This window comes from Empedobacter falsenii (assembly GCF_019308355.1).
GTDB classification, from domain to species: Bacteria; Bacteroidota; Bacteroidia; order Flavobacteriales; family Weeksellaceae; genus Empedobacter; species Empedobacter falsenii_B.
This window is the reverse complement of record NZ_JAAGKM010000023.1, coordinates 1-43683: the sequence shown is the minus strand read 5'-3', so window position 1 is coordinate 43683 and position 43683 is coordinate 1. Positions and strand designations below refer to the sequence as shown.

At 31.3% G+C, this 43683-nt stretch carries 38 protein-coding genes and 1 tRNA gene; 23 read left to right on the top strand and 16 right to left on the bottom strand.

Annotated features, from left to right (window positions below; translation table 11 throughout):
- From G0Q09_RS09975 to G0Q09_RS09965, 3 genes are all read right to left on the bottom strand, one after another.
- Positions 1 to 1137: transposase (locus G0Q09_RS09975; protein WP_219034748.1), on the bottom strand; the 1137-nt coding region annotated here is incomplete at its 3' end.
- Between the two features lie 17 nt (positions 1138 to 1154).
- Positions 1155 to 1475, bottom strand: coding sequence for a DUF3761 domain-containing protein (locus G0Q09_RS09970; RefSeq protein ID WP_219034747.1), 321 nt, complete (start codon positions 1473 to 1475; stop codon positions 1155 to 1157).
- A 296-nt stretch (positions 1476 to 1771) separates the two neighbouring features.
- Entirely contained in the window at positions 1772 to 2224 is a 453-nt protein-coding gene (locus tag G0Q09_RS09965; protein WP_219034746.1) for a type I restriction enzyme HsdR N-terminal domain-containing protein, read from the bottom strand.
- A gap of 3 nt (positions 2225 to 2227) precedes the next feature.
- Between G0Q09_RS09965 and holA the strand changes: the two genes are divergently transcribed.
- Together holA and trxB are read left to right on the top strand one after the other, a co-directional pair.
- A complete protein-coding gene (gene holA, locus G0Q09_RS09960; RefSeq protein ID WP_219034745.1) occupies positions 2228 to 3238 on the top strand; it encodes a DNA polymerase III subunit delta in 1011 nt (336 codons plus the stop codon).
- A gap of 71 nt (positions 3239 to 3309) precedes the next feature.
- Positions 3310 to 4257: a thioredoxin-disulfide reductase gene (gene trxB / locus G0Q09_RS09955; RefSeq protein WP_219034744.1), complete on the top strand. Its 948-nt coding sequence runs from the start codon at positions 3310 to 3312 to the stop codon at positions 4255 to 4257.
- 141 nt (positions 4258 to 4398) lie between these two features.
- On the opposite strand, the gene G0Q09_RS09950 is transcribed toward trxB, so the two are convergent.
- Together G0Q09_RS09950 and G0Q09_RS09945 are read right to left on the bottom strand one after the other, a co-directional pair.
- On the bottom strand, positions 4399 to 5046 hold the full coding sequence (locus G0Q09_RS09950) for a 2OG-Fe(II) oxygenase (protein ID WP_219034743.1): 648 nt from the start codon (positions 5044 to 5046) through the stop codon (positions 4399 to 4401).
- Between the two features lie 123 nt (positions 5047 to 5169).
- Positions 5170 to 5706, bottom strand: coding sequence for a GNAT family N-acetyltransferase (locus G0Q09_RS09945; protein ID WP_306822322.1), 537 nt, complete (start codon positions 5704 to 5706; stop codon positions 5170 to 5172).
- Between the two features lie 370 nt (positions 5707 to 6076).
- Here G0Q09_RS09945 and G0Q09_RS09940 point away from each other — a divergent pair, with 370 nt between their 5' ends.
- From G0Q09_RS09940 to G0Q09_RS09905, 8 genes are all read left to right on the top strand, one after another.
- Positions 6077 to 6532 (top strand): hypothetical protein, encoded by a 456-nt coding sequence (locus G0Q09_RS09940; protein ID WP_219034742.1) that lies wholly within the window; start codon positions 6077 to 6079, stop codon positions 6530 to 6532.
- 216 nt (positions 6533 to 6748) lie between these two features.
- Entirely contained in the window at positions 6749 to 7336 is a 588-nt protein-coding gene (gene pnuC, locus G0Q09_RS09935; protein ID WP_219034749.1) for a nicotinamide riboside transporter PnuC, read from the top strand.
- The gene (locus G0Q09_RS09930; protein ID WP_219034741.1) at positions 7320 to 8345 is read left to right on the top strand and encodes an acyl-CoA dehydrogenase family protein; all 1026 of its coding nucleotides are present in this window, start codon (positions 7320 to 7322) and stop codon (positions 8343 to 8345) included. The genes pnuC and G0Q09_RS09930 overlap by 17 nt, the downstream gene beginning before the upstream one ends.
- A 28-nt stretch (positions 8346 to 8373) precedes the next feature.
- Positions 8374 to 8445: transfer RNA gene (locus G0Q09_RS09925), tRNA-Arg, on the top strand.
- A 64-nt stretch (positions 8446 to 8509) separates the two neighbouring features.
- Positions 8510 to 9277: a sulfite exporter TauE/SafE family protein gene (locus G0Q09_RS09920; protein WP_219034740.1), complete on the top strand. Its 768-nt coding sequence runs from the start codon at positions 8510 to 8512 to the stop codon at positions 9275 to 9277.
- On the top strand, positions 9278 to 10069 hold the full coding sequence (locus G0Q09_RS09915; RefSeq protein WP_125350138.1) for a hypothetical protein: 792 nt from the start codon (positions 9278 to 9280) through the stop codon (positions 10067 to 10069). It begins immediately after the preceding gene.
- A 190-nt stretch (positions 10070 to 10259) separates the two neighbouring features.
- Positions 10260 to 10874: a deoxynucleoside kinase gene (locus G0Q09_RS09910; protein WP_038333632.1), complete on the top strand. Its 615-nt coding sequence runs from the start codon at positions 10260 to 10262 to the stop codon at positions 10872 to 10874.
- Between the two features lie 71 nt (positions 10875 to 10945).
- On the top strand, positions 10946 to 11899 hold the full coding sequence (locus G0Q09_RS09905; protein ID WP_219034739.1) for an EamA family transporter: 954 nt from the start codon (positions 10946 to 10948) through the stop codon (positions 11897 to 11899).
- Positions 11900 to 11995: 96 nt separating this feature from the next.
- Here G0Q09_RS09905 and G0Q09_RS09900 read toward each other — a convergent pair whose 3' ends face one another.
- From G0Q09_RS09900 to G0Q09_RS09870, 7 genes are all read right to left on the bottom strand, one after another.
- Positions 11996 to 13264 carry an alkaline phosphatase family protein gene (locus G0Q09_RS09900; protein ID WP_219034738.1) on the bottom strand — a complete coding sequence of 423 codons (1269 nt, stop codon included), beginning with the start codon at positions 13262 to 13264 and terminating at the stop codon, positions 11996 to 11998.
- A gap of 76 nt (positions 13265 to 13340) precedes the next feature.
- Entirely contained in the window at positions 13341 to 14441 is a 1101-nt protein-coding gene (locus G0Q09_RS09895; RefSeq protein ID WP_219034737.1) for a serine hydrolase domain-containing protein, read from the bottom strand.
- A 264-nt stretch (positions 14442 to 14705) separates the two neighbouring features.
- Positions 14706 to 20765 (bottom strand): alpha-2-macroglobulin family protein, encoded by a 6060-nt coding sequence (locus tag G0Q09_RS09890; protein ID WP_219034736.1) that lies wholly within the window; start codon positions 20763 to 20765, stop codon positions 14706 to 14708.
- Positions 20766 to 20916: 151 nt separating this feature from the next.
- Entirely contained in the window at positions 20917 to 21429 is a 513-nt protein-coding gene (locus G0Q09_RS09885) for an IS1096 element passenger TnpR family protein (protein WP_038333549.1), read from the bottom strand.
- A 3-nt stretch (positions 21430 to 21432) separates the two neighbouring features.
- Positions 21433 to 22854 (bottom strand): CCA tRNA nucleotidyltransferase, encoded by a 1422-nt coding sequence (locus G0Q09_RS09880; protein ID WP_219034735.1) that lies wholly within the window; start codon positions 22852 to 22854, stop codon positions 21433 to 21435.
- A 31-nt stretch (positions 22855 to 22885) separates the two neighbouring features.
- On the bottom strand, positions 22886 to 23443 hold the full coding sequence (locus G0Q09_RS09875) for an L-threonylcarbamoyladenylate synthase (protein WP_221627900.1): 558 nt from the start codon (positions 23441 to 23443) through the stop codon (positions 22886 to 22888).
- Positions 23444 to 23501: 58 nt separating this feature from the next.
- Positions 23502 to 24599, bottom strand: a complete 1098-nt coding sequence (locus G0Q09_RS09870) for a glycosyltransferase family 4 protein (protein ID WP_219034734.1) — start codon at positions 24597 to 24599, stop codon at positions 23502 to 23504.
- A 106-nt stretch (positions 24600 to 24705) separates the two neighbouring features.
- On the opposite strand from G0Q09_RS09870, the gene G0Q09_RS09865 reads away from it, so the two are divergent.
- Positions 24706 to 25485, top strand: a complete 780-nt coding sequence (locus G0Q09_RS09865; protein WP_114999830.1) for a lipopolysaccharide kinase InaA family protein — start codon at positions 24706 to 24708, stop codon at positions 25483 to 25485.
- 39 nt (positions 25486 to 25524) lie between these two features.
- On the opposite strand, the gene G0Q09_RS09860 is transcribed toward G0Q09_RS09865, so the two are convergent.
- The 4 genes from G0Q09_RS09860 to G0Q09_RS09845 all read right to left on the bottom strand — a co-directional run bounded on the left by G0Q09_RS09860 (position 25525) and on the right by G0Q09_RS09845 (position 30189).
- Positions 25525 to 26430, bottom strand: coding sequence for a GYDIA family GHMP kinase (locus G0Q09_RS09860; RefSeq protein ID WP_219034733.1), 906 nt, complete (start codon positions 26428 to 26430; stop codon positions 25525 to 25527).
- A 5-nt stretch (positions 26431 to 26435) separates the two neighbouring features.
- On the bottom strand, positions 26436 to 27314 hold the full coding sequence (gene fabD / locus G0Q09_RS09855) for an ACP S-malonyltransferase (protein ID WP_219034732.1): 879 nt from the start codon (positions 27312 to 27314) through the stop codon (positions 26436 to 26438).
- A 53-nt stretch (positions 27315 to 27367) separates the two neighbouring features.
- Positions 27368 to 29242 carry a glycosyltransferase gene (locus G0Q09_RS09850; RefSeq protein ID WP_257468177.1) on the bottom strand — a complete coding sequence of 625 codons (1875 nt, stop codon included), beginning with the start codon at positions 29240 to 29242 and terminating at the stop codon, positions 27368 to 27370.
- Positions 29243 to 29373: 131 nt separating this feature from the next.
- Positions 29374 to 30189 carry a 2,3,4,5-tetrahydropyridine-2,6-dicarboxylate N-succinyltransferase gene (locus G0Q09_RS09845; RefSeq protein WP_125350148.1) on the bottom strand — a complete coding sequence of 272 codons (816 nt, stop codon included), beginning with the start codon at positions 30187 to 30189 and terminating at the stop codon, positions 29374 to 29376.
- Positions 30190 to 30280: 91 nt separating this feature from the next.
- Here G0Q09_RS09845 and ruvX point away from each other — a divergent pair, with 91 nt between their 5' ends.
- The 12 genes from ruvX (at position 30281) to lysS (ending at position 43043) form a co-directional block, all read left to right on the top strand.
- Entirely contained in the window at positions 30281 to 30694 is a 414-nt protein-coding gene (gene ruvX / locus G0Q09_RS09840) for a Holliday junction resolvase RuvX (RefSeq protein ID WP_038333513.1), read from the top strand.
- A gap of 44 nt (positions 30695 to 30738) precedes the next feature.
- Positions 30739 to 31314, top strand: coding sequence for a peptide deformylase (gene def / locus G0Q09_RS09835; RefSeq protein WP_114999818.1), 576 nt, complete (start codon positions 30739 to 30741; stop codon positions 31312 to 31314).
- Between the two features lie 20 nt (positions 31315 to 31334).
- Positions 31335 to 31931, top strand: coding sequence for a DUF5606 family protein (locus tag G0Q09_RS09830; protein ID WP_038333500.1), 597 nt, complete (start codon positions 31335 to 31337; stop codon positions 31929 to 31931).
- A gap of 6 nt (positions 31932 to 31937) precedes the next feature.
- On the top strand, positions 31938 to 32702 hold the full coding sequence (gene mazG, locus G0Q09_RS09825; protein ID WP_114999814.1) for a nucleoside triphosphate pyrophosphohydrolase: 765 nt from the start codon (positions 31938 to 31940) through the stop codon (positions 32700 to 32702).
- 338 nt (positions 32703 to 33040) lie between these two features.
- Positions 33041 to 35032, top strand: coding sequence for an excinuclease ABC subunit UvrB (uvrB, locus tag G0Q09_RS09820; protein ID WP_219034730.1), 1992 nt, complete (start codon positions 33041 to 33043; stop codon positions 35030 to 35032).
- Positions 35033 to 35053: 21 nt separating this feature from the next.
- Positions 35054 to 35863 (top strand): DUF4846 domain-containing protein, encoded by an 810-nt coding sequence (locus tag G0Q09_RS09815; RefSeq protein WP_219034729.1) that lies wholly within the window; start codon positions 35054 to 35056, stop codon positions 35861 to 35863.
- 85 nt (positions 35864 to 35948) lie between these two features.
- The gene (locus tag G0Q09_RS09810) at positions 35949 to 37109 is read left to right on the top strand and encodes a cysteine desulfurase family protein (protein WP_125350150.1); all 1161 of its coding nucleotides are present in this window, start codon (positions 35949 to 35951) and stop codon (positions 37107 to 37109) included.
- Positions 37109 to 37633: a CvpA family protein gene (locus G0Q09_RS09805; protein WP_114999807.1), complete on the top strand. Its 525-nt coding sequence runs from the start codon at positions 37109 to 37111 to the stop codon at positions 37631 to 37633. The genes G0Q09_RS09810 and G0Q09_RS09805 overlap by 1 nt, the downstream gene beginning before the upstream one ends.
- Before the next feature lie 198 nt (positions 37634 to 37831).
- Entirely contained in the window at positions 37832 to 39208 is a 1377-nt protein-coding gene (locus tag G0Q09_RS09800; RefSeq protein WP_219034728.1) for a DNA recombination protein RmuC, read from the top strand.
- 31 nt (positions 39209 to 39239) lie between these two features.
- The gene (locus G0Q09_RS09795; RefSeq protein ID WP_219034727.1) at positions 39240 to 40178 is read left to right on the top strand and encodes a hypothetical protein; all 939 of its coding nucleotides are present in this window, start codon (positions 39240 to 39242) and stop codon (positions 40176 to 40178) included.
- Positions 40179 to 40254: 76 nt separating this feature from the next.
- Positions 40255 to 41235, top strand: a complete 981-nt coding sequence (locus G0Q09_RS09790) for a hypothetical protein (protein ID WP_219034726.1) — start codon at positions 40255 to 40257, stop codon at positions 41233 to 41235.
- Positions 41236 to 41342: 107 nt separating this feature from the next.
- Complete coding sequence (lysS, locus tag G0Q09_RS09785; RefSeq protein ID WP_219034725.1) at positions 41343 to 43043, top strand: lysine--tRNA ligase; 1701 nt, start codon at positions 41343 to 41345, stop codon at positions 43041 to 43043.
- Positions 43044 to 43683 lie beyond the last annotated feature (640 nt).

Here is a 43683-nt window from a genome sequence, read left to right as displayed (position 1 = left end):
GATATTTTCTGCCGTTTGCCGGATTTTTTCTTTGCTGATCTCTTTGAACTCCGGCAGTGCAGGGTCTTTATCTTCTTCCTTTGCCACACTTTGAGCGTATTTCCAGAGCTCTTCCAGCTGACGAAGCATTTTTTCTTTGTTGGTTTTGATGGCATTTGCCCAGACAAAAGTGTAGCGACCCGCCTGTGCTTCAATTTTGGTTCCGTCTACAAACACCTGTTTCAGGCTCACCAAACCTTCTTCTGCCAAAAGCAAAACCACCTGTGAGAAAATATTTTTGAAGGCGGCTTCAAGTTTATGGGTACGAAAACGGTTCACGGTATTGTGATCCACGATGCTCAGGTTGGAGAGCCACATGAAGTTGATGTTTTCACGAAGCGCTTTTTCGATTTTCCGCGATGAATAAATATTGTTCATATACGCAAAAACCATCACCTTGAGCATCATCACGGGATGATAACTGGGATTTCCTTCTTTGCTGTAAGCTTTCAGGAGCGGGTCAATGTTTACCTTCTCCAAAATATCATTAACGATCCGAACAGGATGATTTTCGGGAATCAAATCCTCAAAACTATAAGGAAACAAAACCAACTGATTTTGATTGTAATGCTTAAAATTCATAAACAACTGTATGATTATCAGATATAAATATACGAAAACCCTCAATAATAACAAAAAAAAAATCCGCCTCAGTTGTGAGACGGATTCATTTCTATTAATCATATTATCCATATGATCCTTCATCATTTTATTTAGTTTCGGATTATTTTTTAAACCTTCTCTAGCTAATTCTTCAATTCTTTTACTTTTTACAGCTTTATCTCTTAATCCATCATCTATATTACTGTCATTCAAGTCAACTTCTCTATAAAATCTTCTTCCTTTTTCATCATAATCATCAAATCTTACTAAATCTTCTTCTTTTTTAATATGTACTTTATCATTAAACCATATTTTAGAAACTTGATACGACACAAAAATTGTAACAAATTGTAATAAAGTTAACCAAGTTGTAAACACCTCAATGATTGTAAATATGATTGACAAAAAAATAACAATATTTCTTATTTTTTTTCCAAAAAATGATGATAGCTGAATAATGAAGAATATTATTATTTGATAAGCTAGTATAGTCATATATAGTTTTTTAAAATTTAATTCACCCAATAACTCACCCCTCCATGATGTGAACATGCACCACTTCCTGTTGCTTGTGAAAAAGAACCATCGTTACAAATCGCTCCAGATCTTGAAGGTATATAATTATAATTTTGGTTATAATTTTTATAATTAATTACTGTATCATAAATACTTACATTATTATAATTATTTTTTTGTAAATCATAATAATCATTTTTAATTATTTTATCTTTCTTAACATCTGATTTAAAAAAGATTGATGTAATTCCTGTCATCAAGCCACAAAAGGCCAATAAAATTATACAAGTAATTAAAAAATTAAAACAACCTTTCATATTTTTCAAATATAAACAAATTCAATAAACTTTTTAAGTAAGTAATTTATTTAATCATCTAACAAATTAAAATATACAACCTACTCAATCACGTCCACAACCAAGCTGACGTGGTTCTGAACCCCATCAGCTTACTAAAATACTAAGCTAGCTTACTTCGGAACCTAGTCAGCTTGGTTCAGAACCACGTCGACTACGTTCGGGACATGGTCAGTTACGTTTGAAACGTACTCAAGATCCATTAAAATCGCTCGAATTGACAAATTTTCACATCAACACATTAGCTCATTTTCAAATTATCCTTTCTTCGGCAACTCTTTCAAGAAGTTATATCTTTTTTGGACAAAATCCATCATACAATAATAATGATTCAATCCATTTGTTACCATCAACAATTGAGAACCTAACACTATATTGTAACGTGCAATTTGGTCAAAAGTTGCTTGCGAAATTGCTATAAGTGGCGCTTTACATTCTACCATAATAAATGGTTTTTCTTGCTGATAAACGACAATATCTGCACGTTTTCGCATTCCTGTAATATCAATTGCAACTTCCAACGCAATCGCCGAAGTTGAATAACCCAAATCGTTGATTAAATAATTCAGAACGTGTTGCCTAACCCATTCTTCGGGCGTATAGACCAACCATTTTTTTCGAATCAAACAAAAGATATACAATTTATCTTGGGCTTGTTTCAATCTTATTTGGTATTTTTCGGAAAAATTTAATTGTACTAATTCAGTCATTGTATGAGTCCTGTAGAATCTTTGATCAAAGATATAAAAAACAAAAACTATAAACCGATTTACTTCTTGGCGGGCGACGAGCCGTTTTTCATCGATCAGGTAACTGATTTGTTGGAAGCAAATATTTTAACAGAAGAAGAAAAAGGTTTTAACCAAACAATAGTTTATGGACAAGATGTAGAAGTTGGACAATTGATTGGAATGGCGCGTCAATACCCGATGGGTGCAGAAAAATCTGTAGTGATTGTAAAAGAAGCGCAACATCTTAGCCGTTCGATAGATCAGTTGGAAATGTATGCAAATCAAGTACAAGATTCGACGGTTTTAATCATCAATTACAAAGGAAATTCACTTGATAAACGCAAGAAAATCTATAAAGTTCTGAATGAAAAAGGGTATTACCACGAATTCAAAAAGATTTATGAAAGCGAGTTACCTTCTTGGATAGAACAAAAAGTTGCAGCTAATCAATTTAAGATTGAACCAAAAGCAAAGTTTTTGTTGACGGAGTATGTCGGAGCAGATTTATCTCGTTTGAACAATGAATTAGAAAAACTCTTTACAATTGTTGGCGCGGATAAAACTATCACACCAAATCATATTGAGGAACATATTGGGATTAGTAAAGATTATAATGTTTTTGAACTTCGCAATGCAATCGAAACGAAGAACATCGAAAAAGCATTCAAAATCATTAAATATTTCGAAAAAAATCCGAAGGATAATCCGTACGTCGTTTCGATCACAACAATTTTTAATCTGTTTACAAACATCATTCAAATACATGTTACGCCAGATAAATCAAAACAAAATTTGGCAAAAGTCTTAGGAATTAATCCCTACTTTGTACAAGGAATGATGACAGCTGCGAGTAATTATCCGCTAAAAAAAGCTACGAGAATTATCTCATTCATACGCGAATATGATTTGAAAGGAAAAGGTGTTGGAACTACTGGAAATGTGACGCCAAGCCAATTATTAATTGAATTAGTGTATAAAATTATGAATCTATAATTTTCATCTATTTATAGAATCGAGAAAACTAAATAAGAAATACTAAATTTGTAAAAAAATAAAACAACACAATGGAAAATAACGTAAGAGATGTTATCATAATAGGATCTGGACCTGCAGGTTATACAGCGGGAATTTATGCAGCACGCGCGAACATGAATCCTTTGATTTTAACTGGTATGGAGCCAGGTGGACAATTAACAACAACTACAGATGTTGAGAATTTTCCAGGCTATCCAGAAGCAGTTACTGGACCAGAATTGATGGCTGATTTACAAAAACAAGCTGAACGTTTTGGAACTGAAATAAAATACGAATATGTAACGGAAGTAACTTTTGGAGAAAAAGAAGGTGATGTACATACTGTAAAATCAAACAATGGAACTTACCAAGCGCGTTCTATCATTATTTCAACTGGTGCAACTGCAAAATATTTAGGATTAGATGATGAAACTAAATACGCTGGTAGTGGAGTTTCGGCTTGTGCAACTTGCGATGGTTTCTTTTACCGCGGTAAAGATGTTGCGGTAGTTGGTGGTGGTGATACCGCTGCTGAAGAAGCAACTTACTTATCAAAACTTTGTAACAAGGTTTATTTATTGGTTCGTAAAGAGGAAATGCGCGCGTCTAAAGCGATGCAAGATCGTGTTGCAAATACGCATAATTTAGAGGTTTTATATAACCACGAATTGATTGGTTTGGAAGGAAACAATGTTGTTGAGAAAGCTAAAATCATCAACAATCTTACTAACGAACAAAAAGAATTAATCGTTGATGGAGTTTTTATCGCGATTGGACATAAACCAAATACAGAATTATTCCAAGGTAAATTGGATATGGATGAAACAGGATATTTAATCACGCAAGATCGTTCTTACAAAACAAATGTACCAGGTGTTTTTGCTGCTGGTGATGTACAAGATTCTGTTTACAGACAAGCAATTACTGCTGCTGGTTCTGGTTGCGCTGCTGCATTAGACGCAGAACGTTATGTTGCAGAATTCTTTGACGAAGTATAATATCGTTTAGCATATATAAGAAAAAATAAAAGCTCAACTAATGGTTGAGCTTTTATTTTTATTGTCTATATCGTTCGAATTGATACCAATATTTATCTAATGTAAATAGAAATTGAAATCTCGAAGCAACTACAGATTTTATTACAAATATGTCAAAATATTTCCTCTGGTTTTCAACCAACCTGTGATACTATATCTTGGTCGATTAACAGTTTTTACTTCGTGCGGAATAGTTTTACTATCAAAAACAGCCAAACGACCAGCAAGAGGTAAAATATCTAATTCTTTTTCAGCCTTATTTTCATCTGCCAAATACAAGGTCAATTGTCCGCCAAATTCATCTTTCCATTCTTCATCATTCAAATACAAAACAATAGAAAGTGTGCGTCTATCATCATTCTTAAAAGCATCAACATGTTTTTGGTAAAATGTCCCTTCTGGATAAATAGCGTAATGAAATTCACTTTCCTCAATGCCCATGTAGCATGTTAAATTGAGATAGTCAATAAAATCATTGATTTTTGAGAAAAAAATTTCTTCCGTTTCTGTTTTATTTTCTTCATCAATCCATCTGATTTTATCGCCTCTGATTGATTTTATAATTTGTTCGTTAACCGAACTTCCGACAGCAGCTTGATGAAAATCTTTTTTATTTTCTTTTCGAATTATAGCTTCGCGAAGTTGCTTTGTTTCCTCTGTTGAGAAAAAAAAGTCTGAAATAGAGTATTTTTGATTTGATAAGTCATCAATAATCTTTTCATAAATTGGGTTTAATGTAATATTACTCATTCATTATTATGAAAACTTCAGTAAAAGTATATTTTATTACGAAAAACATAATCATATTTTTAAGTTTTTTTTCAAAAAAAGGACATAAAAAATCTGTCCTCAAAAAATAGTTTTAATTATCAATTACTTAAACCAGTCAACTTTATTCAACTGATAAATAAAATTTAACTTTGGCTCTTCTCCAAAATATTCAATTTGTTCTTCTTTCACTTTTTTACAACCCAAACGCTCTACTGCAATTTGCGAACGTACATTATCAGCGCCAACATGTAAATAAATTTTGTCAACAAACTGAAAAATATAATCAAACATTAATTTCTTAACAGACGGATTAAAACCTTTTCCCCAACAATTCGTCGAATAAAACGTATAACCAACCAAAATAGATGAATCTTGCTCATCATAATCGTAAAAACGAGAGCTACCAACAACTTGATTTGTCTGTTTATCAATAATCTTGAAAGCACCTTTACTTTGAATTGCACCTTCGAAAAAATTCATAAAAACATCTCTTTTCCAACGATTTTTATTTGGGTGCTGTTCCCAAACTTTCGGGTCTGAAGCAGCTAAATAAAGCGCTTCAAAATCATTATCGTTGAGCGGTTGAAGTTCTACTAAATCATTTTCTAAATTGGGCTGAATATTTATCATTTGTTTCATTTAATACAATACTAATTTACATTTTTCTTATACGATATTCATTAAAAATGATAATTAATTCATTGAAAATTTTTACATAAACTTTCTTAAAATGAAATCAGATAACTAAACTCAAAAAACAATTGGACTTTTATGGGAAGTCTATGAAAAGAAGCAAATTCTAGAAAGATTTCAAAGAACTTAATTAAAATGACAACCGAAGGATATACCCTTAAAGTTATTAAGATTGGACAATTAGAACTCTATAACCACAACAAGTTTCATTCAGAATTTTGTAGACGCTTATATAAAAAGGCTTGAACAATTAACAAAATAAATCTTGAATTTTATTGATTATTATTATACGACTAACTAACTTCACAGAAAAAATATGTTTTTAAATTTTGAAGATAAAGCCAGTCTTATTTCTAAACTAAAAAGTTTAAAAGTAGATCAACAGCCAGAATGGGGAATTATGACACCTCAACACATGGTTGAACATTTGATTGTAACCACTAAAATTTCAAATGGAGGTTTAACAGTACCTTGTCGAATTCCTGCAGAGCAAATACCCCAATACAAATCCTTTTTATTAGAATCTGATCATGAAATGCAAAAGGGGATAAAAGCAAATGGAATGGAAGGTTTACTAGATTTACGTTACCATTCTTTAGAAGCTGCAATAGAAAAATTAGAACAAGAAATTGATAAATTCAATTCATATTTCACAGAAAATCCTGATGCTAAAATTGTCAATCCTGTTTTAAATGATATTGGATACGAAGATTGGAAAACATTTCATAAAAAACATTTTACACATCATTTCAAGCAATTTGGTTTGATATAAAAAATACAATAATCAAAAAAGCTTTCTCAGAACTGAGAAAGCTTTTTTGATTATTAATTAGGAAAACTCATCAAAACTTTTCATCTTTGCCTTTCAATGGGGTGCTAAAAAGCTGAGAATATACCCAAGAACAATTTTGTTCTATACCTGATCCAGATAATGCTGGCGGAGGAATTGATGTTAGCAATAACTTCTATCTCCTCATCAAAACAAATTATGATGAAGGAAATTATTTTACACACAACTTGGCTTGAATGGCTAGGTGTCACATTTTCTATTTTTCAAGTCGTATTGGCGAGATTCAATAATCCAAAAAATTATTTATTTGGAATTGCAGGAATTACATTATCGCTTTTCGTTATGTTCAATTCTAAGCTATATGCCGAGTTCACTCTTAATATTTATTATTTAGTGATGAGCATTTATGGTTGGTTATATTGGCAATTTGGACAACAAAAACACGAAATTGAAATTACGATAACCAACAAAAAAGAATGGGGAGTTGTCTCAGGAATTGTTTTAAGTAGTTTTACCATTTTTTATTTAACACTTACACATATCACCGATTCTGACGTTCCAATTTGGGATTCAATCGTAAGCGCATTTGCATGGGCTGGTATGTGGTTAATGGCAAAACGTAAACTCGAAAATTGGATTTTGTTGAATATTAGTAACATTATTTCAATTCCATTAATGATTCACAAAGATTTGTATTTATATGCTATTTTATCGTTGATTTTATTCTGTGTGGCGATTTCTGGATATTTTAATTGGAGAAAAATTTTGAATGAAAATAATGCTTGATATTCCCAAAATTCAAAAAGAATTATTGAATAAAGAATCCTTTAATCAAGTAGTTCTCGATCATATTTATACTCAAAATTGGTTGAATATTTGGGTTCCGAAACAATACAATGGACTTGGCTTACATTTTTCTGAAGGATTAAAAATTCTTCAATCAGTTGCTAAAATTGACGGAAGTTTAGGTTGGTTTATAACGCTTTGTAGTGGAGCAAATTATTTTTCTCGAAATCTAAAACCCGATATTGTTTATAATTTATTTTCATCACAAAAAACGTGTTTTGGTGGAAGCGGAATGCTTGGTGGAACTGCTGAAAAAGTTGGAGATAAATATATCATAAACGGTTTGTGGCATTATGCAACTGGCGCTCCTTATCTCACTCATTTTACATTAAATGCGAAAATAATCGAAGATGGAAAAGAGAAATTGGATAAAAATGGTGAACCAAAGTTTTTGTCATTTATTTTAAATAAATCTCAAGTTAAATTAATTTCTACCTGGAAATCAATGGGAATGGTTGCAACATCTTCTCATAGTTTTGAAGTAGAAAATGAAATCGTTCATCAAGATTATAGTTTTATTTATAATGAATTTTATAGTGATGATTTGGTCGAAAAAATACCTTTCCGAATTTTTGCTGATTTAACTTTATTGGTAAATTATCTTGGAATGGCAGAACATTTTATCGAAAAAAGTTTAGAGATTATTCAATACCAAAAACAAACTAATTTTGATAATTTCGTTATTAAATCAACTTCGAAAACTATTGAATTTGCTAAAACAATAGAAAATTTATTGACAAATAATTCTCCTATTTCAGAAGAAATCGAAACTGAAATTCATTCGTTTGGAATAGAAACTGTTGAGAAAATCACTCAATTTATCATTGAAATTTATCCACAACTTGGAATTAAAGCTTCAAAAATAAATGAAGAAATCAATCAAATTTTCAGAGATTATTTTACCGCAACCCAACACCGAAAATTTAGACAAAATATTCAACTCAAATAGTCTATTTATCTATATTTGCAAAACTTTTGGCTGCGTAATTTAATGGATAGAATATCAGATTCCGGTTCTGACAGTATGAGTTCGAGTCTCATCGTGGCTACAATTTTTAATAATTCCTTCATTATTTATTATTTCTCATCTACATTTGCCTAAATTTTTCAGTTTTGGAAATTGAGATTTTATTATATTTATACATGGCAGCTTTTTGCGCTGGCTTCATCGACTCTATTGTTGGCGGTGGAGGATTAATACAAACGCCATTATCACTTGCTTTTTTACCTAATTTACCTGTTTCAACAGTAATCGGAACGCTAAAAATTCCAGCATTTAGTGGAACAGCTTTAGCAACTTCACAATATCTAAAAAAGGTAAAAATAGATTGGAAACTTTTCACGATTATGGCTATATGCGCATTTGTTTCTGCTTTTTTAGGATCACAATTGTTAACGGTTATCAATAATGATTTTATGAAGCCTGTTTTGTTAATCATTTTGATTGTTTTAGCCATTTACACTATTTTCAAGAAAGATTTTGGACAAGCAACCGAGCGTAAAATTCCTTACCACATTGCGATTATCAATGGTTGTATTGTGAGTATTGCAGTTGGTTTTTACGATGGTTTTATTGGTCCTGCAACTGGAACTTTCTTTATTTTGGGATTCGTAACACTTCTTGGTATGGATTTTTTGAAAGCTAATACTAATGCAAAACTGATCAATTTAGCAACTAATTTTGGTTCGATTTGTTTGTTTTTAATCAAAGGGCAAATTATCTGGAAAATAGCTTTACCAATGGCTATTTGCAACGCTTTAGGAGGTTTTATTGGAGCAAAATTAGCCATCAACAAAGGGAATAAATTTATTCGATACATATTTATTTTGGTAATCCTACTCTCAATTTGTAGATTTGGTTATGAAGTAATTTTCAAGTAAATGAAAACCATTTTTTCAATTATTTTTGTTTCTGCATTTATCACTGTTTTTTCTCAAAAGTTTGAGTTAAAAGATTCAGTTTTGATTGAAAATAGGACAATCAAATCAATTGATACTGATCTAAATAATTCGATTTATTTGATTTCAGATACTAGAATTGAAAAAATATTTCAGTCGAAAAAGAACAAAAGTATTGATCTCAAGAATATTATTACTTCAGTTGATGTCAATAATCCACTTCGAGCTTATGTATATTCAAATTTTAATCAACTCACTATTTTAGATGAAGATTTGAATCCTATTCAGGATATTGTAAAGATTAAATCAAACGATTTTATGCCAGCTGCATTAAAAGTTGTTGACACGCAATTTTGTTGGTTTTATGATTTAATCGGGAATAAAATTGTTTACTATAATTATCAGTTACAAAAACCAATTCTGACATCAAAACAAATTTATTTGAAGTATAATGATCAATCAATCGATAAAATACATGTGTACAAAAATTTGGTGTATTTAAAAGGTCAGAAAACAATTTATGTTTACGATGATTATGGAAATTTCAAATCTAATTTTGAATTTGACACCAATCAGCAACCTTTTTATTTTTATAAAGATGTTATTTTCTATATAAATGACAATAAGCTAATATCAAAAAATATTGTCAATCAAAATTTGACGACTTTTATTGATTTAGAAAATGTAAAAAGTTTTGCGTTTAGCGAAAAAAATCTTTATACTTTGGTCGAAAATAAAATTTACACTTATACTATTTTAAGTACAAATAATTAATAATAAACTATTTAATCAATTAAAACTAATTACTAATCCTTATTTATTTTTAATTTATAATTGAATAAAAATTCATAAATCAATCGGAATAATTTTTTTCTAAAAAAAGATTTTTCTATGAGTCGCTAGCTTAGATTTTGTTTTGAAAATTAAGCTTTAGTATATTTGCAAACGTTAAAATAATTGGAAAATGCATATCGCCATAGCCGGAAATATTGGAGCAGGTAAAACTACTCTAACAAACCTTTTAGCAAAACAATACAACTGGACAGCTCAGTTTGAAGATGTAGAAATGAATCCGTATTTGGATGATTTTTACAACGACATGGAAAAATGGGCGTTCAATCTTCAGATTTATTTCTTAGGAAGCCGTTTTAATCAAGTAAAAGAGATTAGAGAAAGCGGAAAAGACATTATTCAGGATCGTACAATTTACGAAGATGCGCATATTTTTGCGAGTAACTTGAACGATATGGGATTATTGTCTACAAGAGATTATAACAACTATTTGCGTGTTTTTAATTTGATGACAAGTTTTGTAGAAGCACCAGATTTATTGATTTATCTTAAAGCTTCAATTCCTACATTGGTTTCGCAAATTCAGAAACGCGGTCGCGATTACGAAAATTCAATTAGTATTGATTATTTGAATCGTCTAAACGAGAAATATGACAAGTGGATTTCGAATTATAAAGAAGGAAAAGTGTTGGTAATCGACGTGGATAATTTAGATTTTGTTGAAAATAAAGAAGATTTAGGATTCATTTTCAATAAAATAGAAGGAGAAATTAACGGACTTTTTTAGTCAGAAAAAATAAAGTAACTTGCACGGCTTGATTTTAAATTTAATCAGGCCGTTTTTTTGCGTAAAAAATTATGGAAAATAAAAGTATTTTGAAGGGAGTTTTGTTCGTTGCAATGGGCGCTAGCTTCTACGGAATGTTAGCAACATTTGTAAAAATTGCATACGATCAAGGCTATACGACTGCCGAGGTAACAACTTCTCAGTTTGTATTAGGAATTTTGATTTTGGGAATCATCAACTTATTTATGATGAGTAAAAAAGATTTACCAAAGATTGAACAAAAAGATAAAAAAAGGTTGATTCTTGCTGGAACTTCGTTAGGTTTCACAAGTTTATTTTACTATCTAGCGGTACAATATATCAATGTGTCAATCGCAATTGTATTGTTGATGCAAACGGTTTGGATTAGTATTTTGGTTGAGAGTATTTTGGGAAAACAATTTCCTTCTGCCAAAAAATTAATTGCAATGGTTTTGGTATTATTTGGAACTGTTTTGGCAACAAATTTAATCAACCAAGAAGTCGAGTTAAATCCTAAAGGATTGTTTTGGGGATTTTTAGCAGCTTGTTCTTTTACGACTACCATGTTTACATCGAATAGTTTAGCCAATTATTTACCAGCTTATAAAAAAAGTTTGTGGATGCTTTTTGGAGGTTCTATTATTGTGTCTCTATTTTTGTTTTTTAGCCAAATCGGACCTTATTACTTTGATGGTTTAATGAGCTTTTACAACAACTTTTCAAATGATGTAAATGGAATTCATGCATTCAATTTTAGCATTTTTTATACTTGGGGATTACCGTTGGCAATTTTCGGAACTGTCTTACCTCCTATTCTTTTAAACAAAGGTTTTCCGCACACAGGATTAGGTTTGGGAAGTATTGTTTCTTCGTTAGAATTACCCGTTTCAGTAACCATGGCTTTTGTGCTTTTACATGAACAAGTACTCGCAATACAATGGACAGGAATCGCCGTTATTATTTTTGCTATTATTATATCAAATCTGAATTTTAAGAAAAAATAAATTCAAAATGACGAATTCTTATAAGTCAATGAAAATTCAATAACAAAAAAAGCCAACTCTTAATAAGTTGGCTTTGTATTTTGAGTAAAATCTAAATTATTTCACCAAAATTTTATTGGCTAATTGATTTGTTCCATCAATTTTTTCTTGAATTGGTAAACCTAATATCTTCGCAAGCATTGGATAGATTTCTGTATTTGGAAAAACTTTAATCTCTTTACCAGACTTAATATTTGGTCCCCAAGCCATAAAAGTCGCTTTCATTTCTGGCGTTTCTTTTACATAAAAACCATGCGAACCTTTCGGTGCATTTTTGTTTGAGAAATAGTTTGGAGCATGTGCAATCAAAATAATATCTCCAATACGATTGTATCGATCATTCTTTTTATCAAAATGATATTTAGATGGGACATTTGTTGTTTTATACACTTCGAACGTATTATTCTGAACTGCTTTTATTTCTTTGTAAATTGATTCGATATCATTTTTATCTTTTACAAAAAGACTTACATAAGAACCATTTGAAGCAACTTGTACTTTTGATTCATCAATTTTAATTGGCAATTTCAATGGATTTTCATCATCAATTCTTGTCATTCCATGATCAGAAACAAAAACAAAATTCACTTTCAAACCTGTTTTTGCAACCTCATCATTCAATTTCTTGATTGATTGATCTACAAATTGTACAGCTTCCTTTGTTTCAGGTGCATCAGGACCAAAAGAATGCCCTGCGTGATCTACTTCCGGAAAATAAAACGTAATTAAATGTGGACGTTTTTCAGCTGGTAACTCCAACCAATTTACAACTTGCTGAATACGGTAATCAATTGGTGATTTTTCCGAATACTTGTACGAATACGTTGGGAACATACCATTAATAGGCGCTTCCGAACCTGGCCAATAGTAACAAGCAGCTAACATTTTGTTCTGTTCTGCAAGGTTCCAGATTGGCGTTCCTCCGTACCATTTCGGATTGATAACTGCATTTCTATTTCCCAATAAATAACGATCACCAACTTCTCTGTCTAACATATTATTTCCTACCAAACCATGATGAATAGGTGTTAAACCAGTTACAATTGTATAATGATTTGGAAATGTAACAGAAGGAAAAGACGGATACATGGCATCTGCTTTCACTCCATTTTTAGCCAAAGCTAATAGATTTTTAGCTTCATGTTTTTGAGCATAATCATAACGAAAACCATCTGCCGAAATCAAGATAACATAAGGTTTATCTTGTTGTTTGGCATCATTTACACGATTTTCGATTACGATTTGTTCTTCGATTTCTTGTGCATTTGCTGTAACTGAGAACGTTAAAACAATTGCAGAAAATATACTAAGTATTGATTTTTTCATGCCTCAAATTTAGAAAGTTTTATACTTAGAATGAATTAAAAAAATGTCAAATCTTATGAGAAAATTATTCAAAATTCTAACTCTTCTTCATCAACAACTTCAGAAATTCTTTTCCAATAAAAGGATTAATGATATGTTGAAACCCTTTTTGCAAGATAAAAACTGTAATTGTCGCATTAGTTTCTGGCGAATAAATCACATCTGTTCCCCACCAACCACCATGATAATAGGCATTGAATCCCATATCAAAATGATAAATTCCCAAACAATATTTCGATTGATCCGAAGGTAAAACATATGTTGACATCGAATCCAAAATTTGTTTATTCTGAATAATTTTCCCTTCAAACAAATACTGAAAAAACAGAGCCGATTCTTTCGCTGTCGAAGCTATTCCACCACCACCATACAAATCCCACGAAGGATTCAGATCATACGAATCCCACTTGTATTTATCTGCATATTGATGAGCTAGCGGAAGCGTTTGTTGTGGATATTTTTCCAAATCGATAAACCACGTTTGTGTCAAACCTAATTCTTTATACTTTAACAAATCTCGAATTGCTTTATAAAAAGGTTGATGTGTTTTTTGCTCAATAATTTCTGCTAAAAGCAAATAATTGATATCACCGTAACTAAACTTTTCTCCTACTTTTTGTGGACTTCCGATTTCCATTGCTCGTTTTATTTGTTCCTCCTTCGTCCATTTATATTGCGGTCGCTGATTAACTAATTCAAAATACGCATCATCGACATAATCTTGTATTCCAGAAGTGTGCGACAACAAATGTTTGACTGTTATCGTATTCAAATCATAACCATCTTTTTCGAGCAATTTACGAGTCTTCTTAGACAATAAATTCTTGATCGATTGGTTAATTCTAACTTGACCTTTTTCTACCAAACGCAAAATTGCAGCAGCTACATAAGGTTTGGTATTACTTGCGATTAAAACCGGTTGTTGGCTGTTTAAAATTTCGTTGGTTTTAATATCCAAAACTCCTTTTGCATAACTCCACGAAATGTTTTGTTCTGGTGCTTCAACGTGAACAATAATTCCGACAGCGTTTTTATTTTTTTCGTAAATCGAATCTATTTTAGATTGAAAAATGGTTTGCAGCTGCGCAAATCCGATAAAAGGAATGAGTACAATATTGAGTAGAAGTCTTTTCTTCATTTAGTGTTATTTGATTTTAAAGATAAATAAAATCTTGAATTGTATGTGATACGCTTAACGTTTTAAGTTGTACGTAATATGTTTTACAAAGTGTAAAATTCGAAACACTAATCTCGTAACTCACGCAACTCATAAATCAAAAGAAAGCTAAGCAGGAATTACTAAACTCTTGCTTAAGAGTTCACCAACTCTTAGGTATCTTTTAACCAAAATAAAGGCAAGATTAAAAATCTTGCCTTTATTATTAAACTTACAAGTTAAAATCTATTTAATTTCAACACGAATTCCTTCACTTTGCGCACTCAATTCTGGTGCATACATATTTTGCATCGATGTAATTCCGTTCGAGAAATTACCTGCATTATTCGCTTTCAAATCATATTCGAAAACATATGTTCCTTTTCTCATATAATCCGAAAAGAAATTGGTTGCTGCATCGCGCGTGCTTTCGTAATAACCAAATTCTCCTTTCCATTTGTAACCAGAAAGTACATTCACAGGTTCGAAACCACTTGCACGCATATCTTTGATGTGTACAAACTGCATGTTACGATCAACCGAAATCTCTAATCGAACAGTTACAATATCACCCACTTTTATTGGTGTTGACGGTGTAATTTCTTTCAGAATTGGACCATTTGCAGAATTCGATTTAACAAACAATTTCTTATTGAATTTGATTCCCGTTTCGGCAGATTTTATTTTATCTAAATCTTCAAAATATTGCCAATACATCGCTCCCCAAGCAACACCTGGAGAAGTTTTCGAAACTTCAACTTTACCCATTTCAGGTTTAATTTCTTCTTTGTTCCAAGAAGTTTTTACATAACCCGAACCAGATTGCGTATTGTTATCTAAATCAATTTTTTGATTTCCGATCTTCACTTCAATTCCTTTCTCTGCATCTATCCAAGATTTTCCGAAATTCATTAAAGCATAAACCGCTTTTGTCGTTGCTTTTGTCGAATTCCACTGATTTGTTTGACGATTTTTCAATAACCAAACTTTCATTTCTTCGACAGATTTTTCATCTTTTGTTACCTCGTCAAATGCTTCGATTAACAACGATTGTGTTTCTACAGGCGCTTGATACCAAAACCAACCCGGTTGATTTTCTTTCCAATACATACCCATTTCATCCGATTCTACTGCTTTTTCTTTGATCGAATTGACTACAATCTTAGCACCAGACTGCATTCCAAAACGATTCATCACAATTGCAGCCATTGCTTTTTGTTGCAACGACAACTCTAATTTTGTATCATTTAGATTCTTTAACATCGCTGTTTTCATTTCTTCCAATTCTTTCGACATCGGATAATCTTCTAAGAAAAACGAACGCGCATATAAATAATGTAAACCGTCTGAATACGTAACATCCTTGAATGATTTTTGATCTTTTTTGAACTCTTTGAAACGTTTTAAATTCTCATCATCAATAAACTGAATCGCTTTTTTGATTAATGGATTTACATCTATTTCAAATGCTTTGAAATTCACGTCCATTTTCTTCATATTTCCAAAACCAGAAACGATATGCGTTGTGATATATTCGTTTGGACGACCGCCATCAAACCAAGCGAAACCACCATTTGAGAGTTGTTTATCAGATAATTTTTGGAAAGCCGATTTCATTTCCGTTTGCATTTGATTCAATTGGAATAAAACCGCAATTTGTTTCATTTGCTCTTCTTCGCTTTCCGCATTTTTTACCCAAGGCGTTTCTTCTAAAATGATGTTTTTTAAGTCTTGGTTCAATTGTAATTTCGATTTCAATTCACCGTTTTTGTTCCAATCATCAAAAACAGCTTTAATTTTTGGATTCGAATTAATCACTTTCTCCGAAATCATATTTCCATATAAACGCGAGAACACTTGCTCAGCACATTCGTAAGGATATTCGCGCAAATAAGGCAACGAGAAAATCGCATACCAAATCGGATTCGTTGTCATCTCAAACGTTAATTTGAAATTATCCAAAGAAGTCAATTTATTGTTCATCATATTCTCAAATTGGAACGATTTCTTTTGACCTTCTTTCACATAAATCGGCAACGTTTCTGTTACCATCATGCGATTTGTCAAAATTGGTAAAGCCGATTCTTCTCCATCAGAAAAATCTCCAGCCGAAGCCACCACACGATAAACAACCGCTTGTACATTTTTCGGAACATCAATTGTCCACGTCACTTGATCCGAACTTCCTTTCGCAACAGAGAAATCCTGAACTGCATTTATCAATTTAAATTGCGCATCAATTGGTTGATTGGTAAACGCATCAAACAACATCAATTTCGCAGAACCATTTAATACTTTATCTGATAAATTATTAATCTTAGATGAAACCGAAATTTGATCACCTTCTCGTAAAAAACGTGGCATATTTGGCACAACCATCAAGTCTTTTTGGGTGCGAACATTTTGCTCTAAATAACCTGTTTTAAGGTCTGGTGTATACGCAATCGCCATGAATTTCCACTCTGTTAAACTTTCTGGCGTTGTAAATTCTATAATTACATTTCCTTTTGAATCTGTTTTAAGATTTGGATAAAAGAACGCTGTTTCATTTAAATTTGTACGCGCTTTTACATTATCTAAAGCTGCGTTTGCTCCTTTTTTAGTTGTAATTACCACTACTCCATTTGCTCCTCTTGCACCATATAAAGCTGTTGCTTCTCCTCCTTTCAATATATTCATAGACTGAATATCATCTGGATTAAGTTCTGGCATTTTATCATATACGATTCCGTCTATAACATAAAGTGCAAGTGAATTATCTGCTAAATAGTAATTAGCATTACCTCTAATTACAGTTGGAGCTTCTCCTGAATTTGAAGATTTTGCTACATAAGCAACTTCAGCATCAGCAGTTTCTACTTGAATACCTGCAACACTTCCCGCTAACTCATTTTCTACATTTGCACTTGGCGCAGCTACCGATTTCATCATCCTACGATTCATACGATATTGGTTAAATCCAAAATCAAATAAATTAAGGTCTAATCCTGCATATCCTCTTGCATAAAAATCATAATTTGTACGATAATAAATTGCGCGTGAAGAATTTGTTGAATAAAATTGATAGAGATTAAATGGATTATTTCTTCTTGAATTCGTAAAATTATATACATTAAAATCTAAAGAATTCGACGCAAATTGATCCAACGAAGCATCATACATACTTGCTAAAACCTCAGCCGAAACTTTGTCTTTATTTGGTCCTTCTATTTTTAATTGCCATTTTTCTTTTGCGCCTGGCGTCAATTTATCACGTAAAACTTCAGCCGTCACTTTCAGTTGTTTATTTGTAAATGGAATTGCCAAATTAAGACTTCCTGTTTGCACATCATTGAATTTCGTCATCGCATAATTCACATAAATTCCGCCACGATATTCTTCTTTGATAGGAATTTCAACAACCGATTTTTTACTCAAATCCAAGAAACCTTTCTCAATAATTGTTTGATTCGCCTCTACTTCATAATACACAAATGTATTTTTAGAACCCGATTTGAATTCAATTTTTGCAACATCTTTTGGTTGATAAGTTGATTGATTTGGCGAAACTGCTAAAAGCGTTTTGATTTCATTTGCTTTCTTTTCATTCGAAACATAAACCAATTTATCCACCTCAACTTTTTGTGTTCCATCCATCACAAAACCTTTGATGACATAATAACCCTCTTCTAAATTTGACGCTTGATTGAATTTTATTTCATCTGAAACTTTTGTATCAAAATCACTTTCGAAAACCTTTTGATTAGTTGTCCATGTTTTAGGATTAATTTCATCACCATAAGGCTCATTTGGAAACAATTTCTTGAATTCTTCTTTCGTATAAATATTATAATCTGTTATAAATTTTTGACGACGAACAACTTCTTTTGGCGCATTTAACAAATAAATTTCAATAAGACCCTTTCCATCTAATTTTTCATCATTCAAGTTTTTCACTTCAACTTTGAAAGCTTTCAAATCGTCCGCTTTTGTTTTCTCTGAAACAGCCACATTCAACGACATTCTCGTATCACCAACTTTCACCGAAGAAGACTCAGACTGCGTTTCTCCATTGATATCTGTTGCATTTACTTCGATAAAATAATTGTACGTTCTTACCTCATCTTTCTTTTTCTCAGAAGCCGGTTTTGCGACAAATTCGAAATTGAATTTTCCTTCTGCATCAGTTGTTGTATCACCAAACGTAATTTCTTCTCGCTCGCCACGATCTGCTGGAATTGAGCGATACCAAGGCCAAAACGTAAAAATTTCTTGACGATAAACACGGTACGAAACTTTTGCATTATCGATATTAGCACCAGAAAAAGCGATTGCTTTCCCTTCTACTTTTACCTTGTCATTTAAACTATAAACACCTTTATTTTTCTCTATTTCAACTTTGAATTTTGGACGTTTATATTCTTCCACTTTGAATGAATAATAACCTTGAACATTTACAGGTCTAATCGTGAAATTCCCTGTTAATGCTGAACTTGGCAAAACAAAACTTCCATTTACAGAACCAAATTCATTTGTTGTTAAATCAACTTTAGAAAGTTCTTTACCATTGACATCAAACAAAGCAATCGTCAATTTAGAATTTGGAACGACATTTCTCGATTTATCATTTGATGAATAATAAATTCCTTTGAAATAAACCGTTTGTCCAGGACGATAAATCGCACGATCTGTGAAAATTTTGACAGAAGAATCATCATCTTCATCATAACGATCGTAATCGTAATAATATGTTGAATAAATAGTATGTTCGTCTTTTACGCGATATTGAAGATTTCTCCAACCCGAAGGAATTGTAATTATTCCATCTTTATCCGACGTTAAAATTTTAAATTCCTTTTTATTATAATCTGACAAATTAGAAAACTCAACCGCAACATTACTTTCTGGTTTTCCAGTTTCACGATTCACAACCGAAACCTTTTCATTCAGCGAGTTTATCGCATATTTCGAAACCATTATATCCAAATAATCAATATCGTCTTTTGTGTTGATTTTGAATTCAGAATTATTCGAAAAAAGGACAATATAACGACCAGATTTAAGTGGATTTAATTTGACAATTGTCGAATGATTTTGATAATCTTCAAACGATTTGACATCAATTGTATATTGATCAACAACTTGTAAACTATTCAGAAATTTTTGCGCTTCTGCAATTTTATTTTCGTTGTAAACATTTAACGCTTGTACTTTATCTTTTCCATCAAAACCTTCATTATAAGCGAAAATTCTCACAAAAACTTGCGACAAATTTTTATGCGTTAATTGAATTGGTGTATTCTGATTTTCATTAATATATCGCTCTGCTTGTACACTTAATTCTTGCGATTTTATCTTCGAAACTAAATTATTTATATTCTCTAATTCCTCCGAATTTGGATAAAGCTTCGCAACTTTTTGTTGTAGTTCAAAAATCTTATTTACGTTCGCCAATTTATCTTCTTGCAAACCATAATAATCTGTCGCTAAAGTTGCATACACATAAGACGAATACCAGGCTTTTGGATATTTTGTTGCTAAAGATTCTTTTTGTTTAATAATTTCTTGAACCGAAGTCGAACCGCGGTTTGAATCAATTAAAATCAATTCATTGTACAAAACAGCATTTTCGTTATTCTTTTGTTTATTAATCTCAACTAAATCAGAAAGCAATTGATTTGCTTTATCTTTTTCATCATTCTCATTCAGATAATTGATATAATTTCTTGCTAAAACATCATACAATGTTGGCGTTAAATCAAATTGTTGTTGCGCATTTTTCTTATCATTTGCAATATTCAAAATCATTTTATAATCTTGAGATTTTGCATTTATTAATTCATTTTTTGGTTGAATTGATTTCGAAAAATAATCATTAATTATTTTCTTAAAAGTATCTTCTGTCCAAAATCTCACATCATTTGTAGCTTGATTTTCGACATTTGTACGACTATTGATTTTCCAACGATTTTCGTTGTAATACAATTGATATAACTCAGCTAAATATGAATAAACAATCGCATTATTTACAATTGATTTTTCATCTAAATCCTTTTTAAACAAATCAAAAACGAAGTTTACATCATCTGTTTCATCAGAAGTTGCAACTTTTATTTTTGCTTCATAAAACAAAGCTTTCAGATAACTTTGTTGATTATTTTGCTTTTTTGATAACGTTTTAAGTTCATCAATTTTTGGTTGGATAGATTTGAATTGACCATTTTGCATTTGCTGGTCAATTTCTTTCCACTTTTGATCAATCGTTGGGGATTGAGCCATAAGCATCGAATTGGTTAAAATTAATAATAAAAACAGTAGCTGTTTCATAGATTCTTTCTTTTATCAGTAGATGCAAGTTACGGAAAAATGGTTGGTTCTGGAAGTAAAAAAATTATCAAATGGTTGATATATAGCACAAAAAAAAATCTGAATGTTGCCATTCAGATTTTTTGATATATAAGTTGATTAGTTGTAGTTTTTATAAATCGTCTACGTCTAAATCTTCGTCGATTTGTAAATCATTTAATTCAGCATCTTCTGCAAAATCAATATCTTCTTCATCGTCTAAATCAACCATCATGTCTTTTTTAGGCGCTTTAAGAGGCATTGAACCGAAACGGTAAACCGTTAATGGATAATTAAGAACAGCTGGTTTATCTTCTACAGAAATTAATTCAGCCACAAATGTCCACATTTCCATAAAATCATATACAAAAGCCATACGATCTCCTTGATTAGCAAAAGCTTCTTTGATATAAAAATCAGCCATTGTTTCATCAGTTCCATCATCAGACATATCCTCTAAAGGAATTTCTTTTGTTTGGTTTCCATCTTCATCTACTTCATAGAACGATGCCAACTCCTCACCTTGTAAACTAAAAGCACTAATAATACCTTTGTACAATGTGAATAATGTTTGCTTCTCTTTAATTTCTATGTCTCTAAAAACATCCTCTTTTGCATCAAGGAATACACGAATTTTATATATCACTTTCTAAATATTTTTCGGTTCCAAATTTAAATCTTTTCCCATATTAATTACAAATTCTAATGCAGAATTATAATTATTTTCTACTTCGCCTTCTAAAATTGCTTCTTTGATGGCATTTTTTAAGATTCCAATCTCTTTTCCTGGCTGAATATCAAATATTTTCATTATTTGTTCACCTGTAATTGGTGGTTGAAAATTACGTACTTTATCACGTTCTTCAACATCTTTTATTTTTTGTTCTACAACTTCAAAATTTTGTTTAAAACGTTTCTGTTTACGTTCATTTTTTGTTGTAATATCGGCTTTACAAAGCGTAATTAAATCGTCGAAATCTTCTCCAGCATCAAACAATAATCTGCGTAAAGCTGAATCTGTTGCGTCATCTGTTACAACTGCAATTGGACGAGAACTCATCATTACCAATTTCTGAACATATTTTACTTGTGGTCCTAATGGTAATTTTAATCGTCTGAACAATTTTAATACCATTTTAGATCCAACAAATTCATGCGAATGAAATGTCCAACCTACATTTTTATCAAAACGTTTAGTTACAGCTTTTCCAATATCATGCAACAACGCTGCCCAACGTAACCAAACATTATCTGTGTTGACAGAAATATTATCAACGACTTCTAATGTATGATAAAAATTATCTTTATGTTTTTGACCTTCAACCTCTTCAATTCCTTTTAATGCAACCAATTCTGGTAAAATATGTTGCATTAATCCTGATTGTTCCAATAACAATAATCCGACCGAAGGTTTATCCGTCATCATAATTTTTTGAAACTCATCCATTACGCGTTCAAAAGATACGATATTAATACGTTCAGCATTATCAATTATTGCCTGAAAAGATTTTTTTTCTATTTCAAACTCCAATTGAGCTGCAAAACGAATCGCACGCATCATGCGTAAAGGATCATCAGAATAGGTAACATTCGGCTCTAAAGGAGTTTTGATGATTTTATTATTCAAATCTTCAACTCCATTGAAAGGATCAATTAATTCACCAAAATTCTCTTTATTCATCGAAATTGCCAATGTATTGATTGTAAAATCACGACGTTTTTGGTCATCTTCCAACGTTCCGTCTTCTACATGTGGTTTTCGACTATCTTCTGAATAACTCTCTTTTCGTGCACCTACAAATTCCAAATCTGTGTCTTTATATTTGAACATTGCTGTTCCAAAACGTTTAAAAACTGAAACTTGTGATGTATGTCCTAATTTATTAGCCAATTCTTTAGCCAATAAAATTCCATTTCCTACTGTTACAAAATCGATGTCTTTTTTCTGACCACGATTCAATAAATAATCGCGTACAAATCCACCAACTACATAAGTTTCTTGATTGATTTCATCAGCAACTTCTGCTACATTTTTAAAAATTGGATTTGATACGGCTTCTAAGATTTTCATTCTGCAAAAGTATATGTTTTGAAATAAAAAACTACTCTCTAATAACTTTTACTTCGTTATCTAGACCTAATTTAATTATCGTTGATGCAGTAAACTGAGGCACAAAGGTTTTTGTCTCGTCTGGATAAAAGTCAACACGCTCTAAAATAGTAGGATTAACTTCCGAAAACACTTTTGGAGAAGGTTCTCCTGATAAATTAGCCGATGTAGACACAATTGGTCCACCTAATTTCCCTATGATTTTCTTACAAAACAAATCGTCTGTTAATCGAATAGCAATTGTATTGTCTTCTGCAACTAACGATTGTGGTAAACCTTTTGGATTATCGTAAATAATTGTAAGAGGTTTTTCATTCAAATCAATCAAATCCCAAGCTAATTCTGGCACCTCAACAATATTTTGTAACATGCGTGGTGAGTCAACTAAAATAATCAACGATTTTGATGAAGGGCGATTTTTTATCTGATAAATTTTTTCGATTGCAGCCTCATTCTTCGCATCACAACCCAATCCAAGAATTGTATCTGTTGGATAAAGCATTGTTTCTCCTTGTTTTAGTTTGGCTACAATTTCGTTTATATCTGACATTTTATTTGTTTTATAAATTTGAGTGCAAAGGTATTGTAGGAAAGTTGAAATGAGAATATTATTGATTTAAAGTTTTATAATAATTTAAATAATTTTCTTCTAAATTTTTTAAATCAAACTTTGTAGATACTAATTGATATGCATTTTCAATAATATTATTCCTTAACTCATCATTTAATAAGATTAATATTACTTTTTTAGCTAAATCATCTACATCTTTAATTTCAGATACAAAACCTGTCTCATTATTTTTAACAACTTCGGAAATCCCACCAGCTTTTGTTGATACAATAGGTACTCTACTTGCGAAAGCTTCATAAATAGACAATGGTAAACCCTCTGTTAATGAAGTTATTAACAAAACATCTAATTCTGGTAATAATTCATCAACATTATCTCTAAATCCTAAAAAATAGACTTTGTCATTTAATCCTTTTAATTCTGAATACTCTTTCAAATCATCTTTTAAAACTCCATCACCAATTATTACAAATGCAATTTCTTCGTTATAATTTTCAATAATTACCTTTGCAGAATCAATAAATGTCTTTACATCTTTCTGTTTCGTTAAAGAACAAATATTTCCGACAATCTTAGTTTCATTAGAAAGATTCAACTCTTTATGAATAATATTTTTTGAAATTTGATTTGAAAACTTCTGAACATCAATAGCATCATAAATTGTAACTAGTTTATTAGGACTTACATTAACATCATGATATATTTGTTCTACAGCTTTAGAAACGCAAACAATTTCTTCTACATATTTATTATCATATTTTAGTTTACTAAAAAAATTGTTCTTTATTCTATTATTTCTCTTACGGCTATAGATAATCCTAACATCCCTACAACTAAGAATTTTAGCTAAAATTGATGCAGATAATGCACTTGAATCATGAACATGTAAAACATCTATGTTTTGATTCTTTACAATTTGTTGTATTGGTTTTATAAGACTTTTAATTTTACTTTTTTTATTATAAGTAAAATAACTCGCTTTATCAGCTTCACATTTTTGAGACAATATTGATGTATCTGGACATAATATAAATTGTTCTATTTCATCATATTTTTTTAGTAGATTATATATAGTATACATTTGAGCATCTCCTCCTCTCCAATCTTCAATAGAAGTAACATTTAAAATTCTCATATCTGTTTTTAGAAATAGTTAGGCTTTCTCCACAAAAATAAACATATCTTTGACAGATTAAAATGAAATATAGAAAATCTATATTAAATATTAAGAATTCAAGAAAATGACACAAAAAATTGTCGTAAACCAACAATTTCCTACTACAAAAAATGAAATCAAATCTATTATTGACAATTTTGATTTGATTGATGATTATATTGCAAAAGGTACGAGAAACTCTATAAAGAAAAAGAAATTAGAGTCGGGTAAAATTGCTACGATTAAATCATTCAAAATTCCTAATGTTGTTAACAAATTTGTTTATAGATTTTTTAGAAAATCAAAAGCTGAACGCTCTTATGAATATGCAAAGGAATTGATTAGATTAGGTTTTCTAACGCCTTATCCTATTGCTTTTGTCGAAAACAAAACTGCTGTTAATTTTAGAGATAGCTATTATTTTTGTGAACTAGTTGAAGCTGATCTAACATATCGTGAATTAGTTGAAATTCCGATTTGGGAAAATCGAAATGAAATCTTGAAACAATTTACAAAATTCACATTTGATTTGCATGAAGCTGGAATTGAATTTTTGGATCATTCTCCTGGAAATACTTTAATCAAGCAAATTGGAGAAAATCAGTACGAATTTTATTTGGTTGATTTAAATCGCATGAATTTTCACAATTCAATGAGTTTTGATATTCGAATTAAAAATTTTTCTCGTCTAACTCCTCAAAAAGAAATGATTGAAATTATGGGAAAAGAATATGCGAAACTTATTAATAAACCAGAACAGGAAGTTATTGAAGCTATGTGGAATAAAACGCAAGAATTCCAACATAAATTTCAGACAAAACAAGCTCGAAAAAAGAAATTAAAAGCCATGATTGGTAAAAAATAATAACAAAAAAGCAGATTTGAAATCAAATCTGCTTTTTTGTTATTTTATCATTTCAGAAAACGGAATAATAATCTCATATCCTTTTTCTTTAAAATAATCGTTCATTCCTTCTCTATACGTCACTAAGACAAAATCTCCGCCCCAAGCTCCAAGACTTTTTACAGTTCCTAAATAATCAGGAAAATACAATTCTTTAACTTGTGGAATTTGCATAAAATCACCTAATCGTGCTTGATATTCATCTAAAATACATTCTAAATCAGTTAAACTCTCAACTTTAGTTGCTTTTACAACCAAATCAGAAAGATCCTGAATCATTTTCCAATCTTTTGATTTGTTCTTATAATGATTTCCAACAACGGCTTGTGTATCTTGCTTTTGATTAAGATAAACAAAATAAAGTTGATCTTTAAAATTCCAATTCAATTCTAAATCTTCAACTTCAATAGGATTATTTGAAAACAAAATCGGTTGATGATGATGTGCGCAAGCAATATCATAACCACTTGTATTGAAGGTTAATTGATTTAATTCAAACGGATTTATTTCTATCCATTGACTAATCAAATCAATCAAAGTCGAACTACTTCCCAGTCCCCATTCTTGCGGATATTCTAACTTCGTTAAACATTGATAACTGTTATTAGAATCAAAAAAATCAGGATTTAAAATTTTAGCTTGTTTTAAAACATTTTGTAATGATTGACTTAATTTATCATTTGTAGACGAAATTATTTCTAAATCATTCAATCTAATTTCAGTTTCAAACCAAATAGAATTATCAAATTTAATTGCTTTCCAAGTGATTAAATTTTCTATTTCTGATGAATTTTCCACAAACAAACATTGCCCATATTTTGTGGGCAATGCAAATGCTTTCGCTCCATCAATCACAATATATTCCCCGATAAGGAATAATTTTCCATTGGAACGGTATGTTTTCATTTCGTTTAGATTTGTGCCGAAGATGTTGAGACCTCTCTGTTTATTTTTTTCACTAAACCTTGTAAAGTATTTCCTGGTCCAACCTCAATAAATTCACTCGCACCATCAGCAATCATATTTTGAACAGATTGTGTCCATTTTACAGGAGCAGTTAATTGAGCAATCAAGTTTTTCTTAATTTCAGCAGGATCTGTAACAGCCGTTGTGCTTACATTTTGATAAACTGGACAAATTGGAGTATTGAATGTTGTTTCTTCAATAGCTTGTGCTAATTCTTCTTCAGCAGGTTTCATTAAAGGTGAATGAAAAGCTCCTCCTACTGGTAAAACTAATGCTCGTTTTGCGCCTAATTCTTTCAATTTTTCACATGCTACGTTAACCGCTTCAATTTCTCCAGAAATCACTAACTGACCTGGGCAATTGTAATTTGCAGCAACTACAACTCCATCAATTTCTGCACAAGCATCCTCTACAATTTTGTCTTCTAATCCTAAGATTGCTGCCATTGTAGATGGATTAGCTTCACATGCAGCTTGCATTGCTAAAGCACGTTTGTACACTAATTTTAATCCAGATTCAAAGTCTAAAGTTCCATTTGCAACTAAAGCAGAAATTTCTCCTAAAGAATGTCCTGCAACCATTTCTGGTTTAAAATCTGGTAAAGTTTTCGCTAAAATAACAGAATGTAAAAAAACTGCAGGTTGTGTAACTTTTGTTTGTTTTAGGTCTTCTGCAGAACCTTCAAACATAATTGATTTTATATCAAATCCTAAGATTTCGTTTGCTTTATCAAATAATTCTTTTGCGATTTCAGAATTTTCGTACAAGTCTTTACCCATTCCAGAGAATTGAGCACCTTGTCCTGGAAAAACATATGCTTTCATTGTATTATTTTTAATGTATGACAAATGTATAATAAAATCTTAAACTTCTTTATTTAACCTAAGTTTTGATTTTCTTTTCTATAAATTTCGTCTAAATATTTATAACGATTTGCAACAGAAATTGCGTGTAATTTTGCAATTGTATAACCATCTTTTCCATCTAAAAAACCAAGTCTCATTACGAAATAATTTAAAAAACGATAAGCAGGTTTTATGGTATAATGATAAAATGATGGTTTCAAATTTTTAAGACGAAGTTCTTGTGCTCGCAAACGTGAATAACTATTCAGTTTATCTAAATATTCTTCTTCATTATCAAATGTAAAATGATCAAGTTTGTTTGTTAAATAACCTGTTCTACCATTACATTCTATAATCTCATGAACCATTCTATCTGATTTATATTGAGATTTAGATTTTTTAAAAATTCGAACAGCTTTATCATTTTGCATGCCCGAATATTTAATATGCTTCTTCTTAAAAAAGAATTTTCGATAAACAAAGTATGCATCAAAAGTAGGTTGCTGATTAAAAACCGAAACAATTTCTTTTTTTAATTCTAGTGGGATTCCTTCATCTGCGTCAAAAAAAGTAACCCAATCATTTTTTGCTAAAGAAAGTCCGTAATTACGTTGATTCGTAAAATTATCAAACTTACGTTTTACAAATTTAGTTTTAGGATTTTGACGAGCAATTTCTTCTGTTTTATCGGTACTAAAAGAATCAATAATAATAATTTCATCAGCAAAATCTACATCATTTAAATAACGATGTAAATTTTTTTCTTCATTATAAGTAATCAGTAAAGCTGAAATTTTAGTAGACATTGATTCTATAGAATATTCTTTTTTAGTTTCTATTTCAACGTTATTATTACTTATTAATTGCCTATCCAATGAGTTATTGTTTAGAAAATTTTCTAACTTTTCTTTAAACAACTCGAAATCAAATATTGAATAAAATTCATTTACTTGTTTTTTTATTTGACGATTGTTTAAATCTCCAAGTTTTTCAGGAAAATAATCTTTCAAATGAACACTTGTGTGATTAATTCCATCTTCGAAAGTTGCCCAAACTTTTTTATCAATCCAAGGAGAAAAAATAATAAATGATTTTTTCCCTAAAGCTTTGGACATATTAATTGCACCTCCATCATTTCCAACAATCACATCACATTCATTTGCAATTGCAATAAACTCGCGCAAATCATTACCCAACAATTCAAAATAAACTTTCGATTTGGTTTCATCAGATAATTGATTATATACTTCTTTTGCTTGCGGTAACTGTTTCGGAAAATAATTGAATAAAATATTGACATTATAATGTTGACCAATAAAATCAACCATTTTTGCCATTTCATTCAACGGATAAGTTTTTGAAAGATCAGAACCAAGCAAACTAATCATAATTGTTTTTCGCGTTGTATCAACTTGATGTTTTACAAATAAATCTTTAGCGAAATTTATTTCATCTTCCGTTAAATACAATTTTGGTTCTGTAGTCAAAGGTTCTTCTATTCCCAAAGGCTTTAACAAAGCCAAACGGTGTTCGATTGCTAAACCTAAATATGAATTTGGCTCTTCATGCTTTTCTACATTATCTGTATACAAAAACGTTCTTCCAATCTTTTTGTACGATATTTTTTTCGGTGCATTATTGATAAAAACATCCACCCAACTTTGTAATTTTGAGTAAGCATCAATGACAACATCATACTTATTTTGATTAACTTTTTTAGAAAATTTAATCAAATTCATCAAACCTTTGTTTTCTTTTTCGTCAAAAACAATTTTATGATCGATGTAGGGATTATTCTCTAAAACAGGCAAAGTATTACTATTGATTAAATAATCAACAATAGCATTTGGATAAGCTTTTTTGATATTTTCGCACAATAAAGAAGTGATTAATACATCGCCTATCATCTTGTGTTGGATAATCAAAATTTTCATAAAACATAGTTATAAAGCAAAACTACTAAAATATGTTTGATTCGAAAATAAAAAAATCCTCAACAAAACTGCTGAGGATTATATTTTAAAAAATTTAGTTCTAATTAAACCGCTACATTATGCTCGCGCAATGCATCGTTTAATGAAGTTTTTTTATCTGTAGATTCTTTACGTGTTCCGATGATCAAAGCACATGGAACTTGGTATTCACCTGCAGCAAATTTCTTTGTGTAAGACCCTGGAATGACAACTGAACGAGCAGGAACATAACCTTTAATTTCTACTGGTTCGTCACCTGTAACATCAATAATTTTAGTCGATGCTGTTAATACAACATTTGCTCCTAAAACCGCTTCTTTACCTACACGAACTCCTTCTACAACGATACAACGAGATCCGATGAACGCATTATCTTCAATAATTACTGGCGCAGCTTGCAATGGCTCTAAAACTCCACCGATTCCTACACCACCAGATAAATGAACATTTTTCCCAATTTGAGCGCAAGAACCTACAGTAGCCCAAGTATCAACCATTGTTCCTTCGTCCACATACGCACCAATATTTACATAAGAAGGCATTAAAATAACTCCCGAAGAAATATACGCACCATAGCGAGCAACAGCATTTGGAACAACACGAATTCCTTTTTCAGCATAATTACGTTTCAATTCCATTTTATCATGGTATTCAAAAATTCCAGCTTCTAAAGTTTCCATTTTCTGAATTGGGAAATACATTACAACTGCTTTTTTCACCCATTCGTTTACTTGCCAATCTTCTCCAACTGGTTCTGCACAACGTAATTGTCCGTTATCGATTAACTCAATTACTTCACGAATTGCAATTTGTGTTGACTCTTCTTGTAACAATTCTCTATTGTCCCAAGCTTTTTCTATGATTTGTTTTAAATTCTCCATCTTTATTAATAATAGCCACAAATATAAAAATTATAATCAAGGGATTTCATAGAGATTATTTATTATTGAATCGTTTTTTTAAATTTGCCAAATGTCACGAATATTAGCGTTAGATTACGGAGGAAAAAGAACAGGCGTTGCCGTAACCGATGAATTGCAAATTATAGCTTCGCCAGTTGATACAATTGATACATCAAAATTGATGGATTTCTTGAAACAATATATCGAGAAAGAAAACGTTTCTGACCTTGTAGTTGGATTATCTGTTCGTTTTTCAGGAGAATTAAATGAGATTGAAAATCAAATTCAACCTTTTTTGAAAAAATTTTCTGAACAATTTCCGTTGATCAAAATTCATCGTGAAAATGAGATGTTTACCTCAAAAATGGCTTCTCAAGCAATGTTTGCTGGAGGAATGAAAAAGAAAAAACGTCAAGAAAAAGGAATGGTCGATAAAGTGAGTGCCGTAATAATTTTACAATCATTTTTATCACATAAACTATAACAAATTGTATCTTTGCCGTTAAATTAATAAAAAAAGATCAGAAAATGGTATTACCAGTTGTAGCTTACGGAGATCCTGTCTTGCGTAAAGTTTCACAAGAAATCGATCAAGATTATAAAAATTTACAAGAACTGATCCAAAATATGTTCGATACAATGTATGACTCTAACGGAGTTGGTATCGCAGCGCCTCAGATCGGGAAAGATATACGTTTATTTGTTGTTGATTGCTCGCCTTTCGAAGAAGATGAAGATTATGATGATGTAAAAGATGAATTAAAAGATTTCAAACGAGTTTTCATCAATCCAAAAAAAATCAGTAGTTCTGAAGGTGATGAATGGGCTTTTACAGAAGGATGTTTGAGTATTCCTCACATTCACGAAGATGTAACACGTCCAGAATCGGTAACTTTAGAATATTTTGATGAAAATTGGGTGAAACATACCGAAACTTTTTCGGATATTCGCGCTCGAGTTATTCAACACGAATACGATCATTTGGAAGGAAAGCTTTTTATTGACTATATTTCGAGCTTTAAAAAGAAATTAATAAGTAATAAATTAAAAAATATAACAAAAGGGAAAGTAAACACGAGTTACAAAATGAAATTCCCTTCATAGACCCTTAAACATAATAGAATATGGATTTATCAAGAGTTATCGCAATTTCAGGAAAACCAGGATTATACCGTTTAGTTTCTCAAACAAGAGGTGGTTTTGTTGTTGAAGATTTAGAAAAAGGTAAAAAAATCTCAATCGCTTCTAACTACAATGTTAGTTTATTAGACAACGTTGCTATTTACGGAGTATCACAAGAATTTCCTTTGGCTGAAGTTTTCTTCAGAATTTACAAAAAAGAAAACGGAGGAGAAACGATCGATTACAAAACTTCTGGTGCAGAATTGCGTAAATATATGGAAGAAGTTTTACCAGAATATGACGATTCAAGAGTTTATGATTCTGATTTGAAAAAATTATTCCAATGGTATAATATCTTACACAAAAACGGATTATTAAACATCGACTTAGCTGCTGTAGAAGCTGCAATGGCTGCTCAACAAGCACAAGAAGCTCCTGTTGCTGAAGTAGAAGCTACAGAAGAAGTTGTTGTGGAAGAAAAACCAAAAAAGAAAGCTCCTGCTAAAAAGGCTGCTGACAAAAAAGACGCTGAAGAAAAACCTGCTAAAAAAACTGCTGCTAAAAAAACAACAGCAAAAAAAGATAAAGACGCTGAATAATTAGAGATGAATACACGTAAAGATCAATTACAGGCTTTCGAAAGATTGTTGGATATAATGGATGAATTACGTGAAAAATGTCCGTGGGATCGTAAACAAACAATGGAAACGTTGCGTACGTTATCTATCGAAGAAATTTATGAACTTTCGGATGCCATCATCGAAAAAGATTCGGATGAAATAAAAAAAGAACTAGGTGATGTTTTTCTTCACCTAGTTTTTTATTCTAAAATCGCATCAGAACAAAACAACTTCGATGTTGCTGATGTTTTAAATGGTATTTGTGACAAATTAATTCATCGTCATCCACATATTTACGGCGATGTAGAAGCAAATACAGAAGAAAAGGTGCTTCAAAATTGGGAACAAATCAAACTAAAAGAAGGTAACAAATCTGTACTTTCTGGCGTTCCTACTTCTCTCCCAGCAATGGTAAAAGCTTACCGAATTCAAGACAAAGTAAAAGGTGTTGGATTTGAATTTGAAAATTCTGATCAAGTTTTTGATAAAATTATCGAGGAAATTAATGAATTCAAAGAAGAACAAAATCCAACAGATAAAGAGATGGAATTTGGTGACATTTTATTTTCTTTGATTAATTATGGACGATTTAATGGCATCAATTCTGAAGATGCTTTAGAAAGATCGAACAAAAAATTTATCACACGTTTTCAGAAATTAGAAGAAATCGCGAAAGAAAATGGTCAAAACATAGCTGATTTAACCATTTCCGAATTAGATAAATTATGGAATTTAGCGAAAATTCGCTAGTGTAAACTTAACACTATAAAGTTTATTCAAATCAACGAAAACGTTGTAATCAGACGTTTTAACACTATTATAAATAACTTTTATCGACACCAATAAAACAAAGTATTACAAATTATTGTGCACGCACAGAAAACCGACATATATTTGCAATGGTTATAGCGGGCAATAGCTTGTAATAATGGAAGGAAGTTTGTTTACTAAGTAAACAGTTTTCTCATTTTTTTGTGGTTTTGATGAAAAGGTGACTTAAAGTCGCCTTTTTATTTTTTATCAACTTCTATGTAAAATCACAATTCATAACAATCCTTTTTTATCTGAATAATTTGTAAATTTGTAGAATGCAGTTTCAATTAAATTCTGAATTCAAGCCAACTGGTGATCAACCAAAAGCTATTGAAGAATTATCAAATGGTATTCTAAATAATGATCGTTATCAAACACTTTTGGGTGTTACAGGTTCTGGTAAAACATTTACAATCGCGAATGTTGTACAAGATGTGCAACGTCCAACTTTAGTTTTGGCACATAACAAAACGTTGGCGGCACAGTTGTATATGGAATTCAAAGAATTTTTTCCGAATAATGCAGTCGAATATTTCGTTTCTTACTATGATTATTATCAACCAGAAGCTTACATTCCTTCATCAGGAACCTATATTGAGAAAGATTTATCAATTAATGAAGAAATTGAAAAGCTTCGTTTAAGTACAACTTCCTCCCTACTTTCTGGTCGTCGCGATATTTTGGTTGTGGCTTCAGTTTCGTGTTTATATGGTATTGGAAATCCAACAGAATTTCATAAAAATGTGATTCAGATTGAAACGGGGCAAATTATCTCGAGAACAGCTTTTTTGCATAAATTAGTCCAAGCTTTATATTCGAGAACAGAAGGTATTTTTCAACGCGGAAATTTTAGAATTAAAGGAGATACATTAGATATTTTCCCTGCTTATGCGGATGATGGAATCAGAATTAATTTCTTTGGTGATGAAATCGAAGAAATCTCAGTTTTCAATGTAGAAACAGGTAAAACTTCAACTAAATTAGATAAAATTAATATTTATCCAGCCAATCTTTTTGTTACTTCTAAAGACACTTTAAATGGTGCAATTGCTGATATTCAGATCGATTTGGGTAAACAAGTTGAATATTATCATGAAATCGGAAAACATCTCGAAGCAAAACGTTTGCAAGAACGTACTGAATTCGATTTGGAAATGATCAAAGAATTGGGATATTGTTCTGGAATCGAGAATTATTCGAGATACTTAGACGGTCGCGAACCAGGAACTCGTCCATTCTGTTTGTTAGATTATTTCCCAGAAGATTATTTGATGGTGATTGATGAGTCGCACGTTACAGTTTCTCAAGTTCATGCAATGTATGGTGGAGACCGCTCGCGCAAGGAGAATTTAGTAGAATATGGTTTCCGACTTCCAGCTGCAATGGACAATCGTCCGTTAAAATTCGAAGAATTTGAAGCTTTACAAAATCAAGTGATTTATGTTTCAGCAACACCTGCGAATTATGAATTAGAAAAATCGGAAGGAGTTGTTGTAGAGCAAGTCATTCGTCCAACAGGATTATTAGATCCAATTATTGAAATTCGTCCAACACAAAATCAAGTCGATGATTTGATGGAAGAAATCAATAAACGAGTAGAGTTAGACGAACGTGTTTTGGTCACTACTTTAACGAAACGAATGGCGGAAGAGTTAACGAAATATTTGACAAAATATGGCGTTCGATGTCGTTATATTCATTCTGATGTGGATACATTAGAACGTGTTCAGATTATGGCTGATTTACGCGCTGGATTATTTGATGTTTTGGTTGGAGTTAATCTTTTGAGAGAAGGTTTAGATTTACCTGAAGTTTCTCTAGTAGCAATTTTGGATGCTGATAAAGAAGGTTTTTTAAGAAGTCATCGTTCTTTAACGCAAACGGTTGGTCGTGCTGCTCGTAACGTGAATGGTTTGGCGATTATGTACGCAGATAGAATTACAGATAGTATGCAATTAACGATTGATGAAACAAATCGTCGTCGTGAAATTCAAATGAAATACAACAAAGATCACAATAAAGTTCCGCAAGCTTTAAACAAAAAAATAACGAAACTAAGTTTAGCTGCAGCAGATTTTGAAGAAAATCCTTACGAACAAAAACATTTGATTCAACAAGCAGCAGAGATTAATGAAAATTATTCGACAGAAGATAAAGAGAAATTGGTACAAAAATTGGAGAAAGAAATGGAAAATGCTGCAAAAAATTTAGATTTTATAAAAGCAGCCGAATTAAGAGATCAAATTCAACTCTTAACCAAAGAATAGCACGTTTTTTTCAACATTTCAATGAAAATTTTTAAGAATACATTTTTAATATTATTTACTCTTTTATCGTCCTGTAATACTCATATTCTAAAATCTTCTACTAATAATGAATTGATAGAAAATGAGGAGTATAGTCTCATTCATTCTCGTGAATTAAAAATTTTCAAAAAATTTGATACACCTCCAAATTATGAAAGGAATCAAAATTATACAGATTTTGGTAAATGGATAAATAACCTTCCGCTCAAAAACAATAATACAGCTGTTTATTCTTTTGATGGTCAAAAAAAATCTAATCCAAATATATATGTAGGAGTTTTAGATTTAGAACAACCCAAAAAAAATGTACAGTTTAATGCAAATGCGATGATGAGTTTGCGTTTAGAGTATTTCTTCCGTTCGAAAAAATACAATGAAATAGATAAATTGTCTAAAATTTCTACAAAGCCAATTCCTTACACTGACTATGTAAAAGGAGATTATTCTCATACGAAATACATGCAATATTTGATCTATTATTTAGAAAATACAAATTCAAATACAATTGCTGAATTATTAAAACCAATCTCTATCAAAGAGATTCAAATTGGCGATGTATTTTTTCAAAAGGGAAATATAAAAAGTCATGCTGTAATGGTAATTGATTTAGCGAAAGATAAAAATGGGAATAATATATTCATTTTGGCTCAAAGTTATTATCCAAGTCAAGACATTCATATTCTTTCTAATCCAAGCAACGATTTAATCTCACCATGGTATATTGCAAAAGAAGGCATACTTCTTACACCTGAGTGGAGATTTTTGTCTTCGGACTTGATGCGTTTTAAATAACATTTTACTTTTTCAATCCTTACATTTTACTTAAATTTGTTGTTCAAAACCTCAAAGTAAACAACAATACAGTAAATAATCGATAATGCAAAGAGTATATTTAGACAATGCAGCAACCACAGCAATTCGTCCAGAAGTAGTTGACGAAATGGCAAATGTGATGAAAAATGTTTTCGGAAATCCATCTTCTACCCACGTTTTTGGTAGAGAAGCCAAGGCACTTATAGAAATGGCTCGAAAGAACATTGCGCAGCGTTTAAATATTTCTCCTGCCGAAATTTATTTTACTTCTTGTGGGACAGAATCTAACAATACGATTATACGTTCTTGTGTAAATGATTTAGATGTTACACGTATCATTACTTCGGATATGGAACACAAATGCGTACAAGAAAGTATCAAAGATTTAGAATATCGTGGAAAAGTTGAAGTAATCCGCATCAATATTCAAAAAAATGGAGACATTGATTATGCTCAATTAGAGGAATTAGTTAAAGATCAATCTAAAAAAACATTGGTTTCTTTGATGCATGCTAATAACGAAATTGGAAATTTAACAGATATTAAACGTATTTCGCAATTGTGTCAAGAAAATAATACATTGTTCCACACAGATACGGTGCAAACAGTTGGTCATTACGATTTAGATTTCCAAGATTTGGGAATGGATTTCGCTTCTTGCTCAGCACACAAAATTCATGGACCAAAAGGTGCTGGATTTTTATATGCAAAAAAAGCTTCGCATTTAAAAGCCTTGATTGCTGGAGGAGGACAAGAAAGAGGAATGCGTTCTGGTACCGAAAACGTATACGGAATTGTTGGACTTTCAAAAGCTTTTGATTTAGCAATTGATGAGTTAGAAGCTCATGTTAATCACATCAAAGAAATTAAACAATATACAATCGATCAATTAAAAGCAGCTATTCCAGGCGTTTCTTTCAATGGATTATCAGATGATTTAGACAAAAGTTTGTATGCATTATTAAGCATCAAATTACCATTTCATGATGCCTTAATCGGATTCGAATTAGAATTAGCTGGTATCGCTGTTTCACAAGGAAGTGCTTGCAGTTCTGGTGCAGCAAAAGTTTCATTAGTTATGCAAACATTGTACACAGAAGAAGAAATTGATCAAATGACGCCTTTACGTGTATCTTTTTCATACGAAACAACTAAAGAAGATATTGATGTCTTAGTTGGAACATTGAAAAAAATCGCTGAAAAACATCAATTACAAAACGCTTAATGACTGATTTCAATCAACTTGATATTCTGATTTTAATTGCGTTAGCTTTTGGTTTTATCAACGGATTTTTCAAAGGTTTTATTTCTCAATTAATTGGGTTAGTCGGTTTTTTTGTAGCAATTTGGTTAAGTTTTAAATTTTATCAAATCATCGAAGTTTATGTCGATTCTTACAACATTGTTGCAGATAGCTTAACTTCTTTGGTTGCGTTAGTTATTACATTTGCAATTGCTTTTTTCACAATAAAATTAGCGTCAAGTTTAACACAAAAAACAGTAGAAGCAGTTGGTTTAGGAATCATTAATCGATTTGGTGGAGCGGCTTTAGGATTAATAATCTCTTTACTTTTAACATCAAGTATTTTGTATTATATCGATCCGATTTTAGAACTAGGATTTAAAGAAACAAAAGACGAAAGTCAGATTTTACCAATTTTGAACGAAAGTTCTCAAATCATCAAAAATTCTATCTTCGAAACAAAAGATAATTTAAGGACAGAATCCCAAGATTCTATTCATTTATGATCATACAAAGACAGCTTTTTCAAGCTGTCTTTTTTCTTAACATTAATTTTATAAAAGGCACAAAAATTATCTAAAGAGATCAAAACAATTAATTTAAGATGAAAAAACAATTCTTAGAAATCGTTTTTTTATGATTTTATTTTTAATAACGACATATTGTGTCGTATAAAATCGTTCCTTTGTTTAAATTTTAAGATTATGAACAGCGCAATCATACTTTCATGCATCCTTTTTTTTATCATTGGAGCCGTTATCAGTTTTTTATATTCAAAATCGAAAGCAAATTCAGCCATAATTGGAAATGAAATAAAACACCAAGAACTTCAGAAACAATATGATTCGCTAAAAAATGAATTTATCGAAATAAAAGATGATGCAAATTTCAATTTGGATCAATGGCAAAAAGAGCGCGAAAAAAATACAGAATTAACGGTTCGCCATCAAGAAGCAATGAAAGCTGTGGAGGAGCAAAAATCGTTTATGCTCGAAACCAATGAACGATTAAAAGAGCAATTTGAAGCACTTTCAGCTCAAGTTTTGAAAAGTAATAACGAACAATTTCTTGATTTAGCGAAAACAACATTGGATAAACATTTTTCTAATTCTCAAAACGATTTAGAAAAACGTCAACAAGCGATTGATTCGTTAATCAAACCATTAAATGAAAGCTTGAATAAATTTGACGGAAAAATATCCGAAATAGAAAAAGCTCGAGAAGGCGCTTATTCAGAAATTAAAGTTTTCTTAGATTCAATGCGTGGTACAACCGATAAATTACAAAAAGAAACCAATACATTAGTTTCTGCACTTAAAACTTCGCACACAAGAGGAAAATACGGAGAAATTGGGTTGCGACGTGTAGTTGAGTTTGCTGGAATGTCGTCTTTTTGTGATTTTGAAGAACAGACTTCTGTTCAGTCCGAAAATGGTTTGCTTCGCCCAGATTTAATCGTTAATCTTCCTGGAAATAGAAAAGTTATTGTCGATTCTAAAGTTCCGTTAAACCAATATATGCTTGCATTTGAGACGGAAGATGAGAATTTGAGAAAACATCATTTGCAAATGCACGCGAAAGCTGTCCGCGAACATTTAAAAAATTTGAGTTCTAAGGCTTATTGGAATCAATACACAGAAGCGCCCGATTATGTGGTGATGTATTTACAAATTGAAAGTTCTTTTGGTGCTGCGTTAGAATTGGAGCGAACTTTGATAGAAGATGCATTAAACAATAGAATAATTATTGCAACACCAACTACTTTGATTACAATGCTTCGCACAATTGCGTTTAGCTGGCAACAATTAAATGTTGCGGAAAATATATATCAAATGCGAGATGCAGGGATAGAATTATACAATCGTGTGAATGTTTTGATACAACATTTGGCAACTGTTGGTCATAATCTAAACCAAGCAACCCAAAGTTACAATAAAGCTATAGGTTCATTAGAAAATCGTTTTATTCCGCAGGTTAAAAAGTTGAAAGAAATCGGTGGAACTTTGATGGAAAAAAAAATTTCGGAAACTAAGCCAATTGATACAATGATTCGTTCAATAAATAACTTGGATATTCAATAATCATTCTATATTTGTACAACTTTTAGAGAGAATGAAAACAAGCCTATTTACCTTGATTTTACTATACTCTCCTGCCATTTTTGCGCAGGTGAATTTTGAAGAAAAATCTGTACAGGTAAAACCAAATTTAGAATTAAATAAAGTATATAACTACTCATTTACAGATCGTAACTTTTCGATTTCTGTAAATGACACGGTTTCTAAAGTCATCAACCAATCAAATAAATCGATGGAATTGGTTGACAAAAATGATTTTGCCAATAAGTATACATTTGTAAATGGTAAAAATCAATCTAATGATCCTGACGAATTTTACCGCGATTTTATCAATAATTCTGAAGGAATAGAATACGAATTCACAACAAATCCTTCTGGAGAATTTTTAGAATTATTAAATGTTCCTCAGATTGAAGAAAAATTGCTTAAAATAACAGATAAACTTGGCAAACAGCGCAAAAAATCTGATGATTATAAGTCAAATATTGCGTACATCGAGGAAATGGTCAAGTCAAAAACCTATGTTCCGTATGTTTTTGAGCAAGAAATTCATGTTTTCAATTATTTTAATGGACAATATTTTCGTTTAGGTGAAACGTATGAAGGAAAATCGGTACAGGAAAATATTTTTGGTTTTCCAATTTCTTCTACAACAAATACTTATCTAAAAGACATCAACAAAGAAAAAGGTACGTATACAATTGCTTCTGACCAAAATTTGAGCAAAGATGATTTTGAAAAATTATGGGAAGAAATGGCGTATTATATGTTGAATGATGCTAAACTGAATTTGTCACAAGAACAGGTAAAAAAAGAAATCAAAAAATATTCAGAAACAGTTGAATTAAAAGTAAAATATGAAAATACATACGATTTGAATTCAATTTTAATCAAATCTGAATATTTATTTAGCTTAAACATCGGTTCTAAGAAAACAGTTAATCAATTAAGTATAAAACTTTTAAATGACTAAGTTTTATTTTTTAACGAATTTCAAACTTCATTTTAGATAATTTGCTCTATTTTTGAATTAGTTTGATTACTTATAAATGAAAATTAATTTTACATATTATCTGTTTTTTCTATTTTTTTCGATAAAAATATTTGCCCAAGATCCTATTCAAGATACAATTTCACCGGTTGTTAAAAATGATACCATTTTTAATGCTCCGCAGGAAACGATTATTTTTCCCAAAACATATTGGAATATTGGAAACGAAAAACGATATAATGTAACAACAAGTGAAGTGAAATTGGAAGATGACACGATTTCGCATCAAGAACAATATACTTATAACGTTATTATTCAAGTTGAAAATATTTATCAAAACGAAACCATTGTAAAGTGGAATTTCAGAAATATACAATTCAATTCAAAATCATTTTTAAATAATCCTTTTTCGTTAGTTAATAATGTTTCGATTTCCTTTAAAATAGATCAAGACGGACGATTTTTAGGTTATACAGATTTAGATAAAACGATTAAACAATTGGTTTTATCTTCAGAAGATTTAGAGAATAAATATTTGGATAATCCTACTGCGATTGCGTTAATCAAAAAGAATCTTCAACAATATTCTACAGAAGAAAGTATTGTTAAATTATTTGACAAAGACATTCGTCAATTCCATCATTTTTATGGAAAAAGTAATTTTACTTTAGAAAGTGCGCCATTTGTTTATCAATCTTACATGGACAATTTATTTAGCACTTCTCCCACTCCAGCTACAACAGAATTGAAATTGAATGAGATTGGAGTTTCGCAAACCAATTACATTATGTCAAGTTTTCAGGAAGCCGATAAAGATTGGTTGGCCAATTCTTGGTATACTTATCTAAAAGAATTAGCAACAAAATTAGGTACAGAACAGCCTTCTGAAAATAGATTGAAAGACGACATAAAATATTATGTTAAAACGACTTCGCGTATCAAGGATAACGGTTGGATTTCATATAGTATCGAAACCAAAAAGGTAAAATTTCAAGATACAGATTATACATTAGAGCGCCGTTTTGAGTTAGTAGACTAAAACTCGCATCAATACTGATAATTCTTACATTATTAAATCATAAAAACTTCGTGAATCAAGATTATTTTTCATAATTTTGCATTCATTTTATATAAATTATATTCACTATGCAATTGTCTGAACAAGAAATTATTCGTAGAGAAAAACTACAACAATTAAGAGACTTAGGCGTTGAGCCTTACCCTGCCGAAGAATTCGTGATAACTTCTAATTCTAAAGAAATTAAGGAAAAGTACGAAGAAGGAAAGGTTGTCAAGCTTGCCGGACGATTGATGAGTGTTCGTGTAATGGGGAAAGCTTCTTTCGCTGAGTTACAAGATAGCGAAGGTCGTGTACAGGTTTATATCTCGAGAGATGATATTTCTTCGTCTGAAGAAGGAATTGAGTATAATACAATTTTCAAGAAATTGATGGATATCGGAGATTTTATTGGAATTGAAGGATATGAATTCAAAACTAAAGTAGGTGAAATTTCTGTTCACGTAACAAAATTAACTTTGTTATCAAAAACTTTACGTCCATTACCAATTGTAAAAACTGACGACGAAGGTCATGTATTTGACGCTTTTACAGATCCAGAATTGCGTTACCGTATGCGTTACGTAGACATGGTTGTAAATCCTCACGTGAAAGAAATTTTCTTAAAACGTACACGTTTATTCAACGCAATGCGTAATTTCTTCAACGATCGTGGATACATGGAAGTAGAAACTCCTGTTTTACAATCGATTCCTGGGGGTGCAGCAGCTCGTCCGTTTATTACACATCATAATGCATTAGATATTCCATTATATTTAAGAATCGCGAACGAATTATATTTAAAAAGATTAATCGTTGGTGGTTTTGATGGTGTTTACGAATTTTCTAAAAACTTCCGTAACGAAGGAATGGATCGTACGCATAATCCAGAATTTACAGCAATGGAAATTTATGTTGCTTACAAAGATTACAACTGGATGATGGATTTCACAGAGCAATTATTAGAACATTGTGCAATTGCTGTTAATGGAACTTCTGAAACAACTTTCGGAGAACATAAAATTGATTTCAAAGCACCTTACAAACGTGTAACAATGCGTCAATCAATTATTGATTTTACAGGATTTGATATCGATGGAAAATCTGAAGCAGAATTATTTGAAGCTGCTAAAGGAATGGGGATCGAGGTTGATGAGACTATGGGTAAAGGAAAATTAATCGATGAAATTTTTGGTGAAAAATGTGAAGGAAATTACATTCAACCAACTTTCATTACAGATTATCCAAAAGAAATGTCTCCATTGACTAAAAAGCACCGTGATAATCCAGAATTAACTGAGCGTTTCGAATTAATGGTTTGTGGAAAAGAAATTGCTAACGCATATTCTGAGTTAAATGACCCAATCGATCAACGTGAGCGTTTTGAAGCACAAATGGCTTTAGCTGATAGAGGTGACGACGAAGCAATGTTTATCGACCAAGATTTCTTACGTGCATTAGAGTACGGAATGCCTCCAACATCAGGTTTAGGAATCGGAATGGATCGTTTGATTATGTTCTTAACAAATAATCCATCTATCCAAGAAGTTTTATTCTTCCCTCAAATGCGTCCAGAAAAAGCTGCACCAGCTTACGAATTGACAGAAGAAGAAACTCAGATTATTGGAATTTTAAAAGCTAACGAAAACATTGATTTGAATGAATTAAAATCTCAAGCTGCTTTAAGCGGTAAAAAATGGGACAAATCAATGAAAAATTTAGCAAAATATAACTTGACTAAAGTAACTGTTGAAGGAGATTCTAAGACAGTTTCATATTTAGGCGAGTAAATTATTACCCTTTCATCTATATTTAAAAAGCTCAACTTCGGTTGGGCTTTTTTTGTAATTATTTGGGCGTTCCCTCGCTCTTTGCCTTCCATTTATATTATTTATTATTCATAGAATAACCAAAATAATACAAACACAGCTAATGCAAATCGCTCGGTCGGGCTATCCGTTGCAATCTTTTGTAGAAGAAAATTGGAAGTGATTACAGGAAAATCCAATTTCTACAAAAGGATTTCCACTACTATCCCTAACGCGGGTTGTAAGTTCTGAGTTTTGAGTAATAAGTTATAAGACGTAAGATTTAAGACTTACAGGAATAGAAGTAGAAGTTAAAATATCCACTTGAGGGAAATAGGGGCTTTTCGATTTATGAGTTGTAAGTTATAAAGGAAGCTTCCTTTTTATCAAGAAGAAGCTTCTTGTTGACTAATTAGAAGCCTCTTATTTACTGATTGGAAGCTTCTTGTTTTATAAAACATAGTCTGGAGATGCGTAAAGCTTAAAACGTTCAGTCTAAAGCGCGACGTATACCCACAAAAAAAGCCTCAAGTTGTTCACTTGAGGCTTTTGATAAAAACTGGCGACGACCTACTCTCCCGTAAGTAACAGTACCATCGGCGCAGGCAGGCTTAACTTCTCT

Coding starts and splice junctions, on each gene's coding strand:
- G0Q09_RS09890 (WP_219034736.1), bottom strand. CDS start 20,765: ATGAAACAGCTACTGTTTTTATTATTAATTTTAACCAATTCGATGCTT.
- G0Q09_RS09815 (WP_219034729.1), top strand. CDS start 35,054: ATGAAAATTTTTAAGAATACATTTTTAATATTATTTACTCTTTTATCG.
- G0Q09_RS09965 (WP_219034746.1), bottom strand. CDS start 2,224: ATGACTGAATTAGTACAATTAAATTTTTCCGAAAAATACCAAATAAGA.
- G0Q09_RS09940 (WP_219034742.1), top strand. CDS start 6,077: ATGTTTTTAAATTTTGAAGATAAAGCCAGTCTTATTTCTAAACTAAAA.
- fabD (WP_219034732.1), bottom strand. CDS start 27,314: ATGAAAGCATATGTTTTTCCAGGACAAGGTGCTCAATTCTCTGGAATG.
- G0Q09_RS09970 (WP_219034747.1), bottom strand. CDS start 1,475: ATGAAAGGTTGTTTTAATTTTTTAATTACTTGTATAATTTTATTGGCC.
- G0Q09_RS09810 (WP_125350150.1), top strand. CDS start 35,949: ATGCAAAGAGTATATTTAGACAATGCAGCAACCACAGCAATTCGTCCA.
- G0Q09_RS09900 (WP_219034738.1), bottom strand. CDS start 13,264: ATGAAAAAATCAATACTTAGTATATTTTCTGCAATTGTTTTAACGTTC.
- G0Q09_RS09875 (WP_221627900.1), bottom strand. CDS start 23,443: ATGTCAGATATAAACGAAATTGTAGCCAAACTAAAACAAGGAGAAACA.
- G0Q09_RS09870 (WP_219034734.1), bottom strand. CDS start 24,599: ATGAGAATTTTAAATGTTACTTCTATTGAAGATTGGAGAGGAGGAGAT.
- G0Q09_RS09860 (WP_219034733.1), bottom strand. CDS start 26,430: ATGAAAACATACCGTTCCAATGGAAAATTATTCCTTATCGGGGAATAT.
- G0Q09_RS09915 (WP_125350138.1), top strand. CDS start 9,278: ATGAAAACCATTTTTTCAATTATTTTTGTTTCTGCATTTATCACTGTT.
- G0Q09_RS09945 (WP_306822322.1), bottom strand. CDS start 5,706: ATGAAACAAATGATAAATATTCAGCCCAATTTAGAAAATGATTTAGTA.
- G0Q09_RS09790 (WP_219034726.1), top strand. CDS start 40,255: ATGAAAATTAATTTTACATATTATCTGTTTTTTCTATTTTTTTCGATA.
- G0Q09_RS09795 (WP_219034727.1), top strand. CDS start 39,240: ATGAAAACAAGCCTATTTACCTTGATTTTACTATACTCTCCTGCCATT.
- def (WP_114999818.1), top strand. CDS start 30,739: ATGGTATTACCAGTTGTAGCTTACGGAGATCCTGTCTTGCGTAAAGTT.
- G0Q09_RS09845 (WP_125350148.1), bottom strand. CDS start 30,189: ATGGAGAATTTAAAACAAATCATAGAAAAAGCTTGGGACAATAGAGAA.
- G0Q09_RS09905 (WP_219034739.1), top strand. CDS start 10,946: ATGGAAAATAAAAGTATTTTGAAGGGAGTTTTGTTCGTTGCAATGGGC.
- G0Q09_RS09830 (WP_038333500.1), top strand. CDS start 31,335: ATGGATTTATCAAGAGTTATCGCAATTTCAGGAAAACCAGGATTATAC.
- G0Q09_RS09880 (WP_219034735.1), bottom strand. CDS start 22,854: ATGAAAATCTTAGAAGCCGTATCAAATCCAATTTTTAAAAATGTAGCA.
- lysS (WP_219034725.1), top strand. CDS start 41,343: ATGCAATTGTCTGAACAAGAAATTATTCGTAGAGAAAAACTACAACAA.
- mazG (WP_114999814.1), top strand. CDS start 31,938: ATGAATACACGTAAAGATCAATTACAGGCTTTCGAAAGATTGTTGGAT.
- G0Q09_RS09850 (WP_257468177.1), bottom strand. CDS start 29,242: ATGATAGGCGATGTATTAATCACTTCTTTATTGTGCGAAAATATCAAA.
- trxB (WP_219034744.1), top strand. CDS start 3,310: ATGGAAAATAACGTAAGAGATGTTATCATAATAGGATCTGGACCTGCA.
- G0Q09_RS09930 (WP_219034741.1), top strand. CDS start 7,320: ATGAAAATAATGCTTGATATTCCCAAAATTCAAAAAGAATTATTGAAT.
- G0Q09_RS09865 (WP_114999830.1), top strand. CDS start 24,706: ATGACACAAAAAATTGTCGTAAACCAACAATTTCCTACTACAAAAAAT.
- G0Q09_RS09895 (WP_219034737.1), bottom strand. CDS start 14,441: ATGAAGAAAAGACTTCTACTCAATATTGTACTCATTCCTTTTATCGGA.
- G0Q09_RS09800 (WP_219034728.1), top strand. CDS start 37,832: ATGAACAGCGCAATCATACTTTCATGCATCCTTTTTTTTATCATTGGA.
- uvrB (WP_219034730.1), top strand. CDS start 33,041: ATGCAGTTTCAATTAAATTCTGAATTCAAGCCAACTGGTGATCAACCA.
- ruvX (WP_038333513.1), top strand. CDS start 30,281: ATGTCACGAATATTAGCGTTAGATTACGGAGGAAAAAGAACAGGCGTT.
- G0Q09_RS09910 (WP_038333632.1), top strand. CDS start 10,260: ATGCATATCGCCATAGCCGGAAATATTGGAGCAGGTAAAACTACTCTA.
- pnuC (WP_219034749.1), top strand. CDS start 6,749: ATGATGAAGGAAATTATTTTACACACAACTTGGCTTGAATGGCTAGGT.
- G0Q09_RS09805 (WP_114999807.1), top strand. CDS start 37,109: ATGACTGATTTCAATCAACTTGATATTCTGATTTTAATTGCGTTAGCT.
- holA (WP_219034745.1), top strand. CDS start 2,228: ATGAGTCCTGTAGAATCTTTGATCAAAGATATAAAAAACAAAAACTAT.
- G0Q09_RS09950 (WP_219034743.1), bottom strand. CDS start 5,046: ATGAGTAATATTACATTAAACCCAATTTATGAAAAGATTATTGATGAC.